This window comes from Allokutzneria oryzae (assembly GCF_042429765.1).
In the GTDB taxonomy this organism is placed as follows: domain Bacteria; phylum Actinomycetota; class Actinomycetes; order Mycobacteriales; family Pseudonocardiaceae; genus Allokutzneria; species Allokutzneria oryzae.
In genome coordinates this window covers 1-57,002 of record NZ_JBHLZU010000036.1, presented here as the reverse complement: position 1 = coordinate 57,002, position 57,002 = coordinate 1, and the positions used below count along the sequence as shown (strand labels likewise).

53 protein-coding genes and 3 pseudogenes (1 of these 56 running past the window's edge) are annotated in these 57,002 nt (G+C 69.4%); 23 read left to right on the top strand and 33 right to left on the bottom strand.

Annotation, left to right across the window (positions count from 1 at the left end; all coding sequences use genetic code 11):
- From ACFFQA_RS36785 to infC, 9 genes are all read right to left on the bottom strand, one after another.
- On the bottom strand, nt 1-604 hold the 5' portion of the coding sequence (locus ACFFQA_RS36785; protein ID WP_377862429.1) for a hypothetical protein. The gene continues 455 nt to the left of window position 1, outside the view; the window shows 604 of its 1,059 coding nt (coding positions 1-604); its start codon is at nt 602-604; its stop codon lies off the left edge, out of view.
- A gap of 113 nt (nt 605-717) precedes the next feature.
- A complete protein-coding gene (locus ACFFQA_RS36780; protein ID WP_377862428.1) occupies nt 718-1,479 on the bottom strand; it encodes a hypothetical protein in 762 nt (253 codons plus the stop codon).
- Nucleotides 1,476-2,540, bottom strand: coding sequence for a hypothetical protein (locus ACFFQA_RS36775; protein ID WP_377862427.1), 1,065 nt, complete (start codon nt 2,538-2,540; stop codon nt 1,476-1,478). Before ACFFQA_RS36775 ends, ACFFQA_RS36780 begins: the two co-directional genes overlap by 4 nt.
- Nucleotides 2,541-2,758: 218 nt before the next feature.
- Nucleotides 2,759-5,257 (bottom strand): phenylalanine--tRNA ligase subunit beta, encoded by a 2,499-nt coding sequence (gene pheT / locus ACFFQA_RS36770; protein WP_377862426.1) that lies wholly within the window; start codon nt 5,255-5,257, stop codon nt 2,759-2,761.
- 4 nt (nt 5,258-5,261) lie between these two features.
- A complete protein-coding gene (pheS, locus tag ACFFQA_RS36765; RefSeq protein WP_377862425.1) occupies nt 5,262-6,329 on the bottom strand; it encodes a phenylalanine--tRNA ligase subunit alpha in 1,068 nt (355 codons plus the stop codon).
- A gap of 117 nt (nt 6,330-6,446) precedes the next feature.
- On the bottom strand, nt 6,447-7,265 hold the full coding sequence (locus ACFFQA_RS36760; RefSeq protein ID WP_377862424.1) for a TrmH family RNA methyltransferase: 819 nt from the start codon (nt 7,263-7,265) through the stop codon (nt 6,447-6,449).
- A gap of 26 nt (nt 7,266-7,291) precedes the next feature.
- A complete protein-coding gene (gene rplT, locus ACFFQA_RS36755; protein ID WP_377862423.1) occupies nt 7,292-7,672 on the bottom strand; it encodes a 50S ribosomal protein L20 in 381 nt (126 codons plus the stop codon).
- 73 nt (nt 7,673-7,745) lie between these two features.
- Complete coding sequence (gene rpmI, locus ACFFQA_RS36750) at nt 7,746-7,940, bottom strand: 50S ribosomal protein L35 (RefSeq protein WP_030431923.1); 195 nt, start codon at nt 7,938-7,940, stop codon at nt 7,746-7,748.
- 49 nt (nt 7,941-7,989) lie between these two features.
- Nucleotides 7,990-8,568, bottom strand: a complete 579-nt coding sequence (gene infC, locus ACFFQA_RS36745) for a translation initiation factor IF-3 (RefSeq protein WP_377862514.1) — start codon at nt 8,566-8,568, stop codon at nt 7,990-7,992.
- Between the two features lie 271 nt (nt 8,569-8,839).
- On the opposite strand from infC, the gene ACFFQA_RS36740 reads away from it, so the two are divergent.
- On the top strand, nt 8,840-9,184 hold the full coding sequence (locus tag ACFFQA_RS36740) for a DUF1844 domain-containing protein (protein WP_377862422.1): 345 nt from the start codon (nt 8,840-8,842) through the stop codon (nt 9,182-9,184).
- 6 nt (nt 9,185-9,190) lie between these two features.
- Here the strand turns inward: ACFFQA_RS36740 and ACFFQA_RS36735 are convergent, their stop codons facing one another.
- The 4 genes from ACFFQA_RS36735 to ACFFQA_RS36720 all read right to left on the bottom strand — a co-directional run bounded on the left by ACFFQA_RS36735 (nt 9,191) and on the right by ACFFQA_RS36720 (nt 12,046).
- Nucleotides 9,191-9,802 carry a hypothetical protein gene (locus ACFFQA_RS36735; protein ID WP_377862421.1) on the bottom strand — a complete coding sequence of 204 codons (612 nt, stop codon included), beginning with the start codon at nt 9,800-9,802 and terminating at the stop codon, nt 9,191-9,193.
- Between the two features lie 124 nt (nt 9,803-9,926).
- Entirely contained in the window at nt 9,927-10,310 is a 384-nt protein-coding gene (locus ACFFQA_RS36730) for a RidA family protein (protein WP_377862420.1), read from the bottom strand.
- Nucleotides 10,311-11,096, bottom strand: coding sequence for an IclR family transcriptional regulator (locus tag ACFFQA_RS36725; protein WP_377862419.1), 786 nt, complete (start codon nt 11,094-11,096; stop codon nt 10,311-10,313).
- The gene (locus tag ACFFQA_RS36720) at nt 11,093-12,046 is read right to left on the bottom strand and encodes a sugar kinase (protein WP_377862513.1); all 954 of its coding nucleotides are present in this window, start codon (nt 12,044-12,046) and stop codon (nt 11,093-11,095) included. The genes ACFFQA_RS36725 and ACFFQA_RS36720 overlap by 4 nt, the downstream gene beginning before the upstream one ends.
- A gap of 202 nt (nt 12,047-12,248) precedes the next feature.
- Here ACFFQA_RS36720 and ACFFQA_RS36715 point away from each other — a divergent pair, with 202 nt between their 5' ends.
- Genes ACFFQA_RS36715 through ACFFQA_RS36700 form a run of 4 tightly spaced genes read left to right on the top strand, consistent with a single transcriptional unit; the run spans nt 12,249 to nt 17,069 of the window.
- Nucleotides 12,249-13,538, top strand: coding sequence for an amino acid deaminase (locus ACFFQA_RS36715; protein WP_377862418.1), 1,290 nt, complete (start codon nt 12,249-12,251; stop codon nt 13,536-13,538).
- Nucleotides 13,538-15,139, top strand: coding sequence for an N-acyl-D-amino-acid deacylase family protein (locus ACFFQA_RS36710; RefSeq protein ID WP_377862417.1), 1,602 nt, complete (start codon nt 13,538-13,540; stop codon nt 15,137-15,139). Before ACFFQA_RS36715 ends, ACFFQA_RS36710 begins: the two co-directional genes overlap by 1 nt.
- Nucleotides 15,136-16,539 carry a GntP family permease gene (locus tag ACFFQA_RS36705; protein ID WP_377862416.1) on the top strand — a complete coding sequence of 468 codons (1,404 nt, stop codon included), beginning with the start codon at nt 15,136-15,138 and terminating at the stop codon, nt 16,537-16,539. Before ACFFQA_RS36710 ends, ACFFQA_RS36705 begins: the two co-directional genes overlap by 4 nt.
- Nucleotides 16,540-16,577: 38 nt before the next feature.
- Nucleotides 16,578-17,069 carry a mycothiol transferase gene (locus ACFFQA_RS36700; protein WP_377862415.1) on the top strand — a complete coding sequence of 164 codons (492 nt, stop codon included), beginning with the start codon at nt 16,578-16,580 and terminating at the stop codon, nt 17,067-17,069.
- Between the two features lie 289 nt (nt 17,070-17,358).
- On the opposite strand, the gene uvrA is transcribed toward ACFFQA_RS36700, so the two are convergent.
- Both uvrA and ACFFQA_RS36690 read right to left on the bottom strand, forming a co-directional pair.
- Entirely contained in the window at nt 17,359-20,319 is a 2,961-nt protein-coding gene (gene uvrA / locus ACFFQA_RS36695; protein WP_377862414.1) for an excinuclease ABC subunit UvrA, read from the bottom strand.
- A 134-nt stretch (nt 20,320-20,453) separates the two neighbouring features.
- Complete coding sequence (locus ACFFQA_RS36690; protein ID WP_377862413.1) at nt 20,454-21,767, bottom strand: MFS transporter; 1,314 nt, start codon at nt 21,765-21,767, stop codon at nt 20,454-20,456.
- A gap of 274 nt (nt 21,768-22,041) precedes the next feature.
- On the opposite strand from ACFFQA_RS36690, the gene ACFFQA_RS36685 reads away from it, so the two are divergent.
- On the top strand, nt 22,042-22,779 hold the full coding sequence (locus ACFFQA_RS36685; RefSeq protein ID WP_377862412.1) for a maleylpyruvate isomerase family mycothiol-dependent enzyme: 738 nt from the start codon (nt 22,042-22,044) through the stop codon (nt 22,777-22,779).
- 152 nt (nt 22,780-22,931) lie between these two features.
- Here ACFFQA_RS36685 and ACFFQA_RS36680 read toward each other — a convergent pair.
- Nucleotides 22,932-23,855 (bottom strand): annotated as a pseudogene (locus tag ACFFQA_RS36680) (acyltransferase family protein); the annotation flags it as partial.
- A gap of 172 nt (nt 23,856-24,027) precedes the next feature.
- On the opposite strand from ACFFQA_RS36680, the gene ACFFQA_RS36675 reads away from it, so the two are divergent.
- A complete protein-coding gene (locus ACFFQA_RS36675; protein WP_377862411.1) occupies nt 24,028-24,705 on the top strand; it encodes an MBL fold metallo-hydrolase in 678 nt (225 codons plus the stop codon).
- A 108-nt stretch (nt 24,706-24,813) separates the two neighbouring features.
- Nucleotides 24,814-25,002: pseudogene (locus ACFFQA_RS36670) on the top strand (ImmA/IrrE family metallo-endopeptidase); the annotation flags it as partial.
- A gap of 246 nt (nt 25,003-25,248) precedes the next feature.
- On the opposite strand, the gene ACFFQA_RS36665 reads toward ACFFQA_RS36670, so the two are convergent.
- Nucleotides 25,249-28,026, bottom strand: coding sequence for a tetratricopeptide repeat protein (locus ACFFQA_RS36665; RefSeq protein ID WP_377862410.1), 2,778 nt, complete (start codon nt 28,024-28,026; stop codon nt 25,249-25,251).
- A gap of 371 nt (nt 28,027-28,397) precedes the next feature.
- Between ACFFQA_RS36665 and ACFFQA_RS36660 the strand changes: the two genes are divergently transcribed.
- Together ACFFQA_RS36660 and ACFFQA_RS36655 are read left to right on the top strand one after the other, a co-directional pair.
- A complete protein-coding gene (locus ACFFQA_RS36660; protein ID WP_377862409.1) occupies nt 28,398-28,667 on the top strand; it encodes a type II toxin-antitoxin system Phd/YefM family antitoxin in 270 nt (89 codons plus the stop codon).
- Entirely contained in the window at nt 28,657-29,121 is a 465-nt protein-coding gene (locus ACFFQA_RS36655; protein ID WP_377862512.1) for a type II toxin-antitoxin system VapC family toxin, read from the top strand. The genes ACFFQA_RS36660 and ACFFQA_RS36655 overlap by 11 nt, the downstream gene beginning before the upstream one ends.
- Nucleotides 29,122-29,636: 515 nt before the next feature.
- Here ACFFQA_RS36655 and ACFFQA_RS36650 read toward each other — a convergent pair.
- The 3 genes from ACFFQA_RS36650 to ACFFQA_RS36640 all read right to left on the bottom strand — a co-directional run bounded on the left by ACFFQA_RS36650 (nt 29,637) and on the right by ACFFQA_RS36640 (nt 33,119).
- On the bottom strand, nt 29,637-30,872 hold the full coding sequence (locus ACFFQA_RS36650; RefSeq protein ID WP_377862408.1) for an epoxide hydrolase family protein: 1,236 nt from the start codon (nt 30,870-30,872) through the stop codon (nt 29,637-29,639).
- A 553-nt stretch (nt 30,873-31,425) separates the two neighbouring features.
- Nucleotides 31,426-32,184: a glucose 1-dehydrogenase gene (locus ACFFQA_RS36645; protein ID WP_377862407.1), complete on the bottom strand. Its 759-nt coding sequence runs from the start codon at nt 32,182-32,184 to the stop codon at nt 31,426-31,428.
- Between the two features lie 80 nt (nt 32,185-32,264).
- Nucleotides 32,265-33,119: a helix-turn-helix transcriptional regulator gene (locus tag ACFFQA_RS36640; protein ID WP_377862406.1), complete on the bottom strand. Its 855-nt coding sequence runs from the start codon at nt 33,117-33,119 to the stop codon at nt 32,265-32,267.
- A gap of 144 nt (nt 33,120-33,263) precedes the next feature.
- Between ACFFQA_RS36640 and ACFFQA_RS36635 the strand changes: the two genes are divergently transcribed.
- From ACFFQA_RS36635 to ACFFQA_RS36615, 5 genes are all read left to right on the top strand, one after another.
- Entirely contained in the window at nt 33,264-33,785 is a 522-nt protein-coding gene (locus ACFFQA_RS36635) for a DUF1269 domain-containing protein (RefSeq protein WP_377862405.1), read from the top strand.
- A gap of 369 nt (nt 33,786-34,154) precedes the next feature.
- A complete protein-coding gene (locus ACFFQA_RS36630) occupies nt 34,155-34,568 on the top strand; it encodes a MarR family transcriptional regulator (RefSeq protein ID WP_377862511.1) in 414 nt (137 codons plus the stop codon).
- Nucleotides 34,569-35,069: 501 nt separating this feature from the next.
- Nucleotides 35,070-36,026, top strand: a complete 957-nt coding sequence (locus ACFFQA_RS36625; protein WP_377862404.1) for a S8 family peptidase — start codon at nt 35,070-35,072, stop codon at nt 36,024-36,026.
- A gap of 151 nt (nt 36,027-36,177) precedes the next feature.
- Nucleotides 36,178-36,864, top strand: coding sequence for a hypothetical protein (locus ACFFQA_RS36620; protein ID WP_377862403.1), 687 nt, complete (start codon nt 36,178-36,180; stop codon nt 36,862-36,864).
- 260 nt (nt 36,865-37,124) lie between these two features.
- Nucleotides 37,125-38,978 carry a UvrD-helicase domain-containing protein gene (locus tag ACFFQA_RS36615; RefSeq protein ID WP_377862402.1) on the top strand — a complete coding sequence of 618 codons (1,854 nt, stop codon included), beginning with the start codon at nt 37,125-37,127 and terminating at the stop codon, nt 38,976-38,978.
- Nucleotides 38,979-38,983: 5 nt separating this feature from the next.
- Here ACFFQA_RS36615 and ACFFQA_RS36610 read toward each other — a convergent pair whose 3' ends face one another.
- From ACFFQA_RS36610 to ACFFQA_RS36595, 4 genes are all read right to left on the bottom strand, one after another.
- The gene (locus tag ACFFQA_RS36610) at nt 38,984-39,727 is read right to left on the bottom strand and encodes a DUF3626 domain-containing protein (RefSeq protein ID WP_377862401.1); all 744 of its coding nucleotides are present in this window, start codon (nt 39,725-39,727) and stop codon (nt 38,984-38,986) included.
- Nucleotides 39,728-39,801: 74 nt separating this feature from the next.
- Nucleotides 39,802-40,323, bottom strand: a complete 522-nt coding sequence (locus ACFFQA_RS36605) for a hypothetical protein (protein ID WP_377862400.1) — start codon at nt 40,321-40,323, stop codon at nt 39,802-39,804.
- 63 nt (nt 40,324-40,386) lie between these two features.
- Entirely contained in the window at nt 40,387-41,013 is a 627-nt protein-coding gene (locus ACFFQA_RS36600) for a GNAT family N-acetyltransferase (RefSeq protein WP_377862399.1), read from the bottom strand.
- A 30-nt stretch (nt 41,014-41,043) separates the two neighbouring features.
- Nucleotides 41,044-41,508, bottom strand: a complete 465-nt coding sequence (locus ACFFQA_RS36595; protein ID WP_377862398.1) for an NUDIX hydrolase — start codon at nt 41,506-41,508, stop codon at nt 41,044-41,046.
- A 191-nt stretch (nt 41,509-41,699) separates the two neighbouring features.
- On the opposite strand from ACFFQA_RS36595, the gene ACFFQA_RS36590 reads away from it, so the two are divergent.
- Nucleotides 41,700-42,305: a class I SAM-dependent methyltransferase gene (locus tag ACFFQA_RS36590; RefSeq protein ID WP_377862397.1), complete on the top strand. Its 606-nt coding sequence runs from the start codon at nt 41,700-41,702 to the stop codon at nt 42,303-42,305.
- Between the two features lie 43 nt (nt 42,306-42,348).
- Nucleotides 42,349-42,756, top strand: a complete 408-nt coding sequence (locus tag ACFFQA_RS36585) for a YchJ family protein (protein WP_377862396.1) — start codon at nt 42,349-42,351, stop codon at nt 42,754-42,756.
- Between the two features lie 11 nt (nt 42,757-42,767).
- Here ACFFQA_RS36585 and ACFFQA_RS36580 read toward each other — a convergent pair whose 3' ends face one another.
- From ACFFQA_RS36580 to ACFFQA_RS36570, 3 genes and pseudogenes are all read right to left on the bottom strand, one after another.
- Nucleotides 42,768-43,544: an endonuclease I family protein gene (locus tag ACFFQA_RS36580; RefSeq protein WP_377862510.1), complete on the bottom strand. Its 777-nt coding sequence runs from the start codon at nt 43,542-43,544 to the stop codon at nt 42,768-42,770.
- Nucleotides 43,533-43,970: pseudogene (locus ACFFQA_RS36575) on the bottom strand (DUF6359 domain-containing protein); the annotation flags it as partial. The pseudogene ACFFQA_RS36575 and the gene ACFFQA_RS36580, both read right to left, overlap by 12 nt.
- A gap of 195 nt (nt 43,971-44,165) precedes the next feature.
- Nucleotides 44,166-44,996 carry a hypothetical protein gene (locus ACFFQA_RS36570; RefSeq protein ID WP_377862395.1) on the bottom strand — a complete coding sequence of 277 codons (831 nt, stop codon included), beginning with the start codon at nt 44,994-44,996 and terminating at the stop codon, nt 44,166-44,168.
- A 170-nt stretch (nt 44,997-45,166) separates the two neighbouring features.
- Here ACFFQA_RS36570 and ACFFQA_RS36565 point away from each other — a divergent pair, with 170 nt between their 5' ends.
- The gene (locus tag ACFFQA_RS36565; protein ID WP_377862394.1) at nt 45,167-47,014 is read left to right on the top strand and encodes a ricin-type beta-trefoil lectin domain protein; all 1,848 of its coding nucleotides are present in this window, start codon (nt 45,167-45,169) and stop codon (nt 47,012-47,014) included.
- A gap of 45 nt (nt 47,015-47,059) precedes the next feature.
- On the top strand, nt 47,060-47,632 hold the full coding sequence (locus ACFFQA_RS36560; RefSeq protein ID WP_377862393.1) for a TIGR03086 family metal-binding protein: 573 nt from the start codon (nt 47,060-47,062) through the stop codon (nt 47,630-47,632).
- A gap of 240 nt (nt 47,633-47,872) precedes the next feature.
- On the opposite strand, the gene ACFFQA_RS36555 is transcribed toward ACFFQA_RS36560, so the two are convergent.
- Both ACFFQA_RS36555 and ACFFQA_RS36550 read right to left on the bottom strand, forming a co-directional pair.
- Nucleotides 47,873-48,196 (bottom strand): hypothetical protein, encoded by a 324-nt coding sequence (locus tag ACFFQA_RS36555; protein ID WP_377862392.1) that lies wholly within the window; start codon nt 48,194-48,196, stop codon nt 47,873-47,875.
- A gap of 120 nt (nt 48,197-48,316) precedes the next feature.
- Complete coding sequence (locus tag ACFFQA_RS36550; RefSeq protein WP_377862391.1) at nt 48,317-49,552, bottom strand: MFS transporter; 1,236 nt, start codon at nt 49,550-49,552, stop codon at nt 48,317-48,319.
- Between the two features lie 156 nt (nt 49,553-49,708).
- Between ACFFQA_RS36550 and ACFFQA_RS36545 the strand changes: the two genes are divergently transcribed.
- Nucleotides 49,709-50,533, top strand: coding sequence for an IclR family transcriptional regulator (locus ACFFQA_RS36545; RefSeq protein WP_377862390.1), 825 nt, complete (start codon nt 49,709-49,711; stop codon nt 50,531-50,533).
- Here ACFFQA_RS36545 and ACFFQA_RS36540 read toward each other — a convergent pair.
- Nucleotides 50,520-51,059: a hypothetical protein gene (locus tag ACFFQA_RS36540; RefSeq protein ID WP_377862389.1), complete on the bottom strand. Its 540-nt coding sequence runs from the start codon at nt 51,057-51,059 to the stop codon at nt 50,520-50,522. The two genes, ACFFQA_RS36545 and ACFFQA_RS36540, sit on opposite strands and share 14 nt — an antisense overlap.
- A 148-nt stretch (nt 51,060-51,207) precedes the next feature.
- Nucleotides 51,208-52,800 carry a carboxylesterase/lipase family protein gene (locus ACFFQA_RS36535; RefSeq protein WP_377862388.1) on the bottom strand — a complete coding sequence of 531 codons (1,593 nt, stop codon included), beginning with the start codon at nt 52,798-52,800 and terminating at the stop codon, nt 51,208-51,210.
- 276 nt (nt 52,801-53,076) lie between these two features.
- Here ACFFQA_RS36535 and ACFFQA_RS36530 point away from each other — a divergent pair, with 276 nt between their 5' ends.
- Entirely contained in the window at nt 53,077-53,451 is a 375-nt protein-coding gene (locus ACFFQA_RS36530) for an FKBP-type peptidyl-prolyl cis-trans isomerase (protein WP_377862509.1), read from the top strand.
- 250 nt (nt 53,452-53,701) lie between these two features.
- On the opposite strand, the gene ACFFQA_RS36525 is transcribed toward ACFFQA_RS36530, so the two are convergent.
- Both ACFFQA_RS36525 and ACFFQA_RS36520 read right to left on the bottom strand, forming a co-directional pair.
- On the bottom strand, nt 53,702-54,145 hold the full coding sequence (locus tag ACFFQA_RS36525; protein WP_377862387.1) for a hypothetical protein: 444 nt from the start codon (nt 54,143-54,145) through the stop codon (nt 53,702-53,704).
- Between the two features lie 46 nt (nt 54,146-54,191).
- Complete coding sequence (locus ACFFQA_RS36520; RefSeq protein ID WP_377862386.1) at nt 54,192-54,608, bottom strand: hypothetical protein; 417 nt, start codon at nt 54,606-54,608, stop codon at nt 54,192-54,194.
- A 141-nt stretch (nt 54,609-54,749) separates the two neighbouring features.
- Between ACFFQA_RS36520 and ACFFQA_RS36515 the strand changes: the two genes are divergently transcribed.
- On the top strand, nt 54,750-55,721 hold the full coding sequence (locus ACFFQA_RS36515) for an isopenicillin N synthase family dioxygenase (RefSeq protein WP_377862385.1): 972 nt from the start codon (nt 54,750-54,752) through the stop codon (nt 55,719-55,721).
- A gap of 485 nt (nt 55,722-56,206) precedes the next feature.
- The coding region (locus tag ACFFQA_RS36510) for a DUF222 domain-containing protein (protein WP_377862384.1) at nt 56,207-57,002 on the top strand (796 nt) is incomplete at its 3' end.

The following is a 57,002-nucleotide window of genomic DNA, read 5'->3' as shown; positions in this document are numbered from 1 at the left end:
CTTCCCCACGGAGTGGGGGAGTGATCCAGTACGGCGCGAGCGGGACCAGGTACTCCTTGGCCAGGGCGCAGGGCGGCTTCGGTGGCTGGCCGGTGCCCGACCAGCTCACGTTGAGGCTGATGGCGAAGCTGTTCCTGCCCTCGGACGTGGGCATCATCCACGTGCAACTGCTCACCGGCCGGCCCCCGATCGGCTCGGACTCCTTGCCGGTGAAGGTCCTGCCGTGCAGTTCGAGCTTCTCGCTGTCGGGGTCCTCGCGCATCAGCTGCGAGGACTCCACCGCGATCCTCCAGCCGTCGACGGAGCTGCTGCTCAGCTCCACCGACATCGAGCACCCGTCGAGGTCCTGCGGCGTGACGTCCCTCGGCACCCCGCCGAAGATCGCCTTCACCGAGCCGGGGTCCAGCAGCGCGCAGGCGTCGATCTGGCGTGCCCGCGCCAGCGCGGGCAACCGCTTCTCGTCCTCGGGGCGGATCGCCACCCCGTCAGTGACCTTCGGAGTGGGCTGCTGTGCCCGCAGCAGTCCCTCCCCGCTGGCCGATCCCGTCGAGACCGCCAGGGTGAGGCAGACCAGCCCCACCACGACGGTTCGGTTCGTTCTCATCGGAGTACTCCATATCCCTTGTGGACTCGACCCGGCGCTCGTGACACCGGGCCCAACGAACACGGCGCGGAAATCCCAGCCGTGGTTGGGATTTCCGCGCCGTCATCGACGAATCACTGCACCCGCGACGCCAGCGTCTCGGCTAGTTTCTTCGCGGTCTCACAGGTGTTCATCGTGTTCTTGAAGCGGCCGTTGCGCAGCTGGAGCCCGGCGGAGCCGTTGCTCAGCTTGATGACCACCGTGCAGAACGGGTCCTTGACGGTGGTCCCGCCGACCTGGGTCTCCTTGAACGCGACCGGTTTGCCCGCGAGCGTCGCCGAGGTTCCGCCTAGCCCCTCGACCGAGAACTCGGTGCCCCACACGACGGTCACCTCGAACATCGGGCTCCAGCCCGGCGGCCGCTGCTCCGTGGTACTCGGCGGCGGGGGCGGGGCGGGGTTGTTGGGGTCCGGCGGCGTCGGCGCCTCGAAGCTGATCTTCTCGTTGCTGCTGAAGCGGCAGGCGGTCTTGTACGGGTCACCCTTGCGGACAACCTGCAGCTCCGGGGGCTTGGGCTGCTTCGGCCTGGCCTCCTGCGGGAAGTCCTCCCACTTCAGCGTCGTGCACGTGTCGAAGGGCGCGCCGACGCTCTTCCAGTCCGGCGGCGGGACCTGGTCGCCGAGCCGGATCTTCGGGCGCTCCGGCCGCGGTCCGCCTGGGGCCTGGATGAGGATGTCACCCGCTGAGGGGGCGGCCCCGGGGCCACCGACGGGCTCGGCGACGCCCTTGACCTCCGGGCTGCAGCCAGCGAGCACGGAGGCGCCCAGCGCCGCGACGGCCAGTGCGGTCGGTACCGATGATCGACCCCACGAGCGGATCTTCGTCGTCTTCCTCATGCCAGCGCCACCTTCGTCACGATCTTGGCCGCTTCCTCGGCGGTCTGGCAGTCGGGGGCGGCCACCTGGACCACCTGCACCCGGTCGACCGCCGGGACCTTCATCGGGTCGTACTGCACCCGCACCATGCAGGCGCCGAGGGCGCGGGCGGTGTGGTCCTCCACCTGCGCCGGCTTGCCCTCGACCTGGATCGGGCGCGTCGACGCGCCACCGCTGAGGCCCTCGGCGGGGTCGATGCCCCACTTGTAGTCGACCGAGATCTGCGGCTTGCTCTTCTTACCCGGGGTGTACCTGGTGCTGAACGACAGGGTGCAGGTGTTGGGGGACGTCCCGCTCACGATCGCCGACGGCTGCTCGCCCTCGACGGTCATGGACTTGAACTTCTCCACCAGGTCCTTGAGCGGGGCGCACGGGTCCTTGCTCGCCAGCGGCAGCTGCGGCTCGGTCTGCGCCTCCGAGCGCAGCGGCGGGTTGGCGAAGAACGGCGCGACCGCGGTCACGTACTCCTTGGCCAGCGCGCAGGGGTCCTTCGGCGGAGTCTCCGTGGACATGCCGCCCCAGGTGACCTGGAGCGAGAGCACCTTCGTCTTGCTGGTCTGCATGTTGTACTCGCAGCCCGGCGTGCTGGAGGAGCTCTTCTTGCCCTGGAGGAACTTCCGCCCCGCCGCCTCGACCACGGCGCCACCGGCGGCCTCGTCGTCCAGGAGGGGAGAGCCGATACGGGTGTAGATCCGCCAGTTGCGCGAGCCGGTGCGGTCCAGGTTCACCTTCAGCAGGCAGCTGTCGAAGTCGCTCGGCTCGATCAGGGAGACCGCGTCGCCGAAGATCCGCGACGCCGACGCCGGGTCGTGCAGCGCGCACGGGTCCCAGGTCCGGTAGATGGCCATCTCGGCCATGTTCCTGAGCGACTCCGGGTCGGCCTTGAGGCTGCCGAGGTCGGTCGTCGCGGGCACTGGCGCCGCGGCGCCGCCGTCCTGCGCCGGAGGCTGCGACGGCGGAGGTGCAGGGTCACCGCTGCACCCGGTCGCCAGCATTGTCAACGCGAGCGTGCCGACAACCACGCGCCGCACGCTTGTTTGGATTGAGGACGAACTCACCAGATCCCCCACAGGTCGTGGATCCACAGTGGACAGACAGCGGTAAGCCGCTGTCACACAGCGGACAGGCCCATGCGATCGTCCCCTCGCGGCTGCCGCCGAGAGCACTCTAGCCCAATGGATGCCGCCAAATGCACGAAACCCCACGTGGCTGGACCACGTGGGGTTCGCGCGGGAGCGGGTCAGGCGCGCAGCGTGGCGCCGGTGCGCTCGGCGGCGAGCGCGACGGCGGCGTCCCGCGCCTCGGTCGCCTCCTCCACCGTGAGGGTGCGGTCCGGGGCGCGGAAGCGCAGCGAGAAGGCCAGCGACCGCTTGCCATCGCCGAGCTGCTCACCGGTGTAGACGTCGAAGAGACGGACGTCTTCGAGCAGGTCACCGCCGCCGGCGACGACCGAGGCGGTGACGTCGGCGACCGGAACGGCCGCGTCCACCACCAGCGCGAGATCCAGCAGCACCGGCGGGTACGGCGAGACCACCGGAGAGGGTCGCTCGTCGGTCAGCGGCAGCGCGTCGAGGTCGAGCTCCATCGCGCAGGTGCGCACGGGCAGCCCGAGCGCCTCCACCACCTTCGGGTGAAGTTCGCCCGCGTGCCCGACGACGGTGTCACCGACCCGCAGCTCGGCGCAGCGGCCCGGGTGCCACGGTGCGAGCTCGCCCGCGGCCACGGTCAGCTCGACCCCGGCGGCGTGCCCGACGGTCCTGGCCGCCTCGACCGCGTCCGACCAGCTCGCCGCGCGGCCCTTGCCCCACCAGCCCGCGCGCTCGCGCTGGCCGGTGAACACCGCGGCCACGTGCAGCGGCTGCTTGGGCAGGGCCGCCAGCAGCGTGGCCAGCTCCGCGTCGGTCGGCCTGCGGTCCACCGGCAGCTCGGGCGCGGGCACCTGCCGCTCGTCCGGCAGCACGACCTGGCCGAGCTGGTAGAGCGCGAGGTCGCGCATGCCCCGGGAGACGTTGCGCTGCACCGCGTCGAACAGGCCGGGCAGCAACGTGCCCGCCAGCTCCGGCCGGTCGGCCTCCAGCGGGTTGAGCAGCGAGACGGTCCTGCGGCGCGGGTCGTCCTCGGCAAGGCCGAAGGCGTCCCAGGTCTGCGGGCTGACGAAGGGCATCGGCAGCACCTCGACGTGCCCGGTCGCGGCGAGCGCGCGGGAGACGGTGCGGCGGCGGCGCTGCGCGGCGGTCAGCCCCCGGCCCGCGGGCGCGGGCGGCAGCACGGACGGGATGGTGTGGTAGCCCTCCAGCCGCAGCACCTCCTCCACCAGGTCGGCGGGCAGGTTGAGGTCGCTGCGCCAGGTCGGCGGCTCGGCCACCACGACCGCGGTGCCGTCCTCGGAGCTGCCGACCTCGATGCGGCAGCCGATCTGGCTCAGCCGCCGCGCGGTCACGCCCCGGCCGTAGTTGACCCCGGCAACCCGGTCCGGCAGCGCCAGCGGGATCGTGACGGCGGCGGGCAGCAGCGGGCGGCCGACGTCGGTGCGGCCGCGCTCGATCTGCGCGTCGCCGTAGCGGACCAGCAGCTGCGCGGCCAGCTCCAGCGCGGCGGGAGGCAGCGCCGGGTCCACCAGGCGCTCGAAGCGGCGGGAGGCCTCGCTGGGCAGCTTGTGCCGCCGCGCCACCCGGGCGATCGAGGCTGGCTCCCAGTTGGCCGCCTCCAGCAGCACGTCGGTGGTGGCGTCGCCGATCTCGGTGGAGGCGCCGCCCATCACGCCCGCGAGCGAGATCGGCCCGGAGTCGTCGCAGATCACCAGGTCGTCCGGGTCCAGCTCCCGCGACGCACCGTCCAGTGTGGACAGCTTCTCGCCCGCGACGGCCCTGCGCACGACCAGCGCGCCCTTGAGGGTGGTGGTGTCGAAGGCGTGCAGCGGGTGCCCGGTCTCCAGCATCACGTAGTTGGTGACGTCCACCGCCAGCGAGATCGGCCGGATCCCGGCCAGCATCAGCCGGCGGCGCATCCACCACGGCGTCGGCGAGGTCGGGTCCAGCCCGGTCACCCTGCGCAGCACGAAGCGGCGGCAGCCATCGAGGTCCTCGACCTGCACCGGGTACACCGCGTCGTCGGCCTCACCGACGTCGATCAGCGCGGGGTCGCGGTAGTCGGCGTCGAAGGCGCACGCCAGCTCGCGGGCCAGGCCGCGGGCGGACAGGCAGTAGCCGCGGTCCGGGGTGACGGCCAGCTCGATCACGGTGTCGGCGAGGCCGAGCACCTCCATGGCGTCGTCGCCCGGCTCGGCGGTGCCCGGCGGCAGCACCAGGATGCCGGAGTGGTCCTCGCCCAGCGCCAGCTCGGCGACCGAGCAGATCATGCCCTGGCTCATCCGGCCGTAGGTCTTGCGCTCGGAGATGGCGAAGCCGCCGGGCAGCACGCAGCCGGGCAGCGCCGCGACGATCGTGTCGCCCTCGCGGAAGTTCCGCGCGCCGCAGATGATCATCTGCGGCCGGGGCGTCTCGCCGTCCTCCTCGACGTTGCCGACGTCGACCTTGCAGTAGCGGATCGGCTTCTTGAACTCGGTGAGCTCCTCGATCTCCATCACGCGGCCGACCACCAGCGGGCCGGTCACGGTGGCGAGCGGGTGGAGCTCCTCGACCTCCAGCCCGACCCGGACGAAGGCCTCGGCGATCTGCTCGGGCGTGGTCCCCTCGGGCAGGGCGACGAGATCGGCCAGCCAGGACACTGGGATACGCACGGGCTTACGCCTCCGTTCCGAAGGGCAGGGTGAACCGGACGTCACCCTCGACCATGTAGCGCATGTCGGGGATTCCGTTGCGGAACTGCAGGGTGCGGTCGACGCCCATGCCGAAGGCGAAGCCGGAGTAGACCTCCGGGTCGACCCCGCTGGCCCGCAGCACGTTCGGGTGGACCATGCCGCAGCCGCCCCACTCGACCCAGCCCGCGCCGCCCTTCTTCTCCGGGAACCAGACGTCGACCTCGGCGCCGGGCTCGACGAACGGGAAGTAGGCGGGACGCAGCCGGGTGCGCGAGTTCTCGCCGAACATCGCGCGGGCGAAGGCGTCCAGGGTGCCCTTGAGGTGGGCCATGGTGATGCCCTTGTCCACCGCGAGGCCCTCGATCTGGTTGAAGGCGGGCAGGTGGGTGGCGTCGGGCTCGTCGGAGCGGTAGGTCCGCCCCGGTGCCACGACGTAGACGGGCAGCTCACGGGTGAGCAGCGCGCGGATCTGCACCGGCGAGGTGTGCGTGCGCAGCACCAGCCCGGAGTCGGCGGGCGCCACGTGGAAGGTGTCCTGCATGGTGCGCGCCGGGTGGTCCTTGACGAAGTTCAGCGCGTCGAAGTTCAGCCACTCGGCCTCGACCTCGGGGCCTTCGGCGACCTCGTAGCCCATCGCCACGAACACGTCGGCGACGTACTCCGACAGCGTGCTGACCGGGTGCCGCGCGCCGGGCTGGACCCGGTCCCACGGCAGGGTCACGTCCACGGCCTCCTCGCGGAGCACCCGCTCGTCGCGCTCGGCCCGCAGCACGGCCAGCCGCTCGTCGTAGGCGGACTGGACGGCGACCCTGGTCTCGTTGACCCGCTTGCCAGCCTCGGACCGCGCCTTGGGCGGCAGCGCGCCGATCTCGCGACGCGCGGTCATCAGCGGCGACCGGTCGCCGAGGTGCGCGGGCTTGACCGCCGCGAGCGCGTCGAGGTCGGTGGCGGCCGCGAAGTCCTTGGCGGCCTGCTCGACGGCTGCGGTCAGGGTCGCCGGTGACAGCGCGGCGACTTCCTTGGGGTCGTAGGGGTCGTTGGCTCCGGACATGGGTGAAGGACGCTCCTGAGGTCCGTGGCGGCCAGATGACGTGCAGAGACCCGCCGACGTGCACGGCGGGTAACAGACCGATCCTAGGCGATCCGCTCAGCCGGGTCTCACTCAGCGCTACGAGCGGACCCGCTGTGCCCGCGCGCTCGCGTACAGGCAGACCGCGGCCGCGGTGGCCAGGTTGAGGCTCTCCGCGCCGCCGTAGATCGGCACGCGCAGTGACTCGTCGGCGGTGTCCAGGACCTCCTGGGGCACACCGTGCGCCTCACTGCCGAAGAGCCAGGCGGTGGGCTCGTCCAAGGTCCCGCGCACGGCGGCGGTGTCCAGATCGTGCTCCGCGTAGCCGTCGGCCGCGACCAGGCGCAGTCCCGCGGCGCGGCACGCGTCGAGCACGGCGGTGAGGTCGCGCTCCCGCGCGATGGGCAGGTGGAACAGGCTGCCGGTGCTGGCGCGCACGCACTTGCCGTTGTGCGGGTCCACGGTGTCCCCGGCGAAGAGCACGGCGTCCGCGCCCGCGGCGTCGGCGACCCGGCTCACGGTGCCCGCGTTGCCGGGGTCGGCGACGCCCACGAGCACGGCGACGAGCTTCGGCCGCCCGGCGAGCGCCTGCTCCACGGAGACGTCGACGGTGTCGCAGACCGCGACAACGCCTTGCGGCGTCACGGTTTCGGAGAGCCCGGCGGCGGCGCGCTCGGTGATCTCGCTGAGCGGCACACCGGCGGCGCGGGCCGCGTCGAGCAGCTCGGGGTTGCGCTCCGCGGCGGGCGCGGTGAAGAACAGCTCGTGCACCGTCCCCCGGCCCTCGGCGGCCCAGCGCAGCGCCTCACGCACGGCTTGGGCGCCCTCGGCGAGGAACCGCCCGGCACGGGTGCGGCCGGCGCGGCGGGCGAGCTGTCTCGCGGCGGCGACCCGCGGCGTGCGTTCGGTGCACACCACGGGTCGCGCGGAGTCGTGCCGGGTGCTCAGGCCGCGGCCTGGTTCTTGTCCGCCGGCAGCGCGGCGCGGGCGGCCTCGACCAGCGCGGTGAACGCGGCCGGGTCGGAGACGGCCAGCTCGGCGAGGATCTTGCGGTCCACGTCGATCTCGGCCAGGCGCAGGCCCTGGATGAACCGGTTGTAGGTCATCCCGTTCTCGCGCACGGCGGCGTTGATGCGGGTGATCCACAGCTTGCGGAAGTCACCCTTGCGGGCACGACGGTCCCGGTAGGCGTACCCGAGCGAGTGGAGCATCTGCTCCTTCGCCTTGCGGTACAGCCGGGAGCGCTGGCCGCGGTAACCGCTGGCGCGCTCCAGGATCGTCCGGCGCTTCTTCTGGGCGTTGACTGCCCGCTTGACGCGTGCCACTGATCAGTCCTGTCGGTCTAGAGCGGGCGGCTTGGCGGCCGCCCGGAATGTGCTTGGGATGCGGAAGGAGCGCTCAGCGGCCGAGCAGGCGCTTGATGCGCGGCACGTCGGCCTTGGCGACCGCCTCGGTGCCCTCGAGGCGCCGGGTCAGCGTGCTCGGCTTCTTCTCCAGGATGTGCCGGCGACCGGCCTGCTCGCGGCGCAGCTTGCCGGAGCCGGTGACCTTGATGCGCTTGCTCGTGCCGCTGTGCGACTTGTTCTTCGGCATTGTGTCCTCAGTCTTGTGCGGTCTCGTGCCACCTGGGTGGCCGTGGTGCTCAGCCCTGCGGCGTGTCGTCGTCGCCCGAGTCGTCGGACGGGAGCGGCCCACGGGGGCGGGGCTTGATGTGCTTGTGGGGCGCCAGCACCATGATCATGTTGCGGCCGTCCTGCTTCGGGTTGGACTCGACGACACCGAGGTCGACGACGTCCTCCGCCAGGCGCTGCAACAACCGGTAACCCAGCTCGGGCCTGGACTGCTCGCGGCCACGGAACATGATCGTGACCTTGACCTTGTGACCGTGTTCGAGGAAGCGAACCACGTTGCGCTTCTTGGTCTCGTAGTCGTGCGAGTCGATCTTCGGCCGGAGCTTCTGCTCCTTGATGACCGTGAGCTGCTGGTTCCGGCGGGACTCGCGGGCCTTCTGCGCGCTCTCGTACTTGAACTTGCCGTAGTCCATGAGCTTGCAGACAGGCGGGCGCGCCTGCGGGGCGACCTCAACGAGGTCGAGATCCGCCTCCTCGGCAAGTCGCAGCGCGTCCTCGATCCGGACGATGCCGACCTGCTCGCCCGCCGGTCCGACAAGACGGACCTCGGGCACCCGGATGCGGTCGTTGATGCGAGTCTCGGAACTGATGTGGCCTCCTAGGTTCGTGTGGTCCCCGTCGCATTCGGGGGCGCTGGAAGCGCCGAACCCAGGAACGAGTTCGGCCCCGTCACGCGAAACGCACGTGCGGGGCCCGCTGTTCCTACCGATCACGCCACAAGTGGCGCACTCCACCCTGGAACCGCGCTGCGGTGGCGGGTGGGACCGGACCCGGCCATCGAGGATGACTCAGGTGGGAGCGGGGCTCCACTTTCCGCCCCCACGTACGCGGGGGCTGGTCGCTCGTGGAAGGGTACCAGGCGTGACTCAGGGACCCCGAATCGAGCCCGACCAGCAGGTGCGTGACCTGGCCGACGTCCCGGCCATCGAGGTGATCAGCCGCTCGGCGGTGCTGCTCATGTCGGCCGCCGCGGAGAAGCTCGGCCTTGCCGAGAACGCCTCCTCGGACCCGGACCTGGACGAGGCCCGCAGGCTGATCACGGCGCTGGCGGGACTGGTCACGGCCTCCGGCGAGTACCTCGGCCCGCACGCGGCCCCGATCAAGGACGGCCTCCAGTCCCTGCAGCGCGCCTTCCGCGAGGCCTCGACGGTGCCGGACGAGCCGGGCAAGGGCCCCGGCGAGAAGTACACCGGCCCGGTCTACTGAGCGGCGCTACCGGCGCATCCGCGCGGGGCGCAGGCCGAGCCGGACGAGCTCCAGCTCGGCCAGCGCGTCCACCGCTCCGGGCTCACCCCTGCGCCACGCCGCGGCGATGTCGGCCGGCCCGGCGAGCCGCTTGAGCGGCAGGTTGGCGATGGCCCGCATGGCCAGCAGCTCCCGCACGTCACCGAAGCGCAGCAGCGTGACCGCGGCGCTGGCCTCGCGGACGAACCGGACCCGCCACGGCAGCCAGGTGGCGAGCAGCAGCACCAACGGCAGCAGCACCACCACGAGCGCGAGCCAGAACGCGGTCTGCTCGATGGCGTCGACCTGCCTGCCGCCCGCGGCGATGAGCTGGTTGCCCGCGTCGACGCCGGGGGTGAAAGCCTTCGCCAGCGACTCCCCGACCAGCGGGATCCGCCCGGCCCACTCGGCGGCCCCGGCGAAGACGCTCCGCAGCACGGAGCCGGACTCGGTGAGCTTGTCACCGGGCATCCGGAGCTTGAGCACGTTGTCGTACAACCGGCTGGCGCCGTACACGGCGAGCACCACGACCACAACGGCCGACACATCGGCGAGCAGCTGACCGACCCGGCGCCCCGCCTGGTCCGCGTAGAGCTTCACCCCGCCAACGTATCGCCCCGCCCCCACCCCACCCCCACAACATCAAATTTCGCCATTCGCGGGCTTATGGACGGGTTCAGCGCTCCGGAAAGGTCCATAAGCCCGCGAATGGCGGGGATCGGGGTCAGGAGAGGACGGCGAGGGCGTCGATCTCGATGAGCAGGCCCTCGGGGAGGCCGACGTAGACGGTGGTGCGGGCCGAGTAGGGCTCGCTGGTCATGAACTCGCCGTAGGCCTCGTTCATCTCCGCGAAGTGGGACACGTCGGTCAGGTACACGCGGAACATCACCACGTCGTCCAGGGTCGCGCCCGCCTCGGCGAGGACGGCCTGCACGTTCTTCATCGTCTGCGCGGTCTGCTCGGCGACGGTCGTGCCGACGATCGCCCCGGTCGCCGGGTCGAACGCGACCTGCCCCGCGACCTGCAGGATGTTGCCCTTGCGGACGCCCTGGGAGAACTTCGCCACCGGGGTGGGCGCGTTCGCGGTGCGGATCTCCTGCTTGGCCATCTAGCCGTCCTTCCTGGTTCGGTGCTGGGTGTTCTCCTGGGCCTCCTGGCGCCACCCGCAGTCCGCCGACGCGGCTCTCGCCGCTCCCAGCAGGTCGGGCAGCAACCCGAGCAGGCCCTCGAAGTCGAGCAGCATCTCCGGCACGGACAGCGACATCGCCGCCAGCACCTCCCCGCGCGGCCCGCGCACGGGTGCTCCGATGCAGTGGATGAAGTCCTCGTGCTCCCTGCGGTCCACGGCGTAGCCGCACTGCCGGACCTGGTCCAGCTCGGCCAGGTAGGCGTCCGCGTCGGTGATGGTGTTCGCGGTGAGCCTGGGGTACGGGATGGAGCGGGCCACCGCGCGGCGTTCGGCCTCCGGCAGCGCGCCGACGAGGATCTTGCCGACGGCCGTGCAGTGCAGCGCCGCCTGCTTGCCGATGCGGGAGTACATCCGCACCTGGTGCCTGCTGTCGTACTTGTCGATGTAGATGACCTCGCCCGCCTCGTAGCTGGCGAGGTGGACCGTGTGCCCGGTGCGCGCGTTGAGCTCGCGCAGGTGCGGTTCCACGGCGCGGCGGACGTCGCGTTCCTCCAGCGCGCGGAAGGACAGGTCGAACAGGGCCGCGCCGAGCCGGTGGTGGCGGGCGCCCTCGCGCTGCACGAAGCGGTGCTTCTCCAAGGTGCGCAGCAGCCGCAGCACGGTGGACTTGTGCACGTCGAGCTTGGCGGCGAGGTCGTCCAGTGTTCGCGGCCCCTCGCCGAGCTCGCGCAGGATCACCAGTGCGCGGTCCAGGCTCTGACTCATCCCAGCCTCACCCCTTCAGTGCTGACACGAGCGCCGCGCCACGCGGGCTCGTCGGCATCGAGCAGGGCCGACACCAGCTCGGCGGGCAGCGGGTCGCCGACATCGTCGTGCGTGAGCAGCGTGCCCGCGGCGCTGAGGTGTCCCGCGCGCAACCGCCTCCCCGCCGCGTGTCCGTCCAAAGTAGACGCCAGGAAACCCGCGGCGAAGGCGTCCCCCGCGCCGACCGGCTCGACGACGTCGACGGCGAGCGCGGGCTCGAACACGCGGCGGTCGCCCTCGATCAGCGTCGCACCGTCCGCCCCCTGCTTCACCACCAGGGTTTCCGGGCCTGGCAGGAGTAAGCGGATCGCGCCGGGGTCGTCGGTCCCCCACAGCACCTCCGCCTCGTCGGAGCCGACGAGCACGATGTCGGCGGCGTCAGCGAGCTCGCGCAGCAGCTCCGGCCCCCTTCCGTTCTCCCACAGCGCGGGCCGCCAGTTGACGTCGAAGGACACCCGGTAGTCGCCGCGCCGGTCGCGCAGCACCGCGCGCAGCAGCTCCAGACAGCTCGGCGACAGCGCGGCGGTGATGCCGCTGACGTGCACCAGGCGGGTGTGGTCGAGGCGGATCCGGTCGAGCAGTTCGGGCCCGAGCGCCGATGCGGCCGAACCGCGCCGGTAGTAGGTGACCGCGCTGCCCGCGGCGTCGGACTCCTTGATGTAGAGCCCGGTCGGCCGGACCGGGTCGATGAGGACGTCCGTGGTGTCCACACCCGCTCCGCGCACCCGCCGCAGCACCGCGCGACCGAGGGAGTCCTGGCCGAGCGCGCTCACCCAGCGGCTGCGGAACCCGTGCCCCGCCAGGTGGCAGGCGACGTTGGACTCGGCGCCCCCGACCGCCCTGATCCAGCTCCGCACCTCGTCGGCCGGCCCCGGCTCACCCGGCACGAACAACGCCATGGATTCGCCGATGCAGACCACATCGCCGTCGACCGCGTCCACCGCGCTCCTCACGTCACCCGATCCTGGCTTTCCCGAGCCCGCCCGGCGGTTCGTTATGCACTCGCGCCCCGGAGCGTCTTGCGTTGACCGCCCAGCCCGGCGAATGCTACACACCCTCGCAGCACATAGCGCAATTACTGTTGCACCACACGCAACGAAGGAGCGGGTGCCCGTGACGTCAGCGACCATCGACCGCGCCGCGATCGAGGCGAGCCGTGCCGAGCGCATCGACTGGCGGTTCAAGGGCCTCCCAGCCGCACTGCACGGCCTGACCCTCGCGGAGGCGGCGGCGCGGCGGCTGGACCTCTTCGAGGACGGCTTCTGGGGGCCGGTGGTGGTGCTCGACGCCCCGGCGATGCGGCACAACCTCGACACCATGTCGGCGTGGTGCGCGGACAACGGGCTCCGGCTCGCCCCGCACGGCAAGACCACCATGGCCCCGCAGCTGTTCGCCGACCAGCTCGACGCGGGCGCGTGGGGCATCACCGCGGCCAACGCCAGCCAGCTGCGGGTCTACCGCGCCTTCGGGGTCGGCCGGGTGCTGCTGGCCAACCAGCTCGTCGACCCCGCAGCGCTGCGCTGGCTCTCGGGCGAGCTGGACCGCGACCCCGGGTTCGAGTTCGTGTGCTGGGCCGACTCCGTGCGCGGAGTGCGGCTGATGACCGAGGCGCTGACCGCCGCTGGCGGCTCCCGCCCGGTGGACGTGCTGGTGGAGCTCGGCGGCGAGAACGGCCGCACCGGCGCGCGCGATCTGGACACTGCGGTAGCGGTCGGCGAGGCCATCGCGGCCAGCCCCGTGCTGCGACTCGCGGGCACCGGCGGCTACGAGGCGGCTGTGGCCCACGGGGACCTGGCAACGAAGACGTCCACTGTGGACGAGTACCTGGCGAGGCTGCGCGAGCTGACGGTGCGACTGGCGGGTCACATCGACGGCCAGGTGATCGTCACGGCGGGCGGCAGCGCGTACTTCGACCAGGTCGCCGCCGCGATCACCGAGCCGTGGCCGGACGGGCTCGACGTGCTGCCGGTCCTGCGCAGCGGCGCGTACCTGACCCACGACGACGGCTACTACCGCCAGTACTCCCCCTTCGGCCGCGAGCACCGCCTCGGCGGCGGCTCCCCGTTCCGCTCAGGTCTTCGGGCGTGGGCGCAGGTGACCTCGCGCCCCGAGCCCCGGCTGGCGCTGCTGACGGTCGGCAAGCGCGACGTGTCCTTCGACGAGGGCTTCCCCGAGCCGCAGCTCCTGCGCTCCGGCACGTCGACGACCGCGTTGGCGGGCTGCGAGATCAGTGCGCTCAACGACCAGCACGCGTTCCTCCGTCTCGCCAGCGACAACCAGGTCGAGGTCGGCGACTGGGTCGGGCTGGGGCTGTCCCACCCGTGCACCGTCTTCGACAAGTGGCAGCTGCTGCCCGTCGTCGAGGGCACCACGGTCGTCGACTACGTGCGGACGTGGTTCTGATGCTCGTCTTCCGCGGCGCGACCGTCGCCGACGGGACCGGCGGCGAGCTCTACCGCGCCGACGTCGCGGTGTCTGATGGGCGGATCGCGGAGATCTCGCGCTCGGAGCGGCTGACCGGGACGCGGGTGATCGACGCGGACGGCCTGGTGCTCGCGCCGGGCTTCATCGACATGCACTCGCACTCCGACCTCCAGGTCCTCGCGGAGCCCTCGCACGAGGCGAAGGTCTGCCAGGGCGTGACCCTCGAAGTGCTCGGCCAGGACGGGCTCTCCTACGCACCGGCCGACGACGCCGTGCTGGCGCAGCTCCGACAGCAGCTCGCGGGGTGGAACGACGACCCGGCGGGGTTCGACTGGAACTGGCGCAGCGTCGCGGAGTACCTCGACCGGCTCGACGGCGGCATCGCGGTGAACGCGGCGTACCTGGTGCCACAGGGAACGGTGCGGATGATGTGCGTGGGCTGGGAAGACCGGTCCCCCACACCGTCCGAAATGGACGCAATGAAAGAACTGGTCGCACGTTCACTGCGCGAGGGCGCGGTCGGCATGTCCTCCGGGTTGACCTACACCCCCGGCATGTACGCCGACACGGTGGAGCTGGTGGAGCTGTGCCGGGTCGTCGCGGAGCACGGCGGCTACTACAGCCCGCACCACCGCAGCTACGGCGCGGGCGCACTTGAGGCCTACGCGGAGATGGTCGCGGTGTCACGCCACTCCGGCTGCCCACTGCACCTGGCGCACGCGACGATGAACTTCCCGGTCAACAAGGGCAGAGCGGGCGAGCTATTGTCCATTGTGGACAACGCGGTGGCCGGCGGCTGCGACATCAGCCTCGACACCTACCCGTACCTGCCCGGCGCCACGTACCTGTCGGCGTTGCTGCCGAGCTGGGTCTCCGAAGGCGGACCCGACGCGGCACTGGCCAGAATGTCCGATGTGGACACGCGCGAGCGGATCAGGGTGGAGCTGGAGGAGACCGGCTCCGACGGCTGCCACGGCGTCCCGGTGGACTGGACGACCATCGAGATCAACGGGACCCGCCGCGCGGAGAACGCCCACCTGGTCGGCCGCAGCGTCGCCGAGTCGGCGCTGGCGGCCGGGCTCGCGCCGAGCGAGCTGTACTTCGACACACTGATCTCCGAGCGGATGGGCACCTCGTGCCTGATGCACGTGGGCCACGAGGAGAACGTGCGGGCGATCATGCGGCACCCGGCGCACACGGTGGGCAGCGACGGCCTGCTCGTCGGCGAACGCCCGCATCCGAGGGCGTGGGGCACCTTCCCCCGCTACCTCGCCCACTACGTGCGCGAGCTCGGCGTGCTCAGCCTCGCCGAGTGCGTCGCGCACATGACCGGCAACGCGGCGCGCAGGTTGCGCCTGTCGGAGCGGGGCCTGGTCCGCGAGGGCCACCGCGCCGACCTCGTGCTGTTCGACCCGGAGACGGTCGCCGACACCGCCACCTTCGAGCAGCCACGCAGCCGCCCCACCGGCATCCCGTACGTCTTCGTCAACGGGGTCGCGGTGGTGGACGACGGCGTGCGGACCTCGGCACTGCCCGGCCGGGCGGTGCGCAACTGCGTCAAGTCTGGAGTCGTGGCGTGACTGGGTTCCTCAACTGGTTGCAGCACTCCACGGGCGGGTTGCTGACCCTGTCCGGGGTGGGCATCGCCGTCCTGCTGCTGATGATCATCAAGTTCAGGGTCGAGCCGTTCATCGCGCTGCTGATCGCGGGCCTGCTGGTGGCGCTCGGCGCGGGCCTGTCGATCGAGGCGATCGTCGGCTCGGCGCAGAGCGGCAAGAACTCGCTGCTGGAGAGCGGCTTCGGCGGTGTGCTCGGCCACGTGGCCGCGATCATCGGCCTGGGCACGCTGCTCGGGTCGATCCTGGAGGCCTCCGGCGGCGCCGAGGTGCTGACGCGCAGGCTGCTCGGCCTGTTCGGGGAGAACCGCGCGCCGCTGGCGATGGGCCTGTCCGGCCTGATCTTCGGCATCCCGGTGTTCTTCGACATCGGCATCTTCGTGCTCGCCCCGCTGGTCTACGTCGCGGCGCGGCGCAGCGGTCGCTCGATCCTGCTGTACTGCCTGCCGCTGCTGGGCGGCCTGTCGGTGATGCACGCGTTCCTGCCACCGCACCCCGGCCCCGTCGCGCTGGCGGGCCTGCTCAAGGTCGACCTCGGCTGGTTGATCATCATGGGGCTCGCGTGCGCGATCCCGGCGTGGCTCGTCGGCGGCGTGCTCTTCCCGTCGTGGATCGGCAAGCGCATCGACATCCCGGTGGCCGAGGAGTTCGTCGAGGCGGCGAAGGCCGCGGCGGAGAAGAACAAGGGCCGCGAGGAGCCCTCGCTCGGCCTGGTCAGCTTCATCATCGGCCTGCCGCTGGTGCTGATCCTGCTGGCCACCTTCGGCAGCATCATGCTGCCCAAGGGCACGCTGCTGTCGGTGTTCACCTTCTTCGGCAACCCCGCGGTGGCGCTGACCATCGCGGTGCTGCTGGCGTTCTGGCTGCTGGGCACCCGCCGCGGCATGACGGCCAAGGACATCGGCGAACTGTCCGGCGCGGCACTGCGCCCGGTCGGCATGCTGCTGCTGGTGATCGGCGCGGGCGGCTTCTTCGGCGCGGTGCTCTCGGCGACCGGCGTCGGCAAGGCGCTCGCGGGCACGCTGGCCTCGGCGGGCCTGCCGCTGATCGCGCTGTCCTACGTGATCGCCTGCGGCCTGCGCATCGCCCAGGGCTCGGCGACGGTGGCGATCGTGACCACGGCGGGCATCGTCGGGCCGCAGGTGGTCGAGGCGGGCCTGACCCAGCCTCAGCTGGCCCTGATCGGCGCGGCCATCGCGGCGGGCTCGATCATCGCCTCGCACGTCAACGACGGCGGTTTCTGGATCGTCTCGCGCTACTTCGGCATCTCCACGAAGGACACGCTCAAGACGTGGACGGTGCAGGAGACGATCCTGTCGGTCGTCGGCTTCGCGGTCGCGGCACTGCTGATGGCGGTCATCTAGGACAGATCCTGGCACCTGTCGGTCCTACTGTCCCGGACATGACGATCTCCGAAAGCACCGAGCTGACGCGCACGCTGGCCGAACTCCGCGCCGGCGTGCGCGTCACCGTCCGCGACCTCTCCGACGCCGAGATCGCGAAGCGCACGACGGTGAGCGAGCTGACCCTGGGCGGCGTGGTCAAGCACCTCACCCAGGGTGAGCGCGCCTGGACCCACATCCTGAGCGGCCGTCCCGGAGTGCCGGACCGGATGTTCGACACGAGCCAGTACCACCTCGCCGGCGAGTCCCTGTCCCACCTGCTCGCCGAGTACTCCGCCGCTGCCGCCGCGACGGACGCCGCCGTGGCCGCGCTGCCCGACCTGGGCGTGACCGTCCCGCTGCCGGAGGCGCCGTGGGAGCCGGGCGTCGTCCACCACTGGACGGCCCGCCGCATCCTGCTCCACCTGATCAAGGAAACCGCCCAGCACGCGGGCCACGCCGACCTCATCCGCGAGTCCCTCGACGGCGCCCAGTCCACCGGCGCGGCCTGACCCCCGTCGTCTTCTTCGCGCTTTGTAGGCATAACGCGAATAAGAGCGCTCCCATTGCGCAATATGCCTACAAAACGTGACGTTCCCACACGCCGACCACCGCGACGGCTGTCCCACGTGTCACTGCGCCTCACCGGTGTCCGGCCCCGCCAACTCTCGCTCCGAGGGGCATCGGAGTGGGGTTTGGTTCACCACGCACCGGTTGTCCCGGCGGCGCTCCGTCAGTACCCACAACGCCGCACTGCCCCGGGTTGGTGCGCCCGGGGCAGTGCGAGTGGTTCGGTGAGGGTCAGCGGGCGGCGGCCACCTTGGCAGCCTTGCGGGTGCGCTTGGCCGCGTCGGCGCGCTTGGCGGTCTTGGCCGCCGCGGTCTCCTTGGCGGGAGCCGGCTTCCCGTCGCCGAGCAGCGGCTTGAGGAACTTGCCCGTGTAGCTGGCCTTGACCGCCGCCACGTCCTCCGGCGTGCCTTCGGCGATCACCGTGCCACCGCCGGAGCCGCCCTCGGGGCCCATGTCCACGATCCAGTCCGCCGTCTTGATCACGTCGAGGTTGTGCTCGATCACGATCACCGTGTTCCCCTTGTCCACCAAGCCGTTGATCACGCCGAGCAGCTTGCGGATGTCCTCGAAGTGCAGGCCGGTGGTGGGCTCGTCCAGGATGTAGACGGTCTTGCCGGTCGAGCGCTTCTGCAGCTCGCTGGCCAGCTTGACGCGCTGCGCCTCACCGCCGGAGAGCGTGGGCGCGGGCTGCCCGAGCCGGACGTAGCCCAGCCCCACCTGCACCAGGGTCTTGAGGTAGCGGTGGATGGCGTTGATCGGCTCGAAAAACTCCGCGGCCTCCTCGATCGGCATGTCCAGGACCTCGGAGATGGTCTTGCCCTTGTAGTGCACCTCCAGGGTCTCCCGGTTGTACCGGGCGCCCTTGCACACCTCGCACGGCACGTACACGTCGGGCAGGAAGTTCATCTCGATCTTGATCGTGCCGTCGCCCGCGCACGCCTCGCAGCGGCCGCCCTTGACGTTGAAGGAGAACCGGCCCGGCTGGTACCCGCGGACCTTGGCCTCGGTGGTGGAGGCGAAGAGCTTGCGGATGTTGTCGAACACGCCGGTGTAGGTCGCCGGGTTGGACCTCGGGGTCCGCCCGATCGGCGACTGGTCGACCTGCACGAGCTTGTCCACCTGGTCCAGGCCGTTGACCCGGACGTGCCTGCCCGGCACCTGGCGCGCGCCGTTGAGGCGGTTGGCCAGCACCGTGGCCAGGATGTCGTTGACCAGCGTGGACTTCCCGGAGCCGGACACGCCGGTCACGGAGACCAGGCAGCCGAGCGGGAACGTCACGTCGATGCCGCGCAGGTTGTGCTCACGGGCGCCGACCACGGTCAGGTTGCGCTTCGGGTCGACCGCGCGCCGCACCAGCGGCAGCGGGATCTCCTTGCGACCGGACAGGTAGGCGCCGGTGAGGGACTCCTTGTTCTTCAGCAGGTCCTTGTACGGTCCACTGTGGACGACGTTGCCGCCGTGCTCGCCCGCGCCGGGCCCGATGTCGACGACCCAGTCCGCCGCGTGGATGGTGTCCTCGTCGTGCTCCACCACGATCAGCGTGTTGCCCAGGTTGCGCAGCCGGGTCAGCGTCTCGATCAGCCGGTGGTTGTCCCGCTGGTGCAGGCCGATCGACGGCTCGTCGAGCACGTAGAGCACCCCGACCAGGCCGGAGCCGATCTGCGTCGCGAGCCGGATGCGCTGCGCCTCACCGCCGGAGAGCGTTCCGGAGGCGCGGTCGAGCGAGAGGTAGTCCAGGCCGACGTCGAGCAGGAAGCTCAGCCGCTCCTGCACCTCCTTGAGCACGGCCGCGGCGATCATCTTCTGCCGCCGGTCGAGCACCAGCCCGTTGAGGAACTCCGCGCACTCGCCGACGCTGAGCGCGCACACCTCGGCGATGGACTTCTCGCCCCGGCTCTTGTGCTCCAGCGTGACCGCGAGGATCTCCGGCTTGAGCCTGCTGCCCTGGCACGCGGGGCACGGGATCTCCCGCATGTAGCCCTCGTACCGCTCGCGCATGTAGTCGGACTCGGTCTGTTCCTGGCGGCGCTCCAGGAACGGGATCACGCCCTCGTAGTTGGCGTAGTAGGCGCGCTCGCGCCCGTACCGGTTGCGGTACTTGACGTGCACCTGCTGCGAGACACCGTGCAGCACGGCCTTCTGCGCCTTGGCGGGGAGCTTGCGCCACGGCGCGTCCATCCGGAAACCGATGTTCTCCGCCAACGCCTCCAGCAGGCGCTGGAAGTACTCGGCGGTCTGGCCGGTGGCCCACGGCGCGATGGCCCCGTCGGAGAGGGAGAGCTCGTCGTCGGGGACGACCAGCTCCGGGTCGACCTCCTTGCGGACGCCGATACCGGTGCACTCCGGGCACGCGCCGTAGGGCGAGTTGAACGAGAACGACCGCGGCTCCAGGTCGTCGACGGAGAGCGCGTGGCCGTTGGGGCAGGCCATCCGCTCGGAGAACCGGCGCTGCCGCTCGGGGTGGTCCTCCGGCTGGTCGACGAAGTCGAGCACCACCAGGCCGTCGGCCAGCCGCAGCGCGGTCTCCACCGAGTCGGTGAGCCGCTGCTTGGCGCTGGACTTGACGGTGAGTCGGTCGATCACGACGGAGATGTCGTGCTTCTCCTGCTTCTTCAGCTTCGGCGGGTCGGTGAGCTGGTGCACCGCGCCGTCCACCATCACCCGGGAGTAGCCCTGGGTCTGGAGCTGGTCGAACAGGTCGACGTACTCGCCCTTGCGCCCGCGCACGACCGGTGCGAGCACCTGGAACTTCACCCCGTCCGGCATGGCGAGGACCTGGTCGACGATCTGCTGCGGGGTCTGTCTGCTGATCAGGTGGCCGCAGGTGGGGCAGTGCGGCTTGCCCGCACGCGCGTAGAGCAGGCGCAGGTAGTCGTAGACCTCGGTGATCGTGCCGACGGTGGAGCGCGGGTTGCGGCTGGTCGACTTCTGGTCGATGGAGACCGCGGGCGAGAGGCCCTCGATGAAGTCGACGTCCGGCTTGTCCATCTGACCGAGGAACTGCCGCGCGTAGGCCGACAGGGACTCGACGTACCTGCGCTGCCCCTCGGCGAAGATCGTGTCGAAGGCGAGGCTGGACTTGCCCGACCCGGACAGGCCGGTGAACACGATCAGGCTGTCCCTGGGCAGGTCGAGATCAACACTGCGCAGGTTGTGTTCGCGCGCTCCGCGAACAACGAGGCGGTCGGCCACGGGGGTCCCTTCGAGGCTGCATGGGTGGCGGCGGGAGGCTCGCCCGGGGGCGGGGGGCAAACCTCCACAACTGGCCGGGTCCCATGCTAGGTGGGGGGTCTGACAATCTCCGCTCCCCCGCCTGTTCGCGCAGGTCAGACGCTGTCCCGAGGCGTTGCGTCCTCGAGGACGACGTCCTTGGTCTCGCGAGCGGTGAGGAACACGACCAGGCTCACCAGGCAGAGGACCGCGATGTACCACGGGTAGAGGTGCACCAAACCGACCGCGCCGAGCTGTTCGACGACCAGCGGCGCCGTGCCGCCGAAGATCGCGACGGTCAGCGCGTACGGCAGACCGATGCCCGCGGTGCGGACCTCGGTCGGGAACAGCTCGGCCATAGCGGTCGGTGCGACCGCGCCGTACAGCGCGAAAAGTAGCAGCCCCAACGTCATCGCGATGAACAGCGACCACGCCGACGGGCCCAGCATCGCGAAGATCGGCACAACGAACAGGACGTAGCCGACGGCGAAAGCGATCAACAACGGCCGCCTGCCGATCCGATCCGACAACGCGCCGAACAGCGGCAATGCCACGATCATGAGGACCTGCGCCGCGGTCGAGGCCCACAGCGCGGAGGTCTCGTCGACCTTGTGCGCGGACTTGGCGAAGGTGGGCAGATATACCGCGAACGTGTAGTACGCGATGGTCGCACCGGCGGTGAACCCGACGACCCTCAGCGCGGCGACCGGGTACCGGCGCAACACCTCCAGCGTCGGCCGGGCGACCTTCCGCTCCCGCCCCGCGGCGAGGTAGGCCTCGGTCTCCTCCAGGGTCCGCCGGAGGTAGAGGCCGTAGACGCCGAGCAACGCGCCGACCGCGAACGGGATCCGCCACCCGCCGTCGATGAGTCCCTGCTTGCCCAGCAGCCCCACCAGCACCGTGGCGAGCAGCGTCGCGGCCAGGGTGCCGAGCACGTTGCTGACGTAGATGAAGCTGGAGTAGAGGCCGCGCCTGCCGGGCGGAGCGAGCTCGGCGAGGTAGGTCGACGCGGCGGCGAACTCACCTCCGGTGGACAGCCCCTGCGCGATCCGGCCGAGCAGCAGCAGGGCGGGCGCGAGCACCCCGACCTGCTCGTAGGTCGGTGAGACGGCGATGACGAGGCTGCCGCCCGCCATCAGCAGAACGGACAGGGTCAGCCCGGCGCGGCGGCCGTGCCGATCGGTGAACGCGGCGAGCAGCATGCCGCCGAGCGGCCGGAAGAAGAAGCCCACCGCGAAGACCGCGAGCGTGCTCAGCGTCGCGGTGACGCCGTCGCTTCCCTTGGGGAAGAACTGCGTGGAGAAGTAGACCGCGAAGATCGCATAGGCGTTCCAGTCGAACCATTCCAGTCCGTTGCCGATGGACGCGGCCACCAGCCCTCGGCGTCGCTTCGCGGTGTCCATGGTGGACGGTGCTGCTTCCCTGCTCACGGGCGCCTCCGCGGTCTCGGTGCTGGCTGCACCAGCATGGAACGCGAAGTCGAGCACGGATACTCCCGCCACCACGGATCGGTTTTCCGGACTTCCAGCCAATGGGACGGACAAATCCGGCACCATCCACGAACGGGCGGTACCCGAACGAGGAAGTCCCACCTAGGCTGGCTACTCCCGTCCGAGCACCCTCCACGCAGGGAGGTACGCCATGGCAGGCACCGAGACCGGATCGAGGATCCGTGCCATACGGCCCAGAGTCCCGAGGCCGCGGATGAGTCTCTCGGAAGCCACACAGCGCGCAAACGATGGCCTCTCAGCGCTGGAAGACGCCACGGAGCGCCTGCTGGACGTCGTGGCGGGGCTGGACGAGACCACCATCCGCGGCAGGAGCGCACTGCCAGGCTGGAGCCGCGGGCACGTCATCGCGCACCTGGCGCGCAACGCCGACGCGCTGCTCAACCTGCTGACATGGGCTCGGACGGGGGTCGAGCACCCGATGTACACGAGCAGGGCCGACCGCGACGCCGACATCGACGAGGGCGCCCGCCGGTCGGGCCGGCTGTTGCGGGAGGACCTGATCGCGGCATGTGAGCGCTTCGCGGCCGCCGCGCGCTCGCTGCCCGCGACGGCGTGGCAGGCGGAGGTCGTCGTCGGCGACGGCTGGCCGCTCACCGGTCACGAGATCCCCTGGTTGCGGGTCCGCGAGGTGTGGATCCACCTGGCCGACCTGACGTGCGGCTTCGACCTGGTGGACATCCCCGACGAGGTGCTGGAGGAGCTGATCGACGACGCGGTCGCGCACTACGACGGGATGGCCGGGGTGCCGTCGTTCACGGTGCGCGTGGACCTGCCGAACGACACTCAGCGCGAGTGGATCGTGAACGGCGCCAACGACTCCTCAGCGGGCGCGGTGCGCGGCGACGCGATCACGGTGCTGGCGTGGTTGACCGGCCGCGGCGACGCGAGAGCCCTGTCGGGAGAGGCGCCGAGCCTGCCGGACTGGATCTGATCCGCGACGCCGGTCCGGACGGCCCACCCGAGCCGGACGGCGAGCGCGAGCCGCATCGTGCGCAGCATCTGCACGCGCGCGGCGCGGCGCAACGGCGGAACGGCAGCGGTGAGCGCGTTGTAGACGGGCTGCTCGACGAAACGCGTCAGCAGCCACCCGAGGCCGATGGCAACGCCCACGACGAGGAAGAAGCGGGTCCACGGTCCGACACCGATGTCGACGAGCCTGCGCGCCAGGATGTAGCCGAGCTCCTGGTTGACCAGGTACACACCGTAGGAAATACCGGCGAGCCACTTGATGGGCCGCTTGAGGGCACGGATCGGCGCGATGTCCCAGTCAGGCCCGAGCGCGGCGAAGCACATGAGCACGACCATCACCCCGACGCCGATGGCGGAGGGAACGTCGTCACCGAGCTGGATGACCTGGGCGACCGCCGCAGCTCCAAGCAAGGACAACGCGTGCACCGCTCCGATACGCGCGGTCGACCACAGCCAGATCGTGATGCCCACGGCGAAGAAGTGCACGTGGTGCAGCACAAGCGCACCGAAGATCTTCGCGATGAACGGGTTGTCCAGGAACGAACGGAGCCCGATCGGAACGAGGATGATCACCCACGCGAGCACGGGGACCGCACGGCCGCGAACCAGTCCTGACCCGGCCAGCGCCGCCGCGGCGATGAACGCCGGGATCTGGATCGTCAGCGTCCAGTAAGAGAAGTCGATGTAGGGCACGCCGGGGATCCACGGCTGCATCAACAGCATGTTCGGCAGGATCGAGTCCGGTCCGACGTCGTCCTTCCAACCCGCGGGCGCGACGAGCTTGATCGCGGCGTAGGTGAGCAGGATGGCCACCAGGTAGACCGGGATCAGCCGGGCGAGGCGGTGCTTGAGGAAGTAGATCGGTGGGCGCCGGGCCAGCGTCACGCACACGAAGTACGCGGAGATGATCAGAATCGAGTTCGCGCCGATGAGCAACGTGAACGCCCAGGGCAGACCGCCGAGCTCCGGGTGGACGAACGGCCCCGTGTTGGTGGCGTGCTGCACGACGACGGCGAGGATGGCCACGACGCGGAGCACGTCCCAGCTGATCCGTCGACCGGACCGCTGCCGGGGTCGCTCTGAGGCGGTTCGCGAGTTCAGCACGGCACTCACTGGGGCTGGAGGGAACAAGATCTACCCGGGTAAGGGTAGAGCCGGTCCCTGAAGCGGAGCTGAGGGCCGCCTCCCCTACCGGCTACCGTGTGCGTCCGTGGACGTACTTGACGAGTACACGGGGCATGTCGACGCTGGTGGAGCCGCCGCGCGGCGCACGCTGGACCGGCTCACGATCACCAAGTTGTCCGTCGGCCCGATGGACAACAACGCGTACCTCCTGGTGTGCAGGCAGACCAACGACGCGGTGCTGATCGACGCGGCCAACGACCCGGAGCGCCTGTCGGACCTGCTCGGCCACGACGCCGACCGGCCCCAGCTGCGCACGATCATCACCACTCACCGCCACGGCGACCACTGGCAGGCCCTGGGCGCGGTGGCGGGCGCCACGGGCGCCAAGACCGCGGCGCACCCGCTGGACGCCCCGGAGCTGCCGGTCCCCTGCGACCTGCTGCCAGAGCACGGCGACACCCTCAAGGTCGGCGCGTGCGTCCTGGAGGTCATCCACCTGCGCGGCCACACCCCGGGCTCGATCGCGCTGCTCTACCGCGACCCGGCGGGCCACCCGCACCTGTTCACCGGCGACTCGCTCTTCCCCGGCGGGGTCGGCAAGACCTGGTCGCCCGAGGACTTCGAGTCGCTGATCGCCGACGTGTCCTCGCGGATCTTCGACTACCTGCCGGATGACACGTGGTTCTACCCCGGCCACGGCGACGACTCGACCCTCGGCAAGGAGCGCCCCTCGCTGGCGGAATGGCGCGCCCGCAGCTGGTGATCTGCAGTCGCACGGGGCCTCCTACCGACGTTGTAGGCGGCTCCGTTCGCTGTTCCAGCAGCGCACGGAGCCTCGATCGGATGCAGGAGGTCCGACTGTGCGCACATCGTGCCGCATGACTCTACGATCCTGCTGACCGAGACGGGCTGCCGCAGGTTCGACCCGACCCTGGAGAAGCAGGCGATGTTCGTCGCGGGGGAGCTGCTGGTTCCGTGGAAGGCGGCGGTGAAGGCAGCGTTCGGCGACTGGACCAACGAGCAGGTCTCCCAGCAGTTCGGAGTGAGCCAGCAGTTCGCGCAGATGCGGATGTACGGTGCCCGTTCCTTTGCGCGCAACGCGCGGACCAAGCAAGGTTCACGTAGTCGATCTTTGGCCGCCACGCGGCAAACAGAATACCGACATCAACCACTCCGCGCGAAAGCCCAGCGCGACAACGGGATGGACGCAGCCAGCGGCTGTCAATGCTCTGTCATGCCGCATATCACGCGTTCGGGAACGCAGTGCTCGCCAATCGCTCGCGCGATAGCCTGTTCCACTTGGTGCTTAGCACCCGCCCGCGACCTCCTCGCGGAACTTCTCCCGCTGCCGCAACGCTCCCGAAACACCCGCGTCACACGCACGCCGCAACGACTGCTCGGCACCGCTCAGATCCCCGGCGGACTGCTGGACCCGCGCTAGCTGGAGCAACGCACGGGAGTACCCACGACCGACCAGGTCGTCGAGCAAACGCGAGGCGTCTGCGTAATTACCGCTTTCGGTGCACAAGCTGGCGAGAAGCTCCGTCGCGCAGGAGCCCGAGCGGACGGCGAGTTGCTCGGCTTCGGCGAACCTGCCGGTTCTCGCCAGCACGCGGATCAGACCGCGCACCAGACCATCGGCCAGAGAATGGCCCGACGCGGAGCTGTTCGTCTGCCGTAAACGCCTGCGGTAGAATCGCTCGGCGCGTTTCAGGTCACCCATGCGCTCGTGGAGTTCGCCGATTTCCAGCAGTACCCACTCCTGTCCGGTGTTGTATGCCTGCCAAAGGGCACCGCGCGCACTAGCGAGATCACCCCTGCGACCGCGTATCCTGCTCAACAGGCACAACCCGCTGATGTCACCGTATCGCGCGGCGAGTTCGCCGAACTTTTCCGCCAGCCGAAGGTCGCCGCTATGCTCGTGCACGATCGCGAGTTCACGGAGCGCGTTGCGGTCCCCTGCCAGCAAGGCTTGCCTGAGGACTTGGACGGCGCGTTCGTGGTCGCTTCCCACGTAGCACCACGCGAGCCCGGTGAACGCCTCGCTGTTGCCCGCTGCGAACGAACGGCAGGTCAGCTCCAGCGCGAGCTCGTGGTCTCCCCGACTGGCGAGCTCCCGGGCCTGGTACTCGACCGCTCGGGGGCCGCCGTCGTCGCTGAGAGCCTCCTCGTACAGGTCGATGGCCGCTTCGTGCTCACCGCGCGCCCACAGCACGGACCCGAGCCCGACCTTGGCGTCGTACTTCTCGCTGCTGGAGAGCGCGGCGCGGAACATCTGCTCGGCCTCGTCAAGCCTGCCCCTGTCCTCGTACCGAAAGCCGAGCTTCACCATGGCGAGTTCGCTGCCGGCCCGCGCGGCACGTTCGAAGTACGGCAGCGCGTCGAGGCCCTGCTCCTCCGCGTGCGCGCCGAGACGCTCCAGCCCCCGCGGATCACCGAGCGCGGCGGCACGATCGGCCAGGCGTTCGGCTGCGGCGAGCCGACCACGGGTGAGAGCGGCGGACACGAAGGCGACCCGGTCGCCCGCGGTCGCGGCGAACCGTTCAGCCACGGTCCAAAACCAGTCGGCAGGGCACAATGTGGCCCGTTCGCGGGACAGCTTCTGTTCCAGGTAGTCCGCGAGACGCAGCTCCGGCTCGTGTTCGACGTCCGTCAACAGCGACGGTCGCACGCGACCCAATGCTCCGCGCGCGCCACGACAGGGCGCGCCGGTGTAGGCGATTACCGCGGCGAACCAGTCGTCCGGCAGCAGGTCGCGTTGCAGGCTCGTGAGTGACGCATCACCGGCGGCGGCCAGAAACTGCTCGGTGAGCCGGATGCCGGGAGCGAGCCTGCGCGCGTCGGCGGCCGCGTCGAGAACCGCGCGTGCGAGCGGAGGCGCGTTCTCGTACCGTTCGAGCTGCGCTGGACCACCTGCCAGGTACTGGGTGACGTGTCCGCCCTCGGCGTGTTCACCCGCCTCTGCGAGCCGCGCGTCGTTGCTGGTCCGGAGCGGGCCGATCTCCTTCTCCTCAAAGATTTCCGGCACCACGATACGACGGCCCACGAGCAACATACGCCGCTGCTTGTACTCGTCTTCGCGACCGGGTGGACGAGTCATCTCGATCCAGTCCTCGTGCCACGCAGTGCCGAGGACGAGCACTGGTCCGGCAATGCGATCCCCGATCAGGCCGCCGAGAGCGACCGCCACCCGTTCGTCCGCTGCGTGGTCGCCGGACAGCAGCAGGCGCTTGATCTCGTCAAGCCACAACACGGTTCGCGGCCCGATCCGGCCGGGTGCGTTGAGGATCTCGGCGCCCCTGGCCGGCTGCCAGACGCGCCACCCCACCGGCAGCGCGCACACCGCTTCCCAGCACGCCCGCGTCTTACCCGTGGACGAATCGCCCACCAGAACCGCTACTGCGCTCTTCCCCGCACACGCCCGCCGGACCACCTCCGCCAGCTCGGCGTCGAACGGCCGCCGCACGTAGGCAGGCAGCGCTCCAGCCGCGCCATATGCCTCGATCGCCTCGTGCACACCGAGTGCGAACGGGTCCGCACCCGCCAGCTCGGTGCCGAGGAGCGCCGTCTGTCGCTGCGGGGCCATGTACCCGGCCAGCACGTCGGCGTCGCAGAAGCGCCACGCGACGTGGTCGCCGAAGTACCGGCCCACGATCCGGGGCAACCGACGCAGGCGATTGCTGATGTACTGGGCGTCCCATACCAGCTCGAAACTCAGGCTCGGGTGAGCGCTCCGGTAGGAGTGGATGAGATCGCTGGCTTGCGTGCGGGTGCCTTCCGACGTCGTGGCGATGACCAGCCTGCTCGCGCCGAACGGCCTGCGCCCTTCCACGAACGCGTCAAGTGCGGCACGCACGTCGGATTCGGTCAGCCGGTCGACCTTTTTGGCCTGGTAGGCGTACCAGCGGCCGTTGGACGAGCGACCCGCCACGTCGATGCCGGCCTGCGCCTGCCCTGCCACGCCGTATCTGCGTGCTTCCGCCACATCGTCCTCGGCCTGCGCGAAGTCGAGCAGAAGGCGTTCGAAGTTCTCCCACAACAGGTCGCGCAATGGCAGCAGCGCGATCTTCGGGTCCGCGACCACCGGCTGGTGACCCGGCACAGCGAGGTCATCCAGCTCGACGGGCTGGTATCCCTCCGCATCCCAGGCCACCCGGTTCCCCCATTACGTCGGCGCTCAAGCCTAGTCACGGCGTGCCGGAGGCGTGCGCGAAGCCTGCTAGTCCGGCGCGCGAAGGCAGCCTGTCACCGTCGACCAACCGTCGTTCGGGTGTCGGCTCGACGTGATGCATGTGCATGTGGACGCGGTGGTGGCTTCAGTCGTCGGCTGGGGGTCGAAACTCGCGCGCCGTTGAAATCAGCAGTTGGCCGTCGAGCTCACCTATGCATCGTCCGGCCACCTACGTGGAGTAGCACCCAGTAGCACGTTGTGCCACATTCGGATAGGATCCGGTCATGAGCGTCCAGCCCGAGATCACGCAGCGCGATCTGCGCAGCAGGTCGAAAGAGATCATGGACGCCGTCGAAGGGGGCAAGGCGTTCACGGTCACGCGTGACGGCCACCAGATCGGCGAGCTGATCCCGCTGCGCCGACGCAGGCGCTTCGTCGCGCGCGCCGAGTTCGCCGCTATGTCCCGCAACGCGGCACACGTCGACGTCGATGCGTTCCGTGTCGATCAGGAAGCCGCGATCGACCAGGACCACGGTGACCCCTATGAGCGGTAGTGGGTACCGGCAAGGCCTGCTCGACACCAACATCCTGATCCTGCGCCACTGGGTCGACCCGGCGGAACTACCGGACGAGATGGCGATCAGCGCGATCACGCTCGCCGAACTCTCGGCGGGACCGCACCAGGTTCGCCGGAACGACGAGCAGAGCACCTACGACGAACACGTTGAACGCGCCCGTCGGCTCGACGTCCTCCAACGCACGGAGAACGAGTTCGACCCCATCCCGTTCGACGCCGAAGCCGCAAGGGCCTACGGCCGAGTGACCGCGGCCGTGATCTCCGCCGGACGCAAACCACGGCGCCGGATGACCGACCTAATGATCGCCGCTACTGCGATCGCTGAAGGTCTCCCCCTGTTCACCACCAATCCTGATGATTTCAAGGGGCTGCAGGATCTCCTGACGGTGGTACCGGTGACTCGTCCCCGGGTGCCGCACGAAACCCCGTAACACCGCAAGAGCGGCTGTTCACCGCTGTGACGACTCCGCGTTCCGGGTGGGGTAGGCAAACCCTGGCCGTAGGAGGACTTCGAGTCACTGACCAACGACACCGAGACCCGGATTGTCAGTGAACAGCACCCGCACATGCGGGGTGGCGCGAACGAGGCGCTGACCATGGAGGTGGACGGCGATGACCACAACAGTCAACGGGCGTCTCGAACCGGATGAGCTGGCCGCACACCCCCGGAGGACGCAGCTCTGGTCGCGCCGAACGGAGCCCTGGTGCGCCTGCCCCAGCGGTCTACCAAGTGCTCACGCAGGTGATCACTGCGATGCGAGCCGGTCGCGCGCCCTGGCACAGCGTCTGACCACGCGGACACCGTCGACCGATCGCGCACGGAGACGCAGCGAATGACTTCCAGGACTTCACCGACCCGAGGATGAACGAGGCCCGGTGGCGGGCACAGCGGCCGACGCCCCCAGGCAACGTGCCTGGCCCGCCACCAGACAGCCCGCAGGGTCGTTCAGGGCCTGCGACCGTGAAAGGTGCGGCGCAGGTCGCTCACCCAGGCGTCGGGGTTCTCCCAGGGGATGAAGTGGCCGCCGTGGTCGTGGGCGTTGACGTTGACGTGGTTGAACCACCTGGCCTGCGGGCCGGTCTTGAACGCCCGGACGCGCTCGTCGGCGGTGTGGATGCCGGGCGGGTTCTCGTACGTGACGAAGGTGAGGCCGACCGGGGCCTGCACGACCGGGGTGCGGTCATGGGCGGGGGTCCAGGGGTAGCGGTTGGCATTGGCGTAGTAGCGCATCGACGTGGCGATGGAGTTGTTCACCCAGTAGATCGTGGCGTGGGTGAGCAGGTCGTCCTGGGTGAAGACGGACTCGACGTCGCCGCCGTTGTCGCTCCAGGCGTTCCAGCGCTCCAGCAGCCAGGCGAGCAGTCCGGCGGGTGAGTCGCTCAGCCCGTGGGCCAGGGTGGCGCCGTCGAGCATGTGCACGGCGAGGTGGGACGCCGAGCGGTGGTCCAGCTCGATGACGCGGGCGCGGACGTCGGCGGGCTGGTCGTCGGTGAGGGGCCGGTTCCGGGCGAAGTCCCAGGCGCGGGGGCCGGTGAAGAAGTCGAGCGGCAGCCCGGAGCCGATGTGGATGCCGTACAGCTCGTCGGCGTACTTGTGACCGAGCTGGCTGGAGATGATCCCGCCGATGTCGCAGCCCCCGGCGGCGTACTTCTCGTATCCCAGGGTCTCGGTCATCAGGGTGTGCCAGAGGTCGGAGACCTTCCAGAAGTTGACGTCCGCAAAGCCGGTGAGCGGGCCGGGGAAACCGAAGCCGGGCAGGGACGGCACGACGACGTCGAACGCGTCGGCGGGGTCACCGCCGAACGCGGCCGGGTCGGCGAGCGGGTCGATCACCTTCGACCAGTGCCAGAACGTCCACGGCCAGCCGTGGGTGAGGATCAACGGGATCGGGCGAGGGCCGCGGCCGGGCTTGCGCATGAAGTGCACTGGGACACCGGCGACGCTCACCTGGTAGTGCTCGTGGGCGTTGATGGCGGCCTCGGCCTTGCGCCAGTCGTAGCCTTCCCTCCAGTAGGCAACCAGCTCGCGGAGATAGCTTTCCGGGACGCCGTAGGACCAGTCCTCATTCCCCTCGTCCAGTGGCGGACGGGTCAATGTGAGACGGGCGCGCAGGTCATCGAGGACCTTGTCGGGCACATGGATCGGGGTGGGTTCCAGGGGGAAGGCGTGCGGGGTGGTCATGGCGTTGGTCCTTGTTGGGTAGCGAAGCGGTGTCGTCGGCCTGTTGGGTGGTCGGGCGGCGAGCCGGGCCATTTCAAGGAGTGCGGGCAGCGACGCGCCGCCATGCTCGCCGAGCGAATACATCCGCGACCGCACCCTCGAAGGCCACGAGTCCTCCCGCGAACGCGGTAAGACCATCGGCGGCACCGGCGACAACGACATGCTGGCCATGACCCTCCACTTCCGCAACCAGGAATTGAGCCCGCGTGACATCGCCAAGCGCCTCTTCACCACCACGGGCGCAAAAGGGGCCAGCAGCCCTTGCCCGCCACCGTCATGCGGATGTTCCGCGAACACGACGAGCAGACGGCCACCGCGGCGAGTTCGTGATCCCCCGCTGCTTCGCGGCTGGTGTCTGAGCTAGGACACCGGGGATGTAGAGCGGCTCCGGGATTTCCGGCAGCGCAGCGGGGTCCAGCAGCCCCAGATCGAGGTGGGCACAGGGGTCACCCACGGCCGAACTCCCGCTGGCTGATGACCTTCACATCGTGACTGTGGTCCCGCATAGCTATCGCTACGCCGCTCCGGGGATCGCGGCGACCAGGCCGCCGTCGATGATCAGGTCCTGTCCGTTGACGTAGGACGCCTCCTGGGAAGCGAGGAAGGCGACCGCGTCCGCGACGTCGTCGGCGGTGCCGAGACGACCGGAGACCACTTCGGGGACGACGGCGGACTTCTCCTCGTCGGTGAGGGCGTCGTGGAACATCGCCGTCTCGATGTAGCCGGGGCTCACGGAGTTGACCCGGATTCCCTTGGGCCCCAGCTCCGCCGCGAGGGTGTGCGTCAGGTTGTGCACCGCCGCCTTGGTCGCCGAGTACAGGGAGGCGGCGGGCAGCCCTCGGTGCAGCGTCCACGACGCGTTGATCACGATCGCCGCGTTGTCGGACAGCAGCGGGACGGTCTTCTGGATGGTGAAGAACACCCCCTTGACGTTGATGTCCATGACGCGGTCGAACTCGGCCTCGGTGACGTCGCCGATCGGCTGGAACGACGCGACGCCAGCGTTGGCGAAGACCACGTCCAGCCGCCCGTGCCGGTCCTGGACCGCGGCCGTCAGCGCGTCGAGGTCGGCGAGGCTGGCCGCGTCGCCGCGCATCGCGAGGACCCGGTCACCGCCGTCCAGTTCTTCGACCGCGGCGTCCAGCCTGGTCTTGTCGCGCCCGGTGATCACCACGTGGGCGCCCTCGGCGAGCAGCCTTCGCGCGGTCGCCAGGCCGATACCGCTCGTACCACCGGTGATGAGCGCGATCTTGTTGTCGAATCGGGAAGTCATGGGACTCAGCGTGGCCACCGGCGCGAGGGACGAACAGGGCGTGGTTATCCGGGGAGTGGCACCACCACGTTGGGCGGCGCTCAGACCTGAGCGGTGAGCCCGGCGCGCAGCAGCTGTTCGATCCGGCCTTCTGTCCCGGTGCCGGGACGCGGGTTGTACAGCTCCAGGCGCCAGTCCGGGCGGTCGGCCACCGCCAGGGACGTCTTGTCGAAGACCAGGTCACCCGCCTCGGGGTGGCGCACCGCCTTCACCGCCTGGGTGTGGGTGCCCACGTCGTGGCGTGCCCACAGCTCGGCGAACTCCGGGCTCACGGCGCTGAGGTCGTCGACCACTCTGCCGAACTCCGGGTCATCGGGGGAATGCGCCGCGTCAGCGCGGAAAGCGGCGACGACATCCGGCGCGACCGACGCCCAGTGGACGTGCATGTCGCGGTACCGGGCATTGGTGAAGAACGTGATCAGGCAGTTGTGGTCGGTGTCGCCGTAGCCGAACACCGTCCGCGCCGCGTCGTTGACCGCTAGCAGGTTCCAGTAGCGGTCCTGCAGCATCGCGGGCCGCGGCGTCCACGCGTCGAGCAGGTGCTGGAGCTCCGGGGTGACCGCGGCGGCACGGGCAGCTCCGACCCGTGGTGGGTTGAGACCGGCCAGCAGGTACAGGTGCGCGCGCTCGGGCTCGGTCAGGCGCAGCGCCCCACCGATCGCGTCGAGCACCTCGGCCGAGACGGTGATCTCGCGGCCCTGTTCGAGCCACGTGTACCAGGACACGCCGACCCCGGCCAGCACGGCTACCTCCTCGCGCCGCAGCCCTGGAGTCCGACGCCTTCCCCCAGCCGCCATGCCGACATCGCCGGGCGTGAGCCGCGCCCTGCGGGTGCGCAGGAAGTCGCGGAGCTGCTCGCGGCGACTCCGCGTCGCCGCCGGGGACTCGCTGGTCATAAGGCACGGTAACAACGACCGCTGACCGCTGAGGGTGGAGACGACGCCAGTTCGGACCACCCTGTCCAGGTGAAGCGCCCGATGCCGCCCAGGGCTTGTGATGCCAGCGACAAGCACGAGCACAAGCAGAGCGAAGGGCGACCCATGGCTACGTTGACCATCTGGCGGTTCGGGACAGCCCACGGCGCGGATCGCGCCGCGGAGACCCTGGAGTCCTTGGCGAAGAGGGAGCTCATCACGGTGCACGACGCGGCAACCGTGTCATGGGAAGCGGACCGGAAGAAGCCCATGACTCGGCAGCTGCACAACCTCGCCGGTCGCGGAGCGCTGGGCGGCGCGTTCTGGGGCCTGCTCTTCGGCTTGATCTTCTTCATACCGCTGCTCGGAGCGGTGATCGGCGCGGCAACCGGTGCCGTGACCGGGGCGCTGTCCGACGTCGGCATCGACGACAACCTGATCAAGCAGATCCGGAGCCAGATCACTCCTGGCACGTCGGCCCTGTTCATCCTCAGCTCAAGCGCCGTGATCGACAAGGTGCGGGAGGCCTTCACCCAGCAGGAGAAGCCGGAGCTGATCTTCACGAACCTCTCCGACGAGCAGGAACGGGCGCTCCGCGAGGTCTTCGCCGAGGAACACCCGAAGACCAACGGCGAACACGTGTCGTGAGCGGTGCCGTGGTGCTCGCCGTCCAGCGGCGAGCACCACGCGACCGACCGGGCTCGGGCCTCAGGCGACCTCACCTGGCCGCGATCGCCGACGGTCTCCGCCATCGCGTCGGTGATCGACCGGATCAGGCGCGCGGGCACGTCCTCGACGGCCAGGGCCGCTTCGCGCAGGTTCAGCGTGACGGCGGTGGTTGCCCTCGACGGGCGCGTCCGCAATGCCCCAGCAGCGCCGAGGGACGCCGAAGCGGGCTCCTCGCTCTCGCTGCGATCACCCAACATTATCGGAGCGTGGCGCGTGTCGACCCTGGGCGAGCAGCCGGACCGGTCCGACCTGAGCGTCGAGGACGACGTCCGGGCACTGCTGGTGCTCATGCCCCGGCTCGTCGGGCGGGCGAAGCGGCTCAAGGTCCCCGACGAGCTCCAGTCGCTCGCCCTGGCGCCCCGGCACCTGTCGCTGTTGTCCCACCTGCTCTTCGACGGGCCGATGGCGGTGAACGAACTGGCCGAGCGGCTGGAGGTGGCGCCGACGACGGTGAGCCTCATGGTCGGCGAGCTGAGCAGGAAGGGGATCCTGGAGCGCCGGGAGGACGAGACCGACCGGCGACGCCGGATCGTCAGCATCGCCGACGCCAAGCGGCAGTCGATCGACGACTGGCTGGCACGAGGGGCCACCGCCTGGCGTGACGCGCTCGCGCCGCTGACACCGGAGCAGCGACGCATGTTCGTCGACACGTTGCGCGCCTACGAAGCCGGCGTGCACGACGAGGCACCGCCACATCAGTGAACCGAAGCTCGAAATCCCTCCCGAGGCGCTTGACCCGAGGCCGGGCACGCATCGGCGAGAGCGGCCGAAGCACCGAAGACTGATCACTCTGTGTCATACGAGGCAGGACCGCGCCAGCGCCGACGGGATGATTCCTGGCGTTGAAACACCAGTGTTGACCGCGACATCGTGACTGGTCAGGCTAGGAGGCGCGCCACGATCGTGTGAAAGTCAGCTCCGTCAACCCTGCGGCGGGGCACGCACGGTCGTTGGTGGCCCAAAGGAGCCAACACGTGCGTCCTGTCAGCAGAAGCATTGTCGTCCTGTCGGCCGCAGCCACCCTCACCGGACTGACTCTCAGCACCGCGACCGCCGCCCCGCAGCACGAGGCACCGGTCCTCACCACCACCGCGTCGGCCACTGTGCAGCCGGTCAAGGACTCCTACATCGTCCTTCTCGACCAGACGAAGGCGAACGCGCGAGGGCGCCGTCGCCGCCGCCGCGAACGTCGTCCCCACCGCCGTGTACGACTCGGCTGTCTCCGGCTTCTCCGCGAAGCTGACGCCCGCCCAGATCAGCACACTGCGCCGCGACCCCGCGGTGAAGAGCATCGAGCAGGACGTCATGGTCACCGACGCGCTCGACGCCACGCAGCCCAACCCGCCGTCGTGGGGCACCGACCGCGTCGACCAGAAGAACCTGCCGCTTTCCAAGAGCTACACGTACAACGTGAACGGCTCCGGCGTGCACGCGTACATCATCGACACCGGCATCACGCCGAGCCACCCGGACTACGGCGGGCGGGCCTCGTTCGACTACAACGCGATCGACAGCGACAACACCGACTGCCACGGCCACGGCACCCACGTCGCGGGCACCATCGGGTCGAACACCTACGGCATCGCCAAGGGTGTGCGGCTGCACGGCGTGAAGATGATGAACTGCTCGGGCAGCGCCACCACCACCTCGGCGCTGAACGCGATCAACTGGGTCACCAAGAACGCCCAGAAGCCCGCCGTCGCCAACACCTCGTGGAACTTCAACCAGTCCGCCGCGCTGGAGACCGCGATCCGCAACATGATCTCGTCGGGTGTCTTCCTGGCCACCTCCGCGGGCAACACCAGCGGCAACTCCTGCGACCGGCTGCCCCGCAAGGTCGAGACCGCGACCGTCGTCGCCTCGTCTGACAGCAACGACGCCCGGTCGTCCTTCTCCAGCACCGGTTCGTGCGTGGACCTCTACGCGCCGGGCGGCAACATCCTGTCCACTGTTCGCACCGGTGGCAGTGGCACGATGAGCGGCACCTCGATGGCCACGCCGCACGTGGCCGGCGTCGCCGCGCTGTACAAGTCGCGCTTCGGTGACGCTCCTTCCGCCACCGTGCACGACTGGCTCAGCTCCAACGCCACGCCGAACGTGGTCAACGGCGGCACCACCGGCGGCACCGTCAACCGCCTGCTGTTCACCGCGAGCCTGTAACAGCTCGTCCAGGAGGTCCCGCGCCCGGCTCACCCCGGGTGCGGGACCTTCTCCTTTCCTGGCGTTTGCCTGGGACACCGGGGTTTCCCGTCATGGCCGACCGTAGGCGCCGTTATAGAGCTGTCGATCGTCCAGCGCGGGGAGGCGGCAGGTGTTCGGAAGAAGAATCGGCGGCGACGGCGGGGGTTCCGATCCTGGCTCCGGAAAAAGTGTTGCGGCCGTGGCAATCGCGGGCGTGCTCATCGCCGGAGGCGGTGTCGGGGCAGGCGGAATCGGTGCCGCTGGCTCCTTGAGCAGCGGCGCGTCGTCGGCGGGGAGCGCGGTGGAGTCCGCCGCGCTGCGCAACATCAGCGCCAGGAAGGTTGACGGGAAGAAGGCCGCGAAGAGCGGAAACGCGAGGACTGCCTGGCAGCGCATGGGAATGCGCGAGCTCCGGCAGTCGGCACAGCAGCAGGTCAACTGTGTGGCGCACTCCTTCGGCAGAGTGCGCGAGTTCCTTGTCCGCACCCCGTGCAAGTCCTTGGACCGCAAGATCTTCGCTGTCGGTGACGACAAGGGCAATGTGGCCGTGATTTCGGTTGCATGGCTGGGTTTTCGCACCGCGGCTCACGCACAGGACTTCAAGCGGCTCATCGACGTCCACGGGAGCGGCGACATCACTCCGCTGGCCAGTGGGGTGCTGGGCATGGCCGATATCCGGTTCACGGCGAACCACTACGACTCGCGCATTGCGGGCAGCACCGTTGTCTTAGCCGAGGCAGAGGCCGCGACCGGACACCCCGGCGCAGAGCTGCTCGATTCCCTCGCCGAGGTCGCCGTCCTGCTACCGCGACCCTGATGCGGGTCATGACGAGTGCCCTGTCGTCAACACCTCGACACAGGCTTTCACCAGGTCATTCCCCGACGCACCATACGACGTCCGGGTGACCGCACCGCGTTCGCGACCGCAGGAGCGCGCTACGCCATACGTTGCGTGTTCGGGGTGATGAGTGGAGGGGTCGCGTGGTCCTGAGCAACCGTGTTCTGCGACAGGCACAGCAGAAGGCGAGCGAGCTGATCGCCACCAGACTCCCTCATATTGGGCAGTTTCCTCGCCGGGTGCTCAGCGCCTTGGTGGCACGCACGGCGGACGGCTGGCACGTGCTCGTCAGGCACGAACCGCACGACAAGAAGGCCGACGCGTTCCTGATCGGTCCGAGCGGTGTCTCCGCCGTGGTGATCTGCGAGCACCCGCCGGACGACGCGACCGCGCAGATCCTTTTGCGCCAGGCAGAACAGCGGTGTGCGGGGATCAGGAGCTCGCGCGGCCAAGTGCTCGCGCGCACCGCGGTGCACCTGGTGGCGATCCTCCCTGGCGCTCACGACGCGAGATCCGACGGGCTGTACCGGGCCTTGGCGGAAAAGGACATCGACAAGCTGTTCCGGCGCGACACGACTCATCTGGAGCGCCGCGAGGTTGAAGGAATCGCCGAGCAGGCAAGGGATCGACTGCCCGGCTACCTGCCGTTGCGGGTGAGCACGACCGAGCGCACGGCCGAACCAGCGGGCCTGCTGGACGTCGAGGACCTCACCGAGGACCAGCTCGCCGCCGCCCAGCAACGCTCGTTCGAGTCCTGGATGACCTTCCTCCACCCACAACAACAAGCGGTGGTGACTCGCAACTACAACGGCCCGGCGCGGATCAGTGGTCCGGCGGGCACGGGCAAGACCGTCGTCGCGCTGCACCGCCTTCGGCATCTGGCGCGTCGATCGTCCGGACCGTTGTTGTTCACCACGTTCGTTCGAACACTGCCGCTGGTGCACCAGCAGTCGTTCCACCGCCTCGCACCGGAGCTTGGCGACCGTGTGGAGTTCACGAACCTGCACGCTTGGGCACGCGGATTTCTCAGCTCCCGCAACAAGGAAGTAAATCTGGACTCGCGCCGGATCACCACGGCGTTCAGTCTCGCGTGGACCGTGCACCGCGAGTCGCTCACCGACCTGGAGCCGACGCACAGCTACTGGGAGACCGAAATCGACCGCGTCATCAAGGGGCGCGGCCTCCGCACGCTTGAGGACTACGTCAAAGTGACGCGGAAGGGTCGAGGCGTTCGGCTCGACTCCGGTCAGCGGGAGAGAGTGTGGCGGCTTTATCAGACATACCAACATAATCTGCATGATCGAGGACTGCACGACTACAACGACGTCCTCGGGATGGCGTTGACCGAACTCCGGCGCGAACCACTCGAAACTCCTTATGCCGCAGTGGTTGTCGACGAGGTTCAGGACATCACCCTGCTGGGCCTGCGCATGCTGAACGAGCTCGCCGGGGACGGGGCCAACCGGTTGCTGCTCGTCGGGGACGGCCAGCAGCAGGTGTACTCCGGTGGCTGGCGGCTGTCCGACGCGGGCATCCCGGTCCAGGGCCGAGGTGAGATCCTGCGGGTGAACTACCGGAACCGGGCCAAGGTGCTGGAGTTCGCGCAGCGGTTCGACGCCACGAACCGGGTGGACGACCTGGACGGCGCGGCGGGGGTCGCGCTCCGGGATGTCGAGTCCGCCAACACCGGTGGCACAACCCGGTCCTGGCAAGGGCCTGAGCTGGAGCTGCCCGACGCGCTGTCGGCCGCGCTACGGATCTCGCCGGTCCCACCGGGACAGACCGCGCTGATCGTGTTCAAGCAACGCGATCTCGACTGCGTCGCGTCGATCCTGCGCAAGGCCGATGTCCCCTTCCTGGATCTCAAGCACTACCAGGGGGATGACGACGGCAAGGTGAAGATCGGAACGGTGCACCGGGCCAAGGGGTTGGACTTCCAGGCCGTTCTGGTCGTCCAGTTCGGACAGGACGACGCCGGTGGCGAGGCCCCGGAGGACGAGGCGCGGGAGCTGCGGGGACGTCAGCACCTGGTCGCCGCCACCCGAGCACGGGACTTCCTGTGGTGGGGTGTTGTCGAATCCCCGGAACGGTAACCCCCTCATGCGCCGCCGAAGCGGGCGACGCAGTGCCACAGTCGTTTGAGCGACTGCTCGTCGTACTTCCGCGTGTGGGCAGCTTCGCCAATGATCCGGGCATCGACATACCCGTTCCGTGCGAGCGTTACGCCGAGCTCGACGATCTCACCACCTCGGTAGTCGGCGTGGCTGCGTAGCTCCTCGACATCGAGCCGAAACCCGTGATGCCACTCCACCGGGCACGGGAGCTTGTCAGCGAGCTGCTCAACGACGGTGTCACGGAAACACGGGTCCAGCACAAGGGCTTCGACGTCCTCGCCGATGCGGACCGGGCCGTGGACATGCGCTTCGACGTAGTCGTCAAGCTGGTCCTTGTCATCGGCTTGTGCCTTGTCCACCAAGGACATTCGCGAGGCGACCCCGAAGTCGACAGGTTCGAACACGCTGTCCGGATAGCAGAACGTGGTGCGACGCGTGGTCTCCCGGGTGAGCCGGAAGTGCGCCGACCCGAACCGCACGGCGGCCCCCGCGGCTCGCCGACGGAAGTTCAACGCGCCGTACTTCGGCCGTTCCGAGGCGGGTGCGTCGTCATAGGCCGCACCGAAGATCCTGCTCTCCCAACGCCATCGGTCGCCACCGGGATGCGCGGTCAGGCCGCCGTTGCTCGTCCCCGTCTCGAACTGTGAGCGGTAGACCCCGTCCTCGGCGAGCGCTGTCAGGATCGGGCGGTCACCGGCGATCCGATCAGGGTGGAAGTTCAAGTTCACCCGGAGGTCAGGCGTGAGCGGGCTGCCATCGGACCGCGCCGCCACATGCGCGATCGCCCGATTTTGGGGAGAGTTCACGCGGCCTGTCGGAGCGCGATGGCGACGGGACGGCGCTCGCGGCCGTACGGCATGTACTTCCGGGCGGTCCGCTCGCCCTCGATCTCGTCCCAGACGATCGCGATCCGCTCCAGCCACCTCGCCATCGTGAGCGCGGGCTCACAGCCGAGGTCGCCCATGTCGATCGGGCCGGGCAGCGCCGGCCAGGACGGGGCGACCGGCTTCGGCCGCTTCTCCAGGCCGTCGTAGACCGCCTGGAGCTCCTGGCACAGCGCCTCGAAGCCCCTGACGGTGGCGTCCGGGTCGATGTGGGCCGCTACCCGCACTCCGAGGCGGTGCAGCGCCTTCTCCCCTGCCGCCGTCGCGAGCACCCGGCGCCCGGAGACGAGCAGGTCGATCTTCTCCGCCTCGCGGACCGGAAGCACCCAGGCTCCGGTCAGGCGGGGCATGCCGGTGTCGAACCCGGTGTGCACGTGCCAGACAGCCACCTCGTCGCTCCGGGCGTCGACAACGCAGTCGGTGCGGGCGGAGCCGGTCATCTGTCCTCCATGCTCAGGTGGGCGGAACCCGTTCATACCAGAGCCCGGGAAGGCGGAGGCCGGTCAGGGCTCCGGCAGGTGCGCGGCGGTGACCGGGCTGCGCACAACCCAGCCGAGCGCACCGTAGAGGCCGAGACCGTCCTCGGTCGCGACCAGGACCGCGCGCAGCGCACCGAGCTCCGCCGCGAGGACGCCGAGCTCGCCCATCACCACTCTGCCCAGTCCGCGCCTGCGATGGGCCGGCTCGGTCACCACCTGGTCCACCACCGCCGCGGTGCCCCACACCGCCACCCGACCGCGAGCCGCGCGCTCACCGTTCCCGGAACGCACCAGGACATCGCGCACGGCTCCTTCACCAAGGACCTCGACGTGATAGGGACCCGGCACTGCGACGTTGACCGCACCGGCCAGATCCTTGCTCATCAAGTACTCCGGCTCACCGACGGTCCACCGCCGAGGGACGCTCTCGGGCGCGCCGCACACCTTCAACCAGGTTCCAGGAGAGGTCAGCGCGGCGCAACGATCATCCACAGTGGACGTGTTCGGCAGGACGTAGCGCACTCGGTGACCGGGCAGGCCGACGTCGATGCGGTAGCCGTCCGGCTCCCCCACGGGGGCAGGCGTGTTCCTGGAGAGCGCCCAGCCGTGGACCCACTCGCGCACCACGACCTCAAGGTCTCTGTTCGACAAGCAACTCATCCTCACATGACGGGCTGCGACCTACCGCAGAGCCTCTTCCAGGCGGTCCAGGAAAACCCGCTGACCCTTGACGAGCTTCTCGCGCGCCTCGGCGAGGTCGAACCAGGCGACCCGATCCACCTCGGGGAACTCGCGGACGACCCCGGAACCCTTGGGCCACTCCATCTCGAAGGTCCCCGGCACCACCGCCGCCGGGTCGAGGTCGCCCTCCAACGCCCAGACCGTGACGAGCTTGCCGCCGGACTGCTTGACCTCGCCGAGCGCGACCAGCTCACCGTCGGGTACCGGCAGCCCGAGCTCCTCCTCGAACTCGCGCCGCGCGGCGGCCTCCGGGGGCTCGTCCGGCTCGTACTCGCCCTTCGGCACCGACCACGCGCCCTCGTCCCGCCTCGCCCAGAACGGCCCGCCCATGTGGCCGAGGAGCACCTGCGTGCGTTCCCCGGCTCCACGGAACAACAGCACTCCCGCGCTCCGCCTCACCGTCACCGCTCCACCTAACCACCGCTCGCGCGCGACAACACCGGAAACCCAAATCTCCCTCGGCTTGCGACCTCCTGGGCAGACCGTGGTGTGGCACAAAACTCACCCAGGTCACCACGATTCAGTGAGGGGAATTGTCAAGCACGCGCCGCGAGCCCGACGATCGGTGTCCGGCGGCCCGAGGAACAGGAGAGCAGTTGTTCAGCACCATCGACCACGGTGAGGAGTGGGCGCGGGCCTACGACGGGCTCTACGAGGACCGGGACCACATCCCGACCCTCGTCGACTTCGTCAGGACCAGGACCGACCCCGCCGTGCTGCTCGAACTCGGCGTCGGCACCGGGCGCCTGGCAATCCCGCTCGCCAAGGCCGGTGTGCGGACCTACGGCGTGGACAGCTCCCCCGCGATGCTGGCGCGGCTGCGGGCGAAGGACCCGGACGGCCTGGTCACCACGTTTCTCGCTGACATGATCGAGCCACCGGTGAACGCCGCGTTCGGCTGCGTCCTGATCGCCTGTGACACGCTCTCGTTGTTACCGGACCGGTCCGCGATGGCGAGGTGCTTCACCGGTGCCGCACAACGCCTCTCCGCCGACGGCCGGCTGATCGTCGAGGGGCTGCTGCCCGATCCGGACCGCTGGACCGAGCAGGCCACGTCAGGGCGGGTGCTGCGCCCCGACGAGCTCGACCTGTTGGCGGGCAACGCGACGCTGCGGCTGACCGAGAGGTACGAGGACTACGCGCAGCGCCCGCTCACGCCGGGTTCGGCCACGTGCGTCTCGGTGTACCAGCGCGTGCTCTGAGGTCGCCGGGGATCGCCTTCGAGCTGCCCGGCACAATCACGCTGTGTCCACGACCTGCCCTTGCGGGCTCGACAAGTCCTACGAGCAGTGCTGCGGCGCCCTGCACAGCGGCGCGGCGGCCGCGTCGACGGCGGAGCAGCTCATGCGCTCGCGCTACAGCGCCTTCGCCGTCTCCGACGAGGCGTACCTCCTGCGGACGTGGCATCCGGCCACCCGACCGTCCTCTGTGGACTTCGACAGGAAGCAGCGCTGGACGGGGCTGGAGATCCTCGGCTCCACCGGCGGTGGCGTCTTCCACACCGAGGGCACGGTCGAGTTCGTCGCCCGCTACAGCTACCGGGGACGGGTCGAGCAGATGTGGGAGAACAGCGCATTCGCCCGCGTGGACGGGCTGTGGGTGTACGTCAGCGAGGCCCCCGAACCGCGTGAGCGGCAAGGGGAACCTCGCTGAGGCGAGACGGCTCAGGGCCAGATCGACTTGACCCACTCCGGGTGGTCGATGAACGGGTTCCGGTTGTGCTGGAACCGGTCGAAGATCAGTTGGTTGCGGCGCTTCTCGAAGGCGTCCGGCGGGTCCTGGTCGTTCCACTGCTTCAACACCGACAGCCTGCCCATGTACGGGTTGGTGCCGTTGTTGACGCTGTCGTTGACCTCCAGGTCGGGGAAGCCGTCGCCGCCCTCGTACCGGACCGCCATGTAGAAGAGCATGCGGGCGACATCGCCCTTGGCGGAGTTCGCGGGCTCCCACGAGTCGCCGTCGGTGAAGTTGCCCGGCGCCTCGGCGACCGGCGACCCGCCCATGTCGAAGTCCTTGTTGCCGCGTTCGGAGTTCACCGAGACATCGGCCGGGCGCAGGTGGTGGATGTCGGTGCCGGGACCGGTCGCGGTGCCGAAGTTGCCGTGCGACTTGGCCCAGACGTGCTCACGGTTCCAGTCGTCGGGGTTGCCACCGTTGGAGTTCTTGCTCTGCGAACGGTTGTTGTAGAACAGCAGCACGTTCGCGGAGTTGTTCGGGTCCTCGTCAGTGACCTTGAGCGCGTCCCAGACCTGGTCGTAGGACAGCTTGGTGTTGTTCTTGATGATCTGGTGCAGCGCGGTCTTCAATGCGGGACCGGTCTTGCCGATCGCGTCCTTGTAGTAGTCGTCGCCGCCAGTGGGCGGGGGCGTTGTGGTCGGCGGCGGGGTCGTCGGAGGAGGCGTGGTGGAACCGCCGACGGAGATCGCTGTCGGCGAGGTCAGCCCGGCGTGGGAGAAGTACGCGCCGAGCTTGCCGGTGACGTCGAGCTGCCGCCCCATCAGCCCCGGGTTGGTCTTCAGGCCGTAGGACGCGCGGTAGTTCGAGGTGACCTGGACGTAGAGCATCCGCGACACGGAGGTCTCGCCGGGCGCGTCGGCGAGCGCGACGGCGGTGTCGGACGGGAAGTTCGAGCGGACCACGGTGCTGGTGGCGGTCGGCTGGCCGACCACATAGCCGCGGACCGTTGCCGAGGCGCCGTTCTGCTGACCGATCGCCTGCGCGACGGTGAGCGGCGCGGCCGCGCTCGCGGTGGTCGGGACCTGGATCAGAACGGCCGTCGTGATGACGCCGACCGCGACGGCTAACGAGCTCCAACGACTTCTACGAGTGGCAAGCACAGGTGGTGTCCTCTCCCCGACGATTGACATCTCCTGCTCGGCAAAAAGCACCGAAGTTGACGCGGAGTGTGCATGTCTCCCACTAACGGGGGAAGACTCCTATTGAATCTTCGCCGAAGAGTGAACAGATTGAGTCATTCAGTTGTCAGAGCGCCCACGACAACATGAAGAGTGCTCAGCACGTCGCGGGCAGCAGCACGAGACGGCGCGCGTCCCGCCCGGTATTCAGGCACCGCCCGGTCGCACGCGCTCGATCCCGCTCAGATCGCCACGAAGCAGGTCGTCGTAGTCGATCGCGAAGTCCCCATTGGGCAACAGTTTCTCGGTGAAGTCGGCACCGAGCACAGCGTCGGGCAGGAAGGCTCGCAGCTTCCGGCGAATCCGTCCGGAGTAGCGGACCTCCGCACCCCATCCAGGCTCCGCCTCGTCGGTGCCGAAGACGAGCCAGTGGTCCGTGCGGACGAGCGCGTCGAGATCCGGGACCGCGCCGGAGTGGCAGTCCAGGGCGGGCAACACCAACTGGTCGCGATCGACGGGCGGGTACCAGAGGAACAGCGGTTTGGCGCGCTGGGCGTCCGCGTTGTCGAAGCAGCACAAGGCAATCGCACGCCCAGGGAAGACGTCGGCGTAGAACTCGAACAGCTCTCGATCAAGCACCGGACGTTTGTGTTCGGGCACGCGGTGCAACGCGTCAGGGATCAGCGTCGGATCGCCCGCGAGGACAACGGTGTAGACATCGTGCTCGAAGACCTCGACGGCGGGGGAACCGTCCATCCAGCTCATCGCCGCAGGCTCGTCCGGACCACCGCGGAGGACCGGACGGGCGGCCTTCAGCATCGCGTCGAGCACGTCACCGTCGCGGCCGACTGGCAGGAAGCTGCCTTCGGTCAGCCACGGGACGGGCAGGTGCAGCACCATCGCGTTGGGGCCATCGCCGAGGTTGCGAACGGTGTTCTGGTAGCCGAGGACCTCGATCAGCCCGTGCCGTTCGTGCCGACGCCTGCCGAGGTAGAGCGTGGTGCCGACAAAGTCAGCCGGGCCGGTCGAAACGCACATGCGCGGACCCTAACCCGCCGCGGCGGCCGGACGGCAGACCTTGACGAACGCGAGCGCCGCTCAGTTAAATCGAGCCTTGAACTAAGGTGTGATGCAAGTCGCCGCCCTCGCACCACACACCACTGAGTCCCCCAACGGCGGGGGACCCGGCAGATGTGTGAGGTCACGCAATGCGCCCTGCACTGGTCAGTCTGGCGGCGGCGGTCACGCTCGCCGCCACCGCGCTCGTCGCCACACCAACTCCCGCACTAGCCGCCGGGGAGACCGTCAACACCTGGCTCACCACCACCTCCGACGATCGTGGCCGGGTGGTCACCAGGGGCCTGCAACCCCAGGCACCGATCCGCTTCGCGGCGGGAACCGGAGGCGGTGGAGCGACCATCACCGTCGACGAACGCCGTACCTATCAGCAGTTCGAGGGCGGCGGTGCGTCCTTCACCGACACCACCGGCTGGCTGATGAACAGCAGCGGCGCGCTGAGCGCGGCGACCCGCAACGACACCATGCGCAAGCTCTTCCACCCCACGGAGGGCATCGGCCTGTCGTTCATGCGCAACCCGATGGCGTCCTCAGACCTGGCGCGGTTCGACTACTCCTACGACAACACCTGTTGCGACGTAAGCGATTTCAGCATCAACCACGACCTCGCGGACATCCTTCCGCTGACCAAGCAGGCCAAGGACCTCAATCCCGCGATGAAGGTCATGGCATCCCCGTGGAGCGCGCCCGCGTGGATGAAGGACAACAACAACATGCACCAGGGCTGGTTGCAGTCGCAGTACTACGCGGCGTACGGCGAGTACTTCGCCAAGTACATCCAGGCATACCAGTCGCGCGGCGTCCCGATCGACTACATCTCACCGCAGAACGAGCCGACCTGCTGCGCGGGCTACCCGTCGATGCAGTGGAACACCGACGGGTTGATCTACTTCACCAAGAACGCGCTGTGGCCCGCCCTTCGTCGCGCGGGCATCACCAACACGAAAACCCTCGTGCTGGACTGGAACTGGGGCGACTACGACACGTGGGGCGCGAAGCAGCTCGCCGATCCGCAGATCACCGGCGACCCGCTGTTCGGCGGCATCGCGTGGCACGGGTACGGCGGTGACGTCGCCAAGCAGACCGAGGTGCACAACCAGTACCCCGACGTGAAGGCCTACGGCACCGAGCACTCCGGCGGGAACTGGATCCAGAACCAGCAGACCGAGGACATGCTCAACATCATCGACTACACCAGGCACTGGGGCCGCAGCGTGGTGAAGTGGAGCCTCGCGCTGGACCAGAACCAGGGTCCGCACAACGGCGGCTGCGGCACCTGCACCGGCCTGATCACCGTCCACAATGGAGACAACAGGCACGGCCAGGTCGACTACACCGTCGAGTACTACACCATGGGCCACCTGACGAAGTTCGTGAAGCCCGGCGCGACGCGCATCGACTCCACCGACAACTCCGCCGTGCGCAACGTGGCGTGGAAGAACCCGGACGGCTCGAAGGCGCTGATCGCCTACAACACCACCGGCGGCACGCAGAACGTCCGGGTCAACTGGGGCAACCAGTCCTTCACCTACGCACTGCCCGCGAAGACCTCGGCGACCTTCACCTGGAGCGGGGAGCAGGGCTCCGGAGGAACGCCCACCGGGCAACCGATCCGGGGCATCGCCGACAAGTGCATGGACCTGGTCGGCGGCAGCTCCGCGAACGGCACGGCCGTCCAGCTCTGGGACTGCACCGGGTCGGACAACCAGCGGTGGACTCGCGGTGGCGACGGCACGCTGCGCGCTCTGGGCAAATGCCTGGACGTCAAGGACAACGGCACGGCCAACGGCACCGCGGTGCAGGTCTGGGACTGCTTCGGCGGCGGCAACCAGCAGTGGGACGTCGGCGGAGCCGGTGAGCTGCGCAACCGCCAGTCCGGCAGGTGTCTGGACGCCACCGGGAACAGCTCGGCGAACGGCACCCGGCTGCAGATCTGGGACTGCACGGGCGCGAGCAACCAGCGCTGGGTCCTCGCCTGAGCATCCCCTAACCTGTCCCGACGCGACGGAGCGGAAGGAGCCCGAGTGAACCAGGCGGTAGCGCGGTACCAGCGAGCCATGTCGGAGTTCGACGCGGTGGTGCGGAACGTGCCGGACGACAGGTGGACGGCCGCGTCCCCGTGCCGGGGCTGGGACGCGCGCGGCATCGTCGGGCACGTGCTGAGCTCGCAGGACATGCTCTTCGCGTGGATCTCCGGCAAACGGCCCGCCATGCCCGAGGACGACCCGGCGGCCCGCGTCGGCGGTGACGCCGCGGGCGCATGGCGCGGGACCTATGCGGAGGTGCGCGAGGCGCTGGCCGCCCCGGACCTACCCGGCCGGCCGGTGTCCACCTTCCCCGGCGGACCGTCCACTGTGGACGAGATTCTGGACAGCGGGTTGGTCGAACCCCTTGTGCACGCCTGGGATCTGGCTCGCGCGGCGGGCGTCCCGTTCACGCTGGACGACGAACTCGCCACGGAGTGCCTGCGCGCCATGAGACAGCACGAACAGCGCGTGCGGCTGTCGGGCATGTTCGGCTCGGAGCACGCGGTGGGATCGGAGGCCACGGCCGGGGAACGCCTGCTCGCGTTCCTCGGCCGCGACCCCGCCGCCTAGCGCCCGTCCCGCAAGTCATCCCGCTACCCCCGCACCCCCGTGCACACGTGCACGCGTGGCCCGCCAGACGCGGTCGGTGTTTCGCGTTTTGTCACCTTGATGCGCGAAAGAGCGCTCCCACTTCGCATTAAGCCTACAAAACGCGGAACGAGGGGCACGCGGATGAGGATGAGGGTGCCAAGGGGTGAGGGGGCCAGAGGTGGGGGGTGAGGGTGTTACCCCTTGGAGGGCGCGGCCTGGCTAGGCCTGTGGGCCGGGAGCGGGCTGGTCCTGCTCCTGCTGCTCGCCAAGGGCGAACGCGACCTGCCCCCCGTCGGTGACCTCGGCGTCAAGGATCTTGTCGTCGAGGTACACCGCCGCGAGCGGGTCCAGGAAGACGTGGGCGCCCTCACCGGCGAGGACCTGGTCGTCCTCCTCCGGTCCTGGCGCGATGGACATCTGCAGCGCTCCTGGCTGCTGGTCGTCCGTTGCGGCGGCGATCCGCAGACCAGCACCATCCGGCACCCCCTCGGCGGAGGTGATGGTGCGAACGACCTCGATGGCCGTGGGGGTGAAGACGAGCATCTCGCGCTCCCTTCCGAGGCTTCCGGTGGTCTTGGGCGATCGAAGTCGGCAACGCTAGCCGGGTACCCAGAACCTCGCAGGGTGAACGTCGGGTCTTCAGCAGATTTCTCGATGCGGCCCCTACTTCCGTTGGCCCGCTTGGCCGACGGCCAGGACCGCGACCGCGCCGAGTGCGCCGACGATCGCGAAAGCGTAGAAGCCCCAAGGGTATGCGATTCCCGCGGTGAGCAGCGCCCCGCCGAGCAGCGGCCCGGAGATCGCCCCGATCCGCCCCACTCCCGCCGCCCAACCCAGCGCGGTTGCCCGATTGCCCGCCGCGTAAACCCTTCCGATGTAGGCATAAACAAGCACCTGCGCGCTGAAGACGAAGAACCCGGCGACGAGGACCGCCAAGTACACACCGACCTGGGGCAACCGCACGCTCAGCAGCGCGAGAGCCGCGGCGGCGACGGCGAACCACGCGACGGCGGGGCGGCGCACCCCGACGCGGTCGGCGATCGCGCCGGAGACGAACAGCCCCAGGATCGCGCCGAGGTTGAGCGTCAGCAGCAGGCCGAGCGCGTCACCGAGCTCGTAACCCGCCGCCCGCATGATCTGCGGCAGCCAGGTGTTGAGGCCGTACACCAGTAGCAGTCCCATGAACGAGGCCGCCCAGAACGCCGTGGTGGCACGGGCGGCGCCGTCGCGGAACAGCGACGCGATGGTCGACAGCGAGGACCCCGTGCGGTCGCGGGAGAACGACTCCGACTCCGGCAGGTGGCGAATCATCAACGGCACCAGCACAAGTGCGGGTGCGGCTCCGATCAGGAACATCGCGCGCCAGCTGAGCTCGGGGATCACCACGATGCCCAGCAACGCGGTCAGCACCGCGCCGACGTGGTAGCCGGTCATGATCGTCGTGGTTCCGCTGACCCTTCCCGGCCTGGCGTGCTCGGTGACCAGGGTGATCGCGGTCGGCAGGCAGCCGCCGAGGCCGAGCCCGGCGAGGAAACGCAGCAGCCCGAACACGAACATCGACGGCGCGACCGCGCACAGCGCGGTGCACAAGGAGAAACCCGCGACCGCGATCATCAGCGTCTTTCGCCTGCCGATCAGATCGGTCACCGTGCCGATGGCGAGCGCGCCGACCATCATGCCGAGCAGGCCGACGGTGGAGACCAGTGACGCGCTCGCCGGGGTGAGCCCCCACACCGCGCCGTCCAGCAGCGCGGGCAGCACCGTGCCGAGCACCACCAGGTCGAAGCCGTCGAGCAGCACCGCGCTCCAGCACAGCGGCACGACCCACCGCTTCGAGCCGGTCCTCGGGTGCCCGCCCGCTCGGGCTGCCGCGTCCTGGATCCGGTCCTGGGCGGGCATGAGACCTCCGGAGGCGTCGTCGCACGGCGGGGTGGGCAACGGCGGGCTTGCCGTCCGCCAAGCCTGGGGGCAAGACTTCCCCCGTGCCCACAGGTCTTCCGCTCACCGGAAGCCCGAGGGAGATCCGGATCACGACGGCGGAGGAGGCAGTCCGAGATGCCGAGGCTCACCACGCCCGCGCCCAGCGTCTCCGCGCGGCTGCTCAGCGTCTTGGAGGCGTTCGGCCCCGGCAGCACCCGGCTCACCCTCTCCGACCTCTCCCGGCGCACCGGGCTGCCGTTGACCACGACGCACCGCCTGGTCGGCGAGCTCACGACGTGGGGCGCGCTGGAACGCGATGCCGACGGGCGCTACCAGATCGGCCTGCGGCTGTGGGAGATCGGCGCGCTCGCCCCGCGCGGGCACGGCCTGCGCGAGACGGCCATGCCCTTCCTGGAGGACCTCTACGAGGCCACCCACCAGAACGTCCAGCTCGCCGTGCTCGACGGGCACGAGGCGGTGTTCCTGGAACGGTTGTCCGGCCGGGAAGCGGTGCACGTCTTCACCAGGGTCGGCGGGCGGCTTCCGGTGCACGCGACCGGCGTCGGCCTCGTGCTGCTGGCGCACGCGCCCAAGGCGGTGCAGGAAGAGGTGATCGCCGGGCCGCTCAAGCGCTTCACGGAGAAGACGATCCCGAACGGCCCCGCGCTGCGCCGCGTCCTCGCGGACGTGCGTCGCCAGGGTTTCGCGATCAGCAACGGGCAGATCGAGCTGGTCGCGCTCTCGGTCGCCGCCCCGGTGCACGGGCCGGACGACTCGGTGATCGCGGCGATCTCCCTCGTGGTGCCGTCGGAGGACAGCGACGCCTACGCGCTGCTGACCGCTGTGCGCGCGGCGGCCCGCGGCATCTCCCGGGCACTGGGCTCCCCCAGCGCCCGGCGAGTGCCGCGTTCGGTGCGCCGGGAGACGTTCAGCGCACCGGAGGGGCTCAGGAGACGGTGAGCTCGCTGCTGTACTCCGGCGCGCCCTGCTCGGACTCCGCCGCCACGGCGGCGCGGCTGCGGACCGGGCCGCTCACCCGGTAGGCGAAGGTGAACCGGAGGTTGGCCATGCCGGTCTTTCCACCGACGTTGACCGGGAACGCGCAGTGGCCCCACATCTCGTAGTTCTTGTTGCGGGAGTTGCCCGGCACCGACGAGTGCCACTTGTACGTCACCGCGATGTTGGCGTGGTGGTCGCTGTACGGCAGCTGCATGTGCCCGGCCTTGCAGGTCATCCGGCCCGCCGCGATCGCACGGACCTTCGGGGAGACCGTGAACGCCCATGCCACGGAGACCGGCCTGGTGGAGTTCCAGTCCGCCGAGACCTGGGCGTCGAAGGTGCCGTTGGAGTCGGTGCGGTGGTAGGAGGGCGACGGGCTGGCGAAGGTGTGCGTGTGCTGGCCGATCGCCTCGGCCGGCAGCGCGGCGCCGGCGAACGCGACGGCGGCGAGCGTGGTGACGAGGGCAGCGGAGGACGAGCGACGCATGAACGATCCTTGTCAGGTTTCAACCAGATGCTGCGAGTTCTCGACAAGTAATACCTTCACGGCCGGCCCCGACCTCCACCTTTGTCGCGGCCATCACACCAAGTAACCACCTTCGATTACTGTGAGTAGTAGCACTGGCGCGTCCCGTTCAGTTCAGGGCGTTCCAGAAAGCGAGTTTGTGCTCGGCGGCGTAGTCGACCGGCCGGATGCCGTTCTCCCCCGGCGCGAGGGACTGCACGAAATCACCGGGGGCGAATGACGGCCAGCTGGGCAGCCGCGTTCCGTTCGGGTCGGCAGAGCGAGCGAAGTTCGCCCAGTACCGCATCATGTCCGAGGACAACGTGCGCTGTTCCGGAGTGATTCTGCGATCGAAATCGGCATCCCGGAAAAGGTACGGGACATCGGCGGCGTGAAAAGCGCCCGGCGGGAAGCTCCTCGGCAGTGGCAGGTACATCGGCGCGTTCCGGTCGGCGAACTCGTAGACGAACGTCGGCGCCTTCCCGGCGAAGAGCCGAGCCTGCTCGAAGGTCCCCTTCGCCCACATCCGGTCGGTCAGCACCGCCGACCAGGCCAGGCTCGGCGAGGCGTAGTCCGACAGCGGGTACCGCGCGAGGATCTTGTCCGCCTGGCCGCCGAACGCCTCGGCGACCAGCTCCGGGTAGCGCTGGGCGGTGACCGGCCTGCCGACCATGTCGTGGAACAGCCCGACGAAGGTGCTGTGCTCGTCGCGCGTGGTGCCGGTGATCACCGGGACCGGGTGCGCCCTGCCCTCTCGCAGCACCTTCACCGGCAGCTCGGGCAGCACGGAGCTGCCGTAGGCGAACGGCTGGAACAGCTTCGTCTGCGTGACCAGCGTGGCGACCGGGACCGCGCGCAGGCAGTCGAGCACCCGCGCGGCGTCGGTGCAACCGAACTCCCCCGCCAGCCGCGCGCCGTCGTCTCGGGCCTCACCGATCGAACGCCAGCCGTACCACTCGATCGCGGGCAGCCCCGGGGTCATGGTGCCGGCGGGCAGGTCCATCATGCCGGGCCCGCTCTGCACGATCGCGCGCTGGAACAGCCCCTCCGAGCCCGGCGCGGTCAGGTGCGCGGTGACCGCCAACCCGCCGTAGGACTCGCCGAACAGCGTCACGTTGGCCGGGTCGCCACCGAAGCGGCGGATGTTGTCGCGCACCCAGCGCAGCGCGGCCTGCTGGTCCTGGAGCCCGTAGGAGCCGGAGTCGGCGAGCCCGGGATGGGCGAACCCGCCGAAGATCCCCAGGCGGTAGTTCACCGTCACCACGACCACATCGCCGGTGCTCGCGAGCTGCCGGGCGTCGAAGTAGCTTCCCGCGCCGACGACCCCGTCGCCGTGGATCCAGACCATGGTCGGCCTGGGGCTGCCCGGTGTCGCCGACCTCGGCGCGGTGACGTTGAGGAACAGGCAGTCCTCGGTGGAGCTCGTGGAGTCCGCGTAGGCGGTGGCCTCCTGCGGGCAGGGACTGCCGGGCTTGGTGGCATCGCGCGTGCCCGGCCACGGCTGGGCGGGCTGGGGAGGGCGCCAGCGGAGCGGGCCGACCGGGGCGGCGGCGTACGGGATGCCCGAGAAAGCGCGGTGCTCGGCGGTCACGGTGCCGCGCAGCGCCCCGTTCGAGGTGCGCACCAGGTCACGGTCGTCGTCGGAGAAGGTGGGCGTCGCGCATCCGACGGCCAGCAGGGTGAGGACGGACAACAAAGCCAGGGGAGCACGTCTGGGGGTCATGTGAATAGGAGTACCCAACCGCAATATCACCAGACAGGGCCGTTGGTCACCTTTTTCAACTGCTGTTTGTCACGTCTTTTTCATGTCATTTATCACGGTGTCGGAACATGCAGAGACACGTATCCACACCGAACCGCGACGAGTAGACCACAAATGAATGAGGAAAACTACCCCGATCGAGTTAACTCGCTCAAGGTCGGCCCGCTGCGCGCCCGCACGGGGACACAGCGCATGATGAACCCGGAACTGATCCCGAACAGCACAGGAGGACCAGGCATGGCCCTGGAGAAGCCCGAGGTCGACAAGTACGAGGGCGATGCGCCCGCCGACCTGGTGGTCACCGACCTCGTCGTCGGCGAAGGCGAGGAGGCCACGGCAGGCCGGGTCGTGAGCGTGCACTACGTCGGGGTGTCGCACTCCACCGGCGAGCAGTTCGACGCGTCCTGGGACCGCGGCGAGACCTTCGAGTTCCCGCTCGGCGCGGGCCGCGTCATCGCGGGCTGGGACCAGGGCGTGCAGGGCATGAAGGTCGGCGGTCGCCGCCACCTGGTCATCCCGGCGCACCTCGGCTACGGCAACCGCGGCGCGGGCGGCGTCATCAAGCCGGGCGAGACCCTGCTCTTCGTGGTGGACCTGCTCGCCGTGCACTAGGTCGTGTCCTGCAAGACCCCCGTGCACGTGTGGGCCAGCTGGCGTGATCGAGTTTTCGCGTTTTGTCACCTTGTTGTGCGAAAGAGCGCTCCCAAATCGCGTTAAGCCTACAAAACGCGAAATGAGAGTCATGCGGGTGAGGGCGCCGGGGGACGAGGTGGTGTTACCACCTGCGGACTCGACCTAGGCGAGACCGCCGTTGGCGGAGGTCCGGGCCGGTGAGCGGCTCGGTCCTCCGCCTGAGAGCGGGTCAGTGCTTGTACAGCTTCGTCTCGCGGCCGCATTCGAGCTTGTCGTCGCTGTTCTTGCGGCAGACGCGGAACCGCACGCCTTCCGGCGCGGGGATGCTCGTGACCGACATGACCACCGGACCGCGGTGCACCCGTGAGTACGACGGGCCGACGAAGAACCGCCAGTCGGTGTCGGGCAGGTTGTTGTAGACGACCTTCCACTGGACGCCGGTCTGGCCGTGCCCCTGCTTGGGGTCCGAGTGCAGCGTCAGCTCGAACCGCCACTTGCGGTACGGCCCCGTCGCGTCCTGTGAGGGCTTCCAAACGACCTTGCCCCAGCCGTAGCCGTCCTTGCTCTCGAACTTGTCGATGGTCTCGGCGAGCGCCGGAGTCACGACAGCGGTGGTGAGGACAGCGGCAAGCGCCGCCGACAGCGACACGTGCCGCAGGAATGAACCGTTCATCCTCGGGTGTTCCTTTCCAGCCCGGACCGTTGTCGTAGCGGGGCGGTCAGGCTCCGCTGGCGTAGAGCTTGGTCGGTTTACCGCACTTGTTGCTGCCGTCCATCAGCTTGCGGCAGACGCGGAGCCGGATACCGCTCACCGGGGCGCCGGTCTTGAAGACCGTCGTCTGCTTCCGGTGTCCGGCATGGGAGTCCGGGCCCACGAAGTACTTCCAGTCGAAGTTCGGCAGCCCGCGCAGAGCCACCTCGACCTGCACGCCGACCCGGCCGTGGCCCTGCTTCGGCCGGTAGTGCACGTCCAGCGTCATCGGGTAGTTGTTGAAGCTGAACTTCCCCCACGTCACCGAGCCCCAGGCCTCTCCGTCGGCGCTGGAGAACCGCGAGATGGTCGCGGCCGAGGCGGGTGTCGCCATTCCCACCGTGAGCACGGCGGCGAGGGCGACGGCAAAAGAAGCACGCTTCATGGTCGGGAGTTCCTTCCGCTCAATCGGCCGGAAACGCTGCCTCCACGGCGCTGGGTGCACAACTCGGTGGTTCAAGGTTTCTTGCCGATTCCGTGTCCACGGGCAGAATGTCGGCGAGGGTTCCTGAGCGGGAGGGTGACCATGACAGTTCCCCACGACGATGTGCCCAGCATCGACCTCGAACCCTGGTTCCACGGTGATGAGCGCGACCGACGCCGCGTGGCGTCCGAAGTGGACAGTGCGCTGCGCGAGTCCGGATTCCTTCTGGTGACCGGACATGGCGTGCCGACCGAGCTGCGCGATTCGGTGCGCGCGGCGGCACGGGAGTTCTTCGCCCAGCCGGAGCCGATCAAGCGGCGGTACGCGGTGAAGGTCGGCGAGCGCGGCTGGCTGCCACCCGGCGTGGAGGCCAACGGGCTCGCCGAGGGCACTGTCACGCCTCCAGATCTCAAGGAGACCTATTCGGTTGGCTCCGAACAGCCGACCGGTGACCCGGCGATCGACGGGTTCTGGTTCCCACCCAACGTGTGGCCTGCGGAGTCACCCGCGCTGCGGACGCACGCCGAGGACTACCTGAGCCGGATGCGGGCGCTCGCCGACGAGCTGCTGACCGTGTGCGCGGTCGCGCTCGACAAGGAGCCGGACTTCTTCACGCGGGAGACGCGGCACCCGTCGTTCACCATGAACATCAACCGCTATCCCCCGCTGACCGACGTCGGCCAGCCGGAGCCGGGCCAGTTCCGCATCGGGCCGCACACCGACTTCGGCACCGTGACGATCCTGGACCGCCAGCCCGGCCTCGGCGGGCTCCAGGTGCACACCCTCGACGGCAGGTGGGTGGACGCGCCGTACGAGGAGGGCGCGTTCACCATCAACATCGGCGACCTGCTCGCGCGCTGGACCGGCGACCGGTGGCGTTCCACCAGGCACCGCGTGCTGCCGCCGAGCCCCGACGCGCCGCACGAGGAACTGTTGTCGTTGATCTTCTTTTATGAGCTGTCCCCGAAGACGTGGATCTCCTCGCTGCCGCCGCCGCTGGGCACGACGCACTACGAACCGGTGCTCGCCGACACCTACCTGCGTGGCAAACTCGCCGAGATCACCGTGGACTAGCGCGTGTCGCTGTCCTCCGGCGTGGTCGGGGTTTTCGCGTTTTGTCACCTTGTTGCGCGAAAGAGCGCTCTCCATTCGCATTGGGTGCGCGTCTCGTTTGGATCTTGACGTGGCCCTCGGCGGTTGATGCCCGACGAGCTGTGAGCGGCGGCGGCGAGGGGCCGCGGTACCGGATGACCTCGGATCCCAGGGGTGATCGACCGGTCTCGGGCGGCAATGGAGGCGGCCGCGTGGGTGGACAAGGGGTCCGAACCCGACTGAGCGGGGCCGCCCTGTCCTCCCCGATGGCCGGGATGTCTGCGGTCATCGGGGTGAACCACCTAGCACCACAATCCCCCGCCGCACACCCCGGTCCATTTGAGACACCCCTGGACACCTGCCCGACTTTTGGCGATAGGGCCACGTTCACTGACAGCGAAAGAATCGATCCCCTATTTCACCCTATAGAGCCATGATCACTATTTGTGGCGAGATAGAATAGGAATATGACCCCCGACGAGACCCTCGACGCAATCGAGGACGCCTACCGCGCCGTGAATCACGCGCACGCGGTCCTGGCACGCTGTCTCGCCGATCTGGTGGTCAGCACGGATTTCGCCGAATACCCCTACCTCGGCGATGAGGTCGGCGCGTTGCTCTCGATTTCCTCGCGCAAGGCCAGCACCCTGATCAACCACGCCGAGAACCTCGCCTCCCGCCCCGCCGTCCTCACCGCCCTGGAAGAGGGCCGGATCGACCAAGGCAAAGCCCTGCTGATCGTGGACCAGGTGGAACCGCTCACGGCTGTGCAGGCGGAGATCGTGGAAGCGGTGCTGATCGAGTACGCCCGCACCCACCACTACAGCCGCATCCGCCAACACGCCCAACGCCTGATCGCCAAGCTCGACCCCGACGCAGCCGCTCGGCGGCATGAGGAGAAGAAGCGCACCCGGCGGGTGGAGAAGCTCAACCTCGACGACGCGATGTGTGCGTTGCGGTTCCAGTTCACCGCCCTCCAGGGCGCCCTGGTGTGGGATCGGATCGACCGCATCGCCCGAGGCCTCGATGATGAGCGCACCATGGACCAACGCCGCGCCGACGTCGCCCTCGACCTGCTCATGGGCAAGGAAACCGGAGCACCCCAGGGCGAGGTCAAGGTCCTGGTCACCCTCCCCGCCACCACGCTGATGGGAATGGACCAAGAGCCCGGGATGCTCGCCGGGTACGGGCCGATTCCCGCCGACGTGGCCCGGGATATCGCGGCCGGGGGTACGTGGAAGCGGATCCTGACCGACCCGGTGA

Bases quoted from the DNA above. Each gene is read 5' to 3' on its own strand.
- ACFFQA_RS36780 (WP_377862428.1), bottom strand. From the start codon at position 1,479: ATGAGGAAGACGACGAAGATCCGCTCGTGGGGTCGATCATCGGTACCG.
- pheS (WP_377862425.1), bottom strand. From the start codon at position 6,329: ATGTCCGGAGCCAACGACCCCTACGACCCCAAGGAAGTCGCCGCGCTG.
- rpmI (WP_030431923.1), bottom strand. From the start codon at position 7,940: ATGCCGAAGAACAAGTCGCACAGCGGCACGAGCAAGCGCATCAAGGTC.
- ACFFQA_RS36730 (WP_377862420.1), bottom strand. From the start codon at position 10,310: ATGGCCAAGCAGGAGATCCGCACCGCGAACGCGCCCACCCCGGTGGCG.
- ACFFQA_RS36725 (WP_377862419.1), bottom strand. From the start codon at position 11,096: ATGAGTCAGAGCCTGGACCGCGCACTGGTGATCCTGCGCGAGCTCGGC.
- ACFFQA_RS36710 (WP_377862417.1), top strand. From the start codon at position 13,538: ATGCTCGTCTTCCGCGGCGCGACCGTCGCCGACGGGACCGGCGGCGAG.
- ACFFQA_RS36700 (WP_377862415.1), top strand. From the start codon at position 16,578: ATGACGATCTCCGAAAGCACCGAGCTGACGCGCACGCTGGCCGAACTC.
- ACFFQA_RS36685 (WP_377862412.1), top strand. From the start codon at position 22,042: ATGAGTCTCTCGGAAGCCACACAGCGCGCAAACGATGGCCTCTCAGCG.
- ACFFQA_RS36660 (WP_377862409.1), top strand. From the start codon at position 28,398: ATGAGCGTCCAGCCCGAGATCACGCAGCGCGATCTGCGCAGCAGGTCG.
- ACFFQA_RS36655 (WP_377862512.1), top strand. From the start codon at position 28,657: ATGAGCGGTAGTGGGTACCGGCAAGGCCTGCTCGACACCAACATCCTG.
- ACFFQA_RS36650 (WP_377862408.1), bottom strand. From the start codon at position 30,872: ATGACCACCCCGCACGCCTTCCCCCTGGAACCCACCCCGATCCATGTG.
- ACFFQA_RS36645 (WP_377862407.1), bottom strand. From the start codon at position 32,184: ATGACTTCCCGATTCGACAACAAGATCGCGCTCATCACCGGTGGTACG.
- ACFFQA_RS36640 (WP_377862406.1), bottom strand. From the start codon at position 33,119: ATGACCAGCGAGTCCCCGGCGGCGACGCGGAGTCGCCGCGAGCAGCTC.
- ACFFQA_RS36635 (WP_377862405.1), top strand. From the start codon at position 33,264: ATGGCTACGTTGACCATCTGGCGGTTCGGGACAGCCCACGGCGCGGAT.
- ACFFQA_RS36630 (WP_377862511.1), top strand. From the start codon at position 34,155: ATGCCCCGGCTCGTCGGGCGGGCGAAGCGGCTCAAGGTCCCCGACGAG.
- ACFFQA_RS36605 (WP_377862400.1), bottom strand. From the start codon at position 40,323: ATGACCGGCTCCGCCCGCACCGACTGCGTTGTCGACGCCCGGAGCGAC.
- ACFFQA_RS36570 (WP_377862395.1), bottom strand. From the start codon at position 44,996: ATGTGCGTTTCGACCGGCCCGGCTGACTTTGTCGGCACCACGCTCTAC.
- ACFFQA_RS36565 (WP_377862394.1), top strand. From the start codon at position 45,167: ATGCGCCCTGCACTGGTCAGTCTGGCGGCGGCGGTCACGCTCGCCGCC.
- ACFFQA_RS36555 (WP_377862392.1), bottom strand. From the start codon at position 48,196: ATGCTCGTCTTCACCCCCACGGCCATCGAGGTCGTTCGCACCATCACC.
- ACFFQA_RS36550 (WP_377862391.1), bottom strand. From the start codon at position 49,552: ATGCCCGCCCAGGACCGGATCCAGGACGCGGCAGCCCGAGCGGGCGGG.
- ACFFQA_RS36545 (WP_377862390.1), top strand. From the start codon at position 49,709: ATGCCGAGGCTCACCACGCCCGCGCCCAGCGTCTCCGCGCGGCTGCTC.
- ACFFQA_RS36540 (WP_377862389.1), bottom strand. From the start codon at position 51,059: ATGCGTCGCTCGTCCTCCGCTGCCCTCGTCACCACGCTCGCCGCCGTC.
- ACFFQA_RS36535 (WP_377862388.1), bottom strand. From the start codon at position 52,800: ATGACCCCCAGACGTGCTCCCCTGGCTTTGTTGTCCGTCCTCACCCTG.
- ACFFQA_RS36530 (WP_377862509.1), top strand. From the start codon at position 53,077: ATGGCCCTGGAGAAGCCCGAGGTCGACAAGTACGAGGGCGATGCGCCC.
- ACFFQA_RS36525 (WP_377862387.1), bottom strand. From the start codon at position 54,145: ATGAACGGTTCATTCCTGCGGCACGTGTCGCTGTCGGCGGCGCTTGCC.
- ACFFQA_RS36520 (WP_377862386.1), bottom strand. From the start codon at position 54,608: ATGAAGCGTGCTTCTTTTGCCGTCGCCCTCGCCGCCGTGCTCACGGTG.
- ACFFQA_RS36515 (WP_377862385.1), top strand. From the start codon at position 54,750: ATGACAGTTCCCCACGACGATGTGCCCAGCATCGACCTCGAACCCTGG.